Source organism: Sodalis sp. C49 (genome assembly GCF_046352915.1).
In the GTDB taxonomy this organism is placed as follows: domain Bacteria; phylum Pseudomonadota; class Gammaproteobacteria; order Enterobacterales; family Enterobacteriaceae; genus Acerihabitans.
The window spans coordinates 4,667,064-4,724,734 of the sequence record NZ_CP163303.1 but is presented as its reverse complement, the minus strand read 5'-3'; the positions used below and the strand labels follow the sequence as shown (position 1 = coordinate 4,724,734).

Here is a 57,671-nt window from a genome sequence, read left to right as displayed (position 1 = left end):
CGGCGCTGGGCGTATCCGGCACCCTGCGCGCCTCTTTTGCGCCCTATAATACCCGCCATGACGTCGACCGGCTGGTCGCGTCGGTGGAAAAAGCCGTCTCCCTGCTGAGGGATTGATTCTGATGGGGATAACGTCATGACAGAACATCAAGCGGGCAGCCATCCTTTCGGCGGCGAGATCGCTATGCGGGAATTGACGCAACGCTTTGCCGGCTGCCGGACCTGGGAAGATCGCCTGCGGCAGATTATCCTGCTGGCCAAGGCGCTGCCGCCGCTGCCGGATACGCTGAAAACGCCGGCAACGATACTGACGGGCTGCGAAAACCGCGTCTGGCTCGGCCATCAGCGGCTGCGCGACGGTACGCTGCATTTTTATGCCGACAGCGACGGGCGCATCGTCAAGGGTCTGCTGGCCGTGGTGCTGGCCGGCAGCGAAGGCCAAACGCCGGAACAACTGTCCCACCGGGATCCCCTGGCGCCGTTTGACGACCTGGGGCTGCGCGCCGAGCTGAGCGTCAGCCGCGCCGGCGGGCTGGCGGCTATCGCCGGGCGGATCAACGCCATTGCCGAGAGCTATATTAAACGCTGACGCCCCGCGCCGCCCGGGCCAGCATTTTTTTTAGCGCATGGGATACGGCGATAAACCCGAAGCTGGCGGTGACCATGGTCGCCGCGCCAAAGCCGGAGGCGCAATCCATGCGCTTGGGCCCAACGGCGGTGGCAGGCGACGCGCACACCGAGCCGTCCGGCTGCGGATAGACCAAATGCTCGGTGGAGTAGACACAGTCTATGCCCAATTTGCCTTTACTGTTTTTTACCACGTTGAAATCATGCTTGAGCCGCTCGCGCAGTTTTGCCGCCAGCGGATCCTGGATGGTTTTCGCCAGATCGGCCACCGCGATGCGGGTGGGATCGATTTGCCCGCCCGCCCCGCCCACGGTGACCACCGGAATTTTATAACGACGGCAGTATGAGAGCAGCGCCGCTTTCGGCCGCACGCTGTCAATAGCATCGATAACATAGTCGAAGCCGCGATCGAGCAGGGCCGCGACGTTGTCGGCGGTAATAAAATCATCCACGCAGGTCACCACGCATTCCGGATTGATCGAGGCGATGCGCGCGGCCATGACCTCGGTTTTCGGCTGTCCCACCTGCTCGCGCAGCGCATGGATCTGGCGGTTGGTATTGGTGACGCACACATCATCCATATCGATAAGCGTAATGGCGCCGACGCCGGTGCGCGCCAACGCCTCCGCCGCCCATGAGCCCACGCCGCCGATGCCTATCACGCAGACATGGGCGCGGAAAAACACGTCCAGCGCCTGCCGGCCATACAGGCGGGCGGTGCCGCCGAACCGCTGCAGATACGCGTCTGACTGGTACGCGTGTGAAGGGTGCCCGTTCATCTTGCTAACCTTATTGGCGGTGCCAATAGCATCTAATTATCGTAGGTAACCTGTACCTGGCCGGTGCTGGCCCGGGTTGTCAGGCCCTGGCTCTCGCCCGTGAATAACGGGGCGCTGTCCTGCGACCCTTTCAATACCCATACCCGGCCGTAGTGGTTGTAATAACCCGCCGCGTGGCCGGCCTCGGCGCCGATGCCCTGGTAGATATCAAAATGCTGTCCTTTTATGGCGCCGCCCACATCCAGGGCCACCATCAGGCGCATCTCATATTTACCGGTAAATTTGCCGGCGTTGTCCAGCAGGGGTACCTCCGCCAGCAGCGTGGTGCCGGCCGGGATCAGCGAGCGATCCGACGCCACCGAGGCCTTGGCCACCAGCGGCACGGCGCTGGCGCCTTTTACCGGCGCGAAGGGAACCGGCCTGAAGAACACATAGGACGGATTCTCTTCCAGCAGTTGCCGCACCTCGGTCTCGCTGTGGCGCGAGGCCCACTGGCGAATCGCCTGCATCGACATATCCTCGCGCGCCACTTCGCCGCGATCGATCAATATCTTACCGATGCTGCGGTAGGCGTGTCCGTTTTTACCGCCATAGCCAAAAAAGGTGAGCGGCCGGCCGTCGCCGTAATCCACATAGCCGCTGCCCTGCACTTCCATCATAAAATTATCCATCAGCGAATTACTGTAGGCGATGGCCAGATTACGGCCGTCAAGCGCGCCCGCGTAGATGGCGGCGCGGTCGGGCAGGCGGTTCCTGCCCTTGGGCGGCATGCGGTACAGCGGATACTGAAATTCGCCCTGGGGCGTATAGCGGGCCTGAATCACCGGCGTGTAATAGCCGGTGAACTGTACATTGCCGTAATTATCCACCCCTTCCATCTGGTAGGCCTTGACGCCGAACTGGCTGAGCTGGCGGGTATCCGCGCCCGCCATGGCCCAGCGCTTGACGGCGTCGAAATTGGCGCTGTTGCGGCTATACAGGCCCGCGGCGGCGTATTGCGTTTCAGCCACCTGATCGGCGTAGTCCTTGGCATTAACCGGTCTCCCCTTGGCATTGGGTTCATTGACCAGCCCGAACGGCTGGGTAAGAAGACCATCTTTATACTGTTGTCCACGATCGGTGGGGCGCGACGAACAGCCGGCCAGAATGGCGAAAATCAGGCCAATGAAAAGATAGTGTGCCCATTGTTTGTTCATAACGTTCTCATGCCGGTTCCATTTGCCTATGTATCAACGGCGAACGATAGCAAAGGCGGTTCAATAGATAAATGCATTATTGCAAAAACAACCGTCTGTTTTGCTTATAAAACAGGCAAAAAAGCGCCTCTTTAAACAAAAATCATTATAGCAGGCGATTAATCGCAAAAAGGGGTTGCATCAAAGGCTGTCCGGAGTATAGTGCGCTTCCACGGACGCGGGGTGGAGCAGCCTGGTAGCTCGTCGGGCTCATAACCCGAAGGTCGTCGGTTCAAATCCGGCCCCCGCAACCAATTAAGCAGTAAAAGTCATACGTTAAGAAAAGAATTAAAAAAAAGAGTAAAAGAAGCAAGCATCTGACTGCTCACAGATGTAGTATATCGGACGCGGGGTGGAGCAGCCTGGTAGCTCGTCGGGCTCATAACCCGAAGGTCGTCGGTTCAAATCCGGCCCCCGCAACCACTTCTTGAAAAATGACAGGCTAAAGCGCTTAACCCACTCTAAGGTGGGTTTTTTGTTGTCTGCATTACGCAAAACGCGCCGCCTCACCGGCCCGAGATCACCCCACCCGCCGCAAAATACGCCTTGATGCCCGCCAGGATGGCGTGCGCCACCTGCTGCTGGAAATGCGTGGTGCGCAGGCGCCGCTCCTCTTCCACATTGCTGATAAACGCGGTCTCCACCAGGATGGAGGGAATATCGGGCGCCTTGAGCACCGCAAAACCTGCCTGATCCACGCTGCGTTTATGCAGGTGCGCGATTTTCCCCAGATGATGCAACACCGCCTTGCCGAATTTCAGGCTGTCGTTGATGGTGGCGGTCTGCACCAAATCAAACAAGGTATGATCCAGATAGCGGTCGCCGCTTTTGCCTACCCCGCCGATATCGTCCGCGGCGTTCTGGGTTTGCGCCAGGAAACGCGCAGCGGCGCTGGTGGCCCCTTTGGTGGACAGCGCAAACACCGACGCGCCGCGTGCCGCGCGGTTGGTAAACGCGTCGGCATGAATGGAGACGAACAGATCCGCGCGCTGTTTGCGCGCTTTCGCCACCCTGACCTTCAGCGGAATAAAGACATCCTCATTGCGCGTCATATAGACTTTCATATTGGGCTCACGGTCAATCAAGGCGCGCAGGTGGCGGGCAATCTTGAGCACCACATCCTTTTCGCGGGTGCGGAACTTGCCGATGGCGCCAGGATCCTCACCGCCATGGCCGGGGTCGAGCATGATGACAACCGGCCGGTCGCGCCCGGCTTTGCCGGCGCGCGGCGCCTGGGATTCGGGCGGCAGGCTGCGCGCAAGATCGCCCTGATTGTAGTCCTCCAGCAGCGCCAGCAGCGGATCGTCCTGCAGCGCGGAACGGCTGCCGGCCCGGGGATAGAGATCCATGATGAGACGATGTTTGAACCCGGCCACCGGCGGCAGGGCCAGGAAGCGCGCCTGGACCGGCTGCTTCAGTTCGATCACCATCCTGGCGGTGCGATCGTCAAACTGGCCGGCCCGTATCCGGCTGATGTAGGGGTCCGCTTCCCTGACCAATTGACCGGCGCCCTTCAGCACCGAATTAAGCTGGGCATCCTGGATATCCACCACCAGCCGGTCGGGATTGCCAAGGACAAACTGGCGATAGCGCAAGGGGGACTGGGATTCAAGCGTAATGCGGGTATAACTGGCTGCGGGCCAGATGCGCACGGCCACTACCAGCGGCGCCGCCATTCCGATGCGACTGAGCGTTAACAGCCAGGTGGCGGCGGTTGCCTGCAGCAGTCGCCTGCGCCCCTTATTATGATGTGAATCCGGCATATCGCCCCAGGATAAAAGCTAATATAATGAAAAAGCAGTCATTTTTTCGAATGGCAAAAACTTTAGCGAATCCGCCGGTATCTGTCATCCTTAAAAGGCTCTATGCTTAGTGCTTCGGGGTTTATTTTCGATTCTTTACAAACAAGAATGGGGAAAAATGCTGCTTGCCAATACCCTATTTATAGAATAAAAATACACAAAATCAGAATAATCATTCACAGAGGATTTGCCGTGAAGGAACGTAGTACTGAACTGGTCCAAGGCTTTCGTCACTCAGTTCCCTATATCAATGCCCATCGGGGCAAGACGTTTGTCGTCATGTTAGGCGGCGAAGCCATCGAACATGAAAACTTCGCCAACATCGTTAATGATATCGGCCTCCTTCACAGCCTGGGCATCCGCCTGGTGCTGGTCTACGGCGCACGGCCGCAAATCGACGCCAATCTGTCGGTGCACCACCTGGAACCTATTTACCACAAGCACACCCGCGTCACCGACGCGCCGACCCTTGAACTGGTCAAGCAGGCGGCCGGCCTGCTGCAGCTGGATATTACCGCGCGGCTGTCCATGAGCCTGAACAATACGCCGCTGCAGGGGGCGCATATTAATGTGGTCAGCGGCAATTTTATCATTGCCCAGCCGCTCGGGGTGGACGACGGGGTGGACTACTGCCACAGCGGCCGCATCCGCCGTATCGACGACGAGGCGATACATCGCCAGTTGGACAGCGGCGCTATCGTGCTGCTCGGGCCGGTGGCGGTATCGGTAACCGGCGAGAGCTTTAACCTGACCTCGGAAGAAGTGGCCACCCAGCTGGCTATCAAACTGAAAGCGGAAAAGATTATCGGCTTTTGTTCTTCGCAAGGGGTGTGTGACGATAAGGGCGAGATAATATCCGAACTGTTTCCCAATGAGGCCCAGCTGCGTATCGACGCGCTGGAAAAAAAAGGCGATTACCATTCCGGCACGGTGCGCTTTTTGCGCGGCGCGGTGAAAGCCTGCCGCAGCGGCGTGCGCCGTTGCCATCTGATCAGCTATCAGGATGACGGCGCGCTGGTGCAGGAACTGTTCTCCCGCGAAGGCATCGGCACCCAGATCGTGATGGAAAGCGCGGAACAGGTGCGGCGCGCGACCATTAACGATATCGGCGGCATCCTGGAATTGATACGCCCGCTGGAGCAGCAGGGCATCCTGGTGCGCCGGTCCCGCGAACAGCTGGAAATGGAAATCGATAAATTCACCATTATCGAACGGGACAACCTGACCATTGCCTGCGCCGCCCTTTACCCCTTTCCGGAAGAACAGCTGGGGGAGATGGCCTGCGTGGCCGTGCATCCCGATTACCGCAGCTCGTCGCGCGGCGAAATGCTGTTGCAGCGTATTACGCAACAGGCGCGCCAGATGGGGCTGAAAAAGCTGTTTGTACTGACGACGCGCAGCATTCACTGGTTCCAGGAGCGCGGTTTTACCCCGGCGGAAGTGGAAGTGCTGCCGCAGCAGAAGCAGGCGCTGTATAACTACCATCGCCGTTCAAAAATCCTGGTGGCGGACCTCACCGGCCAGTAACCGGGCTGCGCCGGCGAGCATTCCCGGGACGCCCGCCGGCTACCGCGTGCGCCGGCAAGCCTGCCGGCGGCCTACCCCTTTAACAGCAATTCCCGCAGGCCGCTGCGCCGCTCGGTCGGCGTGGCGATGGCCTGGCTTATCACCTCGTCGTTGGCATAGACCGACAGCCGCTCGCGTGCGCGGGTAATGGCCGTATAGACCAGCTCGCGGGTTAGCACCGGCAGAAACTGGTTGGGCAGCACCAGCGCCGTATGGATAAACTCCGACCCCTGGGATTTATGCACCGTCATGGCAAAAGCGGTTTCATGATCGGGCAGACGGCTTAACGGCACCGCCTTGATGGTGCCGTCAGGCAGCGGGAAGCAGACCCGCAGCGCCGACTGCGCATCCGGCAGCATAATACCGATATCGCCGTTATACAGTCCAAGGGACGGCGCATTGCGGGTGATCATCAGCGGCCGTCCCGCATACCCCCTGCCGACGGCATCCGCCTGGCGCTTAATCAATCCCGCCTGGGCCAGCGCCTGTTCAATCCGCGCGTTAAGGCCGGCGACGCCGAAGGGCCCTTCGCGCAGCGCGCACAGCAGGCGATAGCGGTCAAATGCCGCTAACACCGCGCCCGCCCCGGCGCCGTCCCGCACCAGCCGCAGGTAATCACGATAGCCCGCCACGCACCCGTCGAGCAGGCGCAGATAGTCTTCGCCGTCGCGCACCGGCGCGTAGGCCACGTCCTCATCACGCCCGGATTTCAGCAACGCCAGCGCCCCCCGGCCATCGCCGCTGTTAACGGTATTGGCCAGACGGCCGATGCCGGATCCCGCGTCAAAGCGGTAGCTTTTACGCAGCAGGCACAGGCTGTCCCCCGTCTGGTGTCCCGCCACGGGCGTACCCGCCGGCACCTCGCAGCCGGTAAGCCGCCGCAGCTGCGCATTACGCCCGGGACTATAGCCGTTCTCCGCCAGAAAGCAGATATCGCCCAGCACCGCCCCCGCTTCCACCGACGCCAGTTGGCAACGATCGCCTAAAAAAACCACCCGCGCCCGCGGCGGCAGCGCCGCGATCAGGCTGGCCATCATCGGCAAATCGACCATCGAGGCTTCGTCGACAATCAGGATATCTACATGCAGCGGATTATCCTGATGGTAACGCATGCGCTGGCTGTTGGGCTGCGCGCCCAGCAGCCGGTGCAGCGTCACGGCTTCAGCGGGAAACAGCCGCCGCTGCCGTTCGTCAAGGCCGAGCGCCGCCAGCGCCGCGCCAAGGGACTCGCTCAGGCGCGCCGCCGCCTTGCCGGTGGGCGCCGCCAGCTGGATACGCAGACGGGCATCGCCGCCCAGCACCACCATGGCGGCCAGCATTTTCGCCACCGTCGAGGTTTTACCGGTGCCCGGGCCGCCGGAAATCAGCGCCACCGGATGGGTGATAGCCACCGCCGCCGCCACTTTCTGCCAGTCCACCTCGCCGGCGCCGGCCGGGAAAAACCGGTCCAGCACCCGCCTGATAAGCGCTTCATCCCCAGCGGGCATGGGCCGGATGGCGTTAAAAAAATGCGCGACCCGCCGTTCATTTTGCCACATGCGCTGCAAATACAACCGGCCCTGATCTAATACCAGGGGGGTGGGCCTGGAACCGTCGCTGACCGCCGGCGACGCGTTCAGCAAACGCGGCCACTCGTCCGGCGAGGGCTTGCCGGCAAGGCGCCAGGCATGCTCGGCCAGTTGCGGATGCCGGCCGTTGAACAGGCCGCCGGGCTGCAATAGCGTCAACGGCAGGCAAACATGTCCGGCGCCGGCGTCGGCGCTCAGGCAGGCGCAAGCCAGCAGCAGCGCCGGCTCATCCGCGCTCGCCAGCATGCGGGCAAACTGGATATCCAGCGGCCGCCAAAGCCGCAGTAATTGCGCCTGCTCGATCACAACGTCCATTAAATCGCCTTATACTCGCTGGTGACCGCCGCGCCCTGGCTGAATAATGTATCCAGGCCGTCAATCAGGGCCGGTTCAGGGCGGCAGTAAAATATGCCGTTGCCGGGATTATCGGCCGCGACGCCGCGCAGGAACAGATAAAAGACTCCGCCAAAATGGCGGCGATAATCATAATCCGCCAGGCGATGGCGCAGGTAACGGTGCAACGCCAGGGTATACAGCTGGTATTGCAGATCGTAGCGATGCTCCGCCATGGCCTGCGCCATCGCCTCGGGCGTATAGGCGGCATCGTCTTCGCCCAGCCAGTTGGATTTGTAGTCCAGCAGGTAATAACGGTCCTGCCAGCAGAACACCAGGTCGATAAACCCCTTCAGCATTCCCCGCACCTGGGGAAAATCCAGCGGCGGGCAGCGCGCGGACAACGGATCGTAGCGTTTGCACAGCGTATCCAGCGCGCCGGCGGTCACTGTGGCGTCGATCGGCAGATAGAACTGCAGCTCCGCCTGTTTCCGCCCCGGCGCCAGCCGGGAGAGCGTAATGCCGGAGGCGCCGAGCGGCGCGTTTAATACCCGGTCCATCCACTGCCCGATAACCGGTCGCCAGATGTCGCTGATGCCGTTTTGCGCCAGTTGCCCATTGAGCCAATCCTTATCAAGCGGCCGGGTAAAATCGAGCGATTCAAACAGGGCGTGCAGGAAGGTGCCGGGGGAGGCGCCGCGCGCAAAGGTATGGGGCGACAGCTCGGGTTCGGCATCCTGACGGCGTTCGCCCACCGCGTCGACGTCCAGCCGGGGCAGCAGTTCCATCAGCCCCGGTCCGCCGCCGTGCTGTTGCAGGCCGGAATAACTGGTGACGCGCCAATTGTCCTGCGCGCGCGGCTGAAAGCGCCGGGCGGCGAGGCTATGCCGCGCCGTCACGGCCGGTTGCCAGGGGCGCCCCTGCGGCTGGGTAATCACGTCCAGGACGATATCCGCTGCGCACAGCTGCTCAAGCCGCGCCCGCAGGACGGCGCCGCCGCCGGGCTCGCCCTGCTGTATCAGGTAGCCCAACGCGCTTTGATGCACATCGGTATCGCCGTTTTTGGCACGGGAGCCGCGAAACAGCGGCGCGATACCGATGCAACATTGATAAATGGAACGGGTCAGCGCCACGTACAGCAGGCGCAGGTCTTCCGCCAACCGCTCTTCCTCCGCGAGCGCGAGGCTCTCCTCGGAGGCCGCCAGATCCAGCCAGGCCTGGAAATCACTGCGGTCATGGAACAAGGGGCGCTTTTGCAGACGAAAATCGGCGACAAACGGCAGGAATACCAGGGGAAATTCCAATCCCTTGGACTTATGCACCGTGGTGATCCGCACCAGATGGCGGTCGCTTTCCAGCCTCAGCTGCTGGTTATCGGCCTGGGTGTTGGGCTGTTCAATCTGCAACGCCAGCCAGCGCACCAGCGCGTGTTCGTTATCCAGCTGCGCCGAGGCTTCCTGCAGCAGTTCGGCCAGATGCAGCAGATCGGTCAGCCTGCGTTCGCCATTGACGCTGGCCAGCAGGTTCTCCGCTATCTGATGGGCGATCATCACCTGGCGCAGCATCGGCAGCACGCCGCGTTGCCGCCACAGCTGGCGATACTCGGCGAACTCATCCACCAGCGCGTCCCAGGCCTGGCCGTTGTGGTTGACGGCATCGATATCCTGGGCGTCAAGCCCCATCAGGCTGGTGGCCAGGGCGCAGCGCAGGGCGTTATCCTGGCCCGGGATCAGGATTGCCTGCAACAACCACAGCAGCTCGCGCGCCTCCGGCGTTTCATAAACGCTGTCACGATTGGACAGGTAAACCGCGGGGATCGACAATGCGCTTAACGCGTCGCGCACCAGGGAGGCTTCATTACGGTTACGCACCAGCACCGTCATGTCCGAGGCCTGCAGCGCCTCGCGTCCCTTGCGGCCGTTAAGCCAGGCGCGCCCGTCCCGGCCGGCGGTCAGCAGGTCGCTGATGGCGGCGGCGCACTGGCGCGCCATTAAATGTTGGTACTCACTTACACCGGTTCCGTCCCCCGCCAGCAGCCAGACCCGCAGCGCCGGCTGCGGCGCCTGGTCGACCATCAGCGACAGCGCGTCGTTTTCCGGGGCGGCGGCGACCGGCAAAAAGGGAATTTGCGCAAAAATAAAGGGGTTTGCGAGCGATTGGAACAGGCGGTTCACCGCGCCGATCATGGGCGGCGAGGAGCGCCAGTTGGTGCCGAGAGTATAGTGGGCGCTAACTTCGCTGCGGGCGCGCATATAGGTAAAAATATCCGCGCCGCGAAAAGCATAAATCGCCTGTTTGGGATCGCCAATCAATACCAGCCCGCAGGTCGGCTGCCCGCCATAGAGGCGGCGGAAAATGCGGTATTGCTGGGGGTCGGTATCCTGGAATTCGTCAATCATCGCCACCGGATAGCGCGCGCGCACCGACTGCGCCAGGGCGTCACCGCCCTCGCCCCGCAGCGCCTCGTCAAAACGGCTAAGCAGATCGTCAAAGCCCAGTTCACCGCGCCGGCGCTTTTCGAGTTGCAGCGCGAGGCGCATTTCATCCAGCGCCAGCACAAAAATCAGCTCGCGCAGCGTCAACGCCTCCTGGAAAAACCGGTCGATTTCGTCGAACAGGGCATGTTCGGGCGGGCTGCCCTTGATGGTTTTGGCGCGCAGTACCGATTGGCGGAAGCGTTCAAGCTCTTTTGGCACCGCATAATCATCGGTTGGCGCGGCGGCCCAGGCTGACATTTTATCCAGCCACACAGGCAGGTTTTTGCTGCTGTATGAGCGCTTATCGACGCCTGAGTCGCCCACCAGGGCCGGCAACAAACCGGCGGATTGGCGCCATGACCGCTTAAGGGCGTCGATGCGGGCGATAATGCGCTCATGCCGCGCCAGGATGGACTCGGTTTTATCCGGCGGATTGCGCACCACCGGCGCCTCGCCCTGCATATAAGGCAGCAATTCAGCCAACAGTTTTTCCGGACCGTCCCATTCCTGGTGTATGGCCTGGGCGATGGCGTAAGGCAGCGGGTAGCAATGGCGGCGCCAAAAGTCGGCGCAGACCTGGCGTCTGAGCGCCGATTCGTCTTCCACCAGGGTTTGCTGGAACAACATACCCGACTCAACGGTATTCTGGCCGAGCATGCGCTGGCAAAAGCCATGAATGGTATAAATCGCCGCTTCATCCATCTGCCGTTCGGCCGCCAGCAGTAAACGGGCGGCATGCTCCGTATCGGCGACCTGGGCCAGCAGTTCTTGAAACAGGTCGTCCTTGCCGGGTTCACGCAGGGAAGGACCCCGCACGCAGGCCAGCCGCAGGCGGTGGATATTCTCCCGGATGCGTCCCCGCAGTTCCTCGGTGGCCGCCTCGGTAAAGGTCACCACCAGGATTTCTTCCACGCTGAGCGGGCGCTGATAAGCCGCCTGCTGGCCCAGCCCCAGCAGCAGGCGGAGATAAAGCGCCGCCAGCGTGTAGGTTTTCCCGGTACCCGCCGACGCCTCGATAAGGCTTGCGCCCTGCAACGGCAACGTCAGCGGATTAAGTATCTGCGCGGTCAAGGATGCTGTTTTCCTCTATTGATGAGCAAGCACGGGTAACGTCCTTTGCAGCGCCGAGGCGTTGGGATAAAGCTGCCAGCCCGCGGGCGCGGCATATTCCGCCGGAGCGTGGCCGTCGCCGCTGCCGCCAATCTGGGATAATAGCGCCAGCCCGGTCGGCGCAATCACCGCCTGATGGAAAAAATCAGCCAACTGCGCGAGCGTCAGCTGTCGCAGCGCCGCCACTACTTTAGCACGGGTATCGAAAGACAGGTTATCGCGCTCGATATCATCGGTATATTGTCCCACTTCTTCGGCCAGCGTCTGCGGCTGCTGTAGCAATTGGCTGATAATGCCTTGCTTATACTGCTCGAAATCCGCGGGCGCCATAGCGCGCAGCCGCCGTTCCGCCTCGGGGAAAAACGCCTGGTAACGCTGGTAAAGGTATGCGGGCTGGCGGGTGCCGCTTTGCAGCACAAAACCGATCCCGCCCTGGTCGCCGACAAATACTGGCACCATAAAAATCGCATATCCCAACTGTTCCTGGGTGCGCAGCTGCTGGTAGAACCAGGACTCCACGATTTGCGCCAGCATATAGCTATTAGCCATGCCCTGTATCCGGTCATAGCCGGCGGGGACATACGCCGCGGACAGCGCCGCATCAGAACTGCCGCCCTGTTTTTGCATCACGGCCAGCTGCGGCCGGGTAATCTGCACTTTGTCGGCGCGCCGCCACTGCGTGCCCGTCCAACCTATCTGTTTCTTCAGCTGTGCCGACAGCTCGGTGGCCTGCTGCGGCGTCATATTGCCCACCACCAGCATATCCAGCGCGGTGGGCTTGAACAGGGTTTCGCGGTAATCAATCACATCCTGTACCGTCATGCCGTCAATCAGGGCGCGCCGCTCATCCCGTTCCACATACGGCAGGGCCGACAACACTTTGACCGGGATCATCGCCTGCGCGTACGGCTTCTCTTTTTCCGTGCCGTCCAGCTGCTGGCGATACCAGCTTTTGGCCTGTAACAGCTGATCAACCGTCGGCGTAAAGGTGGCGTAACGCTCCACCAGGCTTAATACCAGTTGCGACAGGCGCTGGGTATACCCCGAGGCTTTAATGGTCAACCCGTCGTTTTCATAGGTGGAAAAGCTGATGCCGCCCACATAGGCCTGATTGCTGAGCTCGGCCAGATCCTGGCTGGCGATATAGTCGTTCAGGGAATAAAGCACCTGATTGCGGGCGGAAGCCATGACGGCGGGATTACGGAAATTGAGGGTGATATCCGCCCGCGGCACGTCGGCGAAATACCGGCTGGGCATATAACGCAGCCGCAGTCCCGGTTCGTCGATCAGCAGTTGCGGATAGGCCGGCGCCGCGGTGGCTTTGATTAATGAAAAATCGCTGGCGATATAGGGATTGAGCGCCGGCAGCGACAGCTGGATATGAGGCTGGGTCTGACGCCATAACGTCAGCCGTTGCGCCGGGATTTTATCCACCTGGTAAGGCGCGTTGACAAAATAAGCGCTTTTGTTATGCGGCTCGTCCGGACTGATAAACCAGATGCGGGCCTTGTCCGGCGTCATGCCGTCCAGGCGCGCGGCGATGGCCTTGGGATCGTAGCGGTCCGCCACATAGGCGGAATCGAGCACGTGCTGTACCGGCACCCGCAGCATGGAGTCCACCAGCCATTCGATATAATCCATATTGCGGGTAATCACCGGGTAGCGGAAATCCTGTTCCAGCACATGGGCAATCTCATCGAAATATTGCCTCTGTATCCCTTGTTCGCGCAGGGTCTTCAGGTAACTGAAGATTGCCGCCACCACTTCATCCCGTTGCCTGAGCCCTTTATCGCTCAGGGACGTGGCGATGGCGAACACCCCGCCGTTGCGATCGACCATGGGATCGGCGCCCGCGTCTATGGCATCCGCCAGTCCCTGTTTCTGCAACCAGTCAGCCAGGGTGTTCGGACTGCGGTTGCCAATCAGGTAACTGATATAAGTATCGGTTTTACTGCGAAAAGCCTGGCTGTTATTGGTGATGGGAAACTCGATGCGCAGCATTTTCTGCGGCTGCACCGGCTGGTAGTGGATCAGGACGCCGGTTTGCTTTTTTGTCACCGCCGGTGCGGTAATCTTGGGCACCGTAGCGTGGCGGTTGGCCACGCGTCCGTAGGTGGCGGCCGCGATCCGCGCCAATTCGGGCAACGGCTGATTGCCGTAGATCACCGCCACCATCAGGTTGGCGGAGTAATAACGATGATAAAACGCCTTCAGCGCCTGGTGCAGGTTGCTGCCCGGCTTATCGCGTAGGGTGTCGAGGTTGCCGCCGGAAAAACGCGAGCCGGGATGGGCGGGATTCATGGTTTCGGCGCGGATTTGCGCCATGCGTAAGCCGTCATTGGCGCGGGCCATGGTGAGTTCGGCATCGACCGCATGACGTTCTTTGTCGGCGTTGCCGGGATCGAGCAACGGCTCGGCGATGGCGTCCGCCAGGCGATCGATGGCTGGCTCCAGGGCGTTATTTTCCACCTCGAGGTAAAATGCGGTGCGGTAGGAGGCGGTGCTGGCGTTATGATCGCCGCCGTGCTTTTTCAGGAATTCCGCCAGGTTTTCCGGCTGTGGGTATTTTTTCGACCCCATCAGGATCATATGTTCAAGATAGTGGGCCAGGCCCAACTGGTCATCCGGGTTCTCAAGCGATCCCACCGGCACCGCGATGGCGGACAGCGACTTCACCGCCTGCTTATCGCTGACCAGCAATACCGTCATGCCGTTGGCCAGCCTGACGGCCTGGTACTGGCGTATGTCCTTGCTGCTCTTGCGGATGGTCTCCTTTATCGGCTGCCAGCCGGCGATATCCGCTACGGCAGGCGCAATGCCCAAACAACACAACACAGCACAACTGAACAATCCCACAACCAATCTACGCATTCCACTCTCCAACAACCCTGAAGGGCCGGCCATGGCCTCTTCGCTTATTTCGCGATGTATTTACCGACTATCGCCGGTGTTGTTAGCTTAACGTGCTTTTTTTCCCCCGTCGTGCCTTTTCGGCTTCCGCCAGATTGAGGCTGAACGGCGGCAGCAGGTAAGTTTGCGCCGCCTGGATAATCGCCTCGACATGCGGCGCGTTGAGTTGCCGCATCAGCCGCTGCAGGTAGGGGTCTTGTCCCTCGCCGGGCGTGTAGCCGTCCCCTTGCCAGGCCTGCATCAGCTTATCGCGCGCCTGGAGCTGGCAGGATTCCCCCCAATCAATGGCGCCCGTACCGTGGTCGTAGCTTTGTGCCAGCCATGCGCCGCCGGCGCGGTGTAATAATAGCAGCGGCGTGCTCATGCCCTGGCCATAACCCGTCACCAGCGTCAGTAAAAACGCTTTCGCCTGCTCCGGCGCCAACGCGGCAAAACGCCACTGGCCCTTGGTGCCGTACATGCGGCTCTCCCCGCCGCCGCCCATGGCGCACCATGCCAGATGCTCCAGCCACAGCGCCATGCCGTCTTTCATCGATAAAACGCCCGGACGCCAGCGCAGCAAGCCGTCGCTCTGCGTCTGGGGCAGCCAGCCGCTCAGTTCGGCGTCGCCCAGCATCAGGCTTATCTCGATGCTTTGCGCCCCATCACGGCGTTGTTCGCGCACCGTTTCAGCCAGCAGGGCCATTTCATCGCGCTGTTTGGCCCAATACAGTTCGCCGAATGCGCCGTAGGGCAGGTATCCGGCCGCCCTGAAGGTACGGTAAAGCCGGTCGGGATCTTCCCCGGCGATAAGCGTATTAAGCAGTTGGTCGTTAAGCTGGTAGCGGTCCAGGCCTTCGACGACAAACGGCTCGTCGGCGGACAGCTCGGTTTCTTCCAGGCGGAAATAGACGCCCAGACGCTGCTGGAAATAGGCGCGCACCGGGTGGCCGTAAAACCGTTTCAGCACATCAAACGCCAGCAGGGTAACCGGCTGCGGGTCCAGCGGACGGGTAAACTCGGGATGGGGCTTGCCGCCCGCGCTGGCGGCGGGCAGCCACTCCGCGGCAAAACTTTGCTGTTCGGTATCCTTGATAAAATTCTCGGCGGCAAACGGCATGCGGCTGTGCCACTGGCACAGATGCGCGCTGACCCGGGCGGCGCTGGTGTCCACATCCACCGCCTCATCCCCCGGCAGGTAAAAACTCTGCGCGACATACTCGATCAATTCGCTGACCAGCACCGACGGATAGCGTTGACTGTTATCCTGGATCGAACGGCCGATAAAACTGATGTAAAAACGCTGCTGGGCCGACAGCAATGCTTCCAGGAACAGGTAGCGGTCATCGTCGCGGCGGCTGCGATCGCCCCGTCTCGCCTGGCCGGCCATTAAATCGAACCCCAGCGGCGGCAGCGAACGCGGATAGACGCCGTCGTTCATGCCCAGCAGGCACACAACCTTGAAAGGGATGGATCGCATGGGCATCAGCGTGCAAAAATTAATCGTGCCCGCCAGGAAGCGCTGGCTGACGCGCTGCTGATCCAGCCGGGCGGATAATTCGTCGCGCAGCAGCGTGATCGACAAGGGTTCGTCATAGGCAGCCTGCAGGCCGAATTGCAGGATCTCCTGCCATTGGGTTTCCAGCAGGGCCAGCGCGGCTTCGGTCTCGCTGTCCGGCAGGAAAAAGTCCGCCGCCAGTTCCCGACAACAGGGCAGCCATCCGGCCAGGTCGCGCGGTTCCCGCAGGATGTCCCGCCAGCGCCTGAGCTGCGCCAGCAATTCCGCCAGATGGCCCACCAGTTCCGCAATCAGCCCGCTTGATTCGTCGTAAGGCAGAATACCTCGCCAGTCCCCGCTATGGCTGTCCATGGCGTACCCCAGCAGCATGCGCGTCAGCCCGAATTGCCAGGTATGCTGGCCGGTGGCGGGCAGCATCAGCTCGCGGATATTATCGTCGTCCAGGCCCCAGCGGATGCCCGACTCGGCGACCCATTGCCGCAGCAACTTCTGCCCGTCCTCGTTAATCGAAAAACGCGCCGCCACCGCCGGCACCTCAAGCAGCGCCAGCACCTGTTCGGCGGCGAAGCGGCTTTGCGGCAGCTCCAGCAAGGACAAAAACGCCGGCAGCGCCGGATGGATATGGCGCGCGCGCCGGTCGGAAATGGCAAACGGCAGATAGCGCCCGCTGCCGGCATGACCGAATACCGCCTGGATCGCGGGCGTATAACGATCGATATCCGCCACCATGACGATAATGTCGCGGGGCGACAGGCTGGGATCGTCGCCGATCATCGCCAGCAGCCGATCGTGCAGCACTTCCACCTCGCGCTGCGGACTGTGGCAGACATGCAGGCTGAGGGAACGATCGGAGGGCTGCAGCAGCCGTTTTGTCCGGCTGTTCTCCAGCGTCTCGCGGGTCATGCCGACCACGGCATGATCTTCCAGTTCCAGTATGTCGCGCTGCAGGGTGGATAGCAGGCCGTCGTCCGGCGGGTCGACAAAGGCGTCTACTTCCTGGACGCCCTCCAGTTGGGCCAGCAGATACAGGTTATCGCGGCCCAGTTTACCCCAGGAAGCCAGCAGAGGATTGCCGACCTGCTGTTCTCCCGCGTCGTTGAACAGCGCCCCGGCCTCCGCCGGCCGGCGGAAAAGGCCCTGTTCCCGTGGCTCCCGGTAATGGGTGCGTTTGCGGTTTTGCAACTTGGCCAGGAAGGCGTAATCGCGGATATCGCCCCAATAATAGCGGCAAGGGTTGGTGAAAAGCAGATGAATGTCGATATGGCGCCCCAGCGCCTGCAACGCCTGTAGATAGGTGGGGGGCAAGGCGGAAATGCCGCAGATAAATACGCGTTCGGGCAGGCCCGGCGGACATTCGGCCGCCTCTTCCAGCGTCTGGATAAATCGGGCGTAGAGGTTGGCGCGATGCCAGGGAGATTGCCCGGCCCGGTCGGTGAACGCCACCAGTTCCCGCCACAGCGGGGCTTGCCAGGACTGGGCGTCGCCCAGGTCCGGCACCGGCTCTGCGCGCTGCCAGCGCTCCAGCCAGTCCGGCCTGAAGACCAGGTATTGATCGAAAAGATCCGCGATACGGGCGGCAAACTGGAAACATTTGCGCCGGTCGCCGTCATCCTTAAGGTACTGGCAGATCACCTCGAACCCGGGCTGCTGGCACAGCTTTGGCAGCAATGCCATCAGTTTCCAGGTCATGGCATCCTTGGAGAACGCGCTCTCCTGCGGGATATCCGGCAATACGCGGGTGAACATTTGCCAGATAAAGCTTGCCGGCAAGGGAAATTCGATATTGGCGGAAATGCCGAACCGCGCCGCCAGCGCCATCTGCATCCATTGGGCCATGCCGGAGCTTTGCACCAGGATCACCTCCGGCTGGAACGGATCGCGCAGCGGACGCCCCTCGATCAGCGCGGCGGCCAGCGCTTTAAGCAAATCCAGCTGGTTTGAATGGTACACCGTAAACATGCCGCCCCCTTTCGCCTGACCCAACGGGTGTTACTCATGCCGACACTCTAGCGGTATTCGCGCTGAAAACAAGCGTTGATCATCCGCCATCGACGGTATCACCCCCACGTCGCTTCGCATCCACGGGCAAACAAAACCATTCGCACAGCGTTGCCCGTTGCCCGCGCGCGGTTGCGACCCCGGCACTGACCCGCGTACAGCCGCCGGCCAGCGGCTGTACGACGATATCGAGCCGCCAACCGGCGGGCAGGTCCATGCTGTCAGCCAGCCTGTCCCGCAGGCTTGGCAGGCGATATCCTTCCAACGCCTGGTGGCTGAGCGTCAACGCCTGGCGGTACTGGCGCACATCCTCCTGCCGGTTCGCCAGCCGCTGCAGATAGTGCAGCATAAACAGCGCCACCAGCGAAAACAACAGTACCGCCATTAATGCTTCCGGCATGCCGTGCCCCCGCTGATGATAGCTTTTCATTACACCTCGCAAAGGATTCAGCCCGGGTGGTAGTCCAGCCAGCCCGCGGGCAGCGGCGTCAGACGCCATGATGTTGCGCCGTCCCCCAACTGCCCCACAGGGCGCATCGCCACCACGCGGTACAGATACACCGGTTCGGCTACACCATCGCCGTGGCCGCGCAGTATCCATCTGCCGCCCGCCCCCGCCAGCAGGCAGGCCTGGAAATTTCCGCCCGGCGGCCGCAGGCATTGCCCGTCCTCCCCCCGCCAGCACTGGCCGGTTCCCCACGACAGCGCGGATTCGGCCTGATGAAAAGCGCTCAGGTAATGCTGTTCATCGGCAATCAACGCCAGGGAAGCATCCATAAAACGCTGCCACGCCGCCAGGGCCGCCATGCCGGTAAACAATACGGCCAGCAGCGCCGCCAGGGAGCCGCCGCCCCGCTGCGATTGAGTATTCATCCATTACGCCCGACAACGATCCGGCTGGTCCGATACCCGCCGCCGGGACGATCGCTTTGCACGCCATGCAGCGTGATCCGCCATGCATGGGCCGCCACCGGTTCAAACCTGAGCCGTGTTATCCGCAACTGCCGGGGATCGTGCATATTGGCCCAGCCCGCCTCGTCGCAATGCCTGACGCCGCGCTGGGTTTCCAAGGCGCCGCGATGCAAACGGTAGCCGAAGGTATCGTTGACGACGCGGCCTCCCGGCGTTCTGGCCCCGGTCGGATAAAAGGCGTAACTGACGATCAGGCAGGAATTTTCACGCTCGCCGCGTCGCTGCCCCAGCACGACGCCGGACCGTGCGCAGGGCGGCCGGCAATGACCGGCGCGGCGCAAATCTTTTTCCATGGCCAGCAGGCTGTAATCAATCTGCCGAACCAGCCTGGCCTGTTGCATGCCGCCGTGGCTGAGGCGATGCAATAGCGGCAACAGCCGCAGGCCGGCCAGCAGCAGCAGGGACACCACCGCCAGGGCGCCCAGGGTTTCCGCCAGGCCCGCCCCCCGCTGCGCCCGGTTTAGCACGGCCCGATCCCCGCCCAGCGGCCGTGCTCGCTGCACACCCTGACCCGCCCCTTGCCAGACAGGATAACCCTGATCCTGCCCGCCGGGTTGCTGAGCGTCAGGTGGGCCGGCGTGGCGGTATTGCGCAGTCCCGCCAGGGTAAGGTAGCCGGGCGTGGAAATTTCCAGCCGGATACTCCCGGCGGACGCCTGCCGCCGCAAGGTCATTGCCGGCGCCGGCATAGGGCGCGCCTGCGCGTCCCCACGCGCCTCCAGCGACCAGTCCAGGCCGGTTCGCACCCTGATGCGATAATGATGATTGCCCCAGGCGGCCCGGCACTGTAAACGCTGCATGAAATCCGCTATCTGGCGCGCCGCGTGTTCGAGCTGGGATTTATGCTGGTAATGCCGCCAGACAAACGTGCCCGACAGCGCCAGCATCGCCGTCAAGGCCAGCACCAGCATCATTTCAATCAGGGTATAGCCCCGCTGTGACAGGTTGGGAATTTTCATGCACCGCAGGATAGCGGCTATCCATCCCGCCGCGCTACCGGGTAAGACGCAAAGTGCGACGGGCTGTCGCATGGATTTAGGGGAGAGGTGCAAACAGACAAAATATTGCGGGGAGCATAACAAAACTATGGCGCCCCACGGCGCGGCAGGCCCGTTAACCTCCCGTGCAAAGCAGACGTGTTAACGGGCGCGCAATATCAGATTGCCACGGGCGCCTTGATTGGCGGATACGGGTCGTAACCCTGGATATCAAAATCCTCAAAACGGTAGTCGAACAGCGACGCGGGCTTACGCTTGATCACCAGGCGCGGCAGTTCACGCGGCGCGCGCGTCAGCTGCAGGTCGGCCTGCTCCAGATGATTGCTGTAAAGATGGGTATCGCCGCCGGTCCAGACAAAATCCCCCACCCGCAGGTCGCACTGCTGCGCCACCATATGCACCAGCAGCGCGTAGCTGGCGATATTAAACGGCAGGCCGAGGAAAATATCGCATGAGCGCTGGTAAAGCTGGCAGGACAGCGTACCGTCCGCGACATAAAACTGGAACAAGGCATGGCAAGGCGCCAGCGCCATCTGATCCAGCTCGCCCACATTCCAGGCGGAAACGATAATGCGCCGTGAGTCGGGGTCCTGGCGCAACTGCTCGATCACCCGGCTCAGCTGATCGATCCGGCGGCCATCCGCCGCGCCCCAGGCGCGCCATTGCTTACCGTACACCGGGCCGAGATTGCCGTCCTTATCCGCCCACTCGTCCCAAATGGACACATTGTGCTCATGCAGATAATCCACCTGGGTATCGCCGTTGAGAAACCACAGCAGCTCATAAATGATCGAGCGCAGATGGCAGCGTTTGGTGGTGACCAGCGGAAAACCCTGCTGCAGGTTAAAGCGCATCTGATGGCCGAAAATCGATAAGGTGCCGGTGCCGGTGCGATCGGCTTTCGGCGTGCCTTGATGCCGAACCAGGCGCATCAGTTCCAAATACTGTTTCATGTGACCTCAGGACAGTTGTTGCTGGGGGCGGCGGCGGTAGGCCCAGATAAACATAATCAGACCGGCGATAATCATCGGCAACGACAGGATTTGCCCCATGCTGATGGCATCGTCGAATAATCCGAGCTGCGCGTCGGGCTGGCGGAAAAACTCCACGATAATGCGAAACGCGCCGTACCCCATCAGAAACAGGCCGGAGACGCTGCCCAGCGGGCGCGGCTTGCGGATAAACACATTCAGGATGATAAACAGCACCACGCCTTCAAGCAGCAGCTCATAAATTTGCGAGGGATGGCGGGGCAATACGCCATACTGGTTAAACAGCGCCTGCCATTGCGGATGCGAAGGCAGCAGGGCCAGATCCTCGGCGCGCGAGCTGGGAAACAGCATCGCCCACGGGGTATCCGTCGTTACGCGCCCCCAAAGTTCGCCGTTGATAAAATTGCCCAGCCGGCCGGCGCCCAGGCCGAAGGGGATCATCGGGGCGATAAAATCCGCCACCTGGAAGAAATGGCGTTTGGTGCGGTGGGCAAACCACAGCATCACGATAATAACGCCCATCAGGCCGCCATGGAACGACATGCCGCCGTCCCATACCTTAAACAGATAAAGCGGATTCTCGAGGAACTGCGGCAGGTTATAGAACAGCACATAGCCGATGCGTCCGCCCAGGAACACGCCCAGGAACCCGGCATACAGCAGATTCTCCACTTCATCCTTGGTCCAGCCGCTGCCGGGCCGGTTGGCGCGGCGCACCGCCAGCCACATGGCAAAGACGAAACCGACCAGGTACATCAGGCCGTACCAATGGAGCGACACCGGTCCCACGGAAAAAATCACCGGGTCAAACTGCGGGAAGGCCAGATAATTCATTGTCATTCATCACCACGATTTAAGTCATTTTCACCGCGTCGATGCGACGGGGCGGCAGGCCGTTCGGTCACGAAAAAGCGTTGCGTCGCCGTGCGCCTGGTTCGTCCGATGGCGGCATATCATAGCATAGCGGCCTAATGTTCGCGGCGGGGCGACGGAAAATTTACGCGTTTTTAATATCGGGTTGCGCCGCCGGCCGTCCTACCTGCCGCCGCGGATAAGACCGCCCAGCCCGCGGCGCTCCAGAAACGCCGCCACCTGATGACGCACATCGATGGCATTTTGCGCGGTGAGCACCCGTTCCACCAGGGTAACGGCGTCGCCGAGCTCCACATTACGCAGCAGGTATTTGATGCGGGCGACGCTGCGTCCATTCATGCTGAGGGTGCGATAACCCATGCCGGCCAGCAGCAGCGCGCCCATGGGGTCGCCGGCCATTTCGCCGCACAGGCTGCAATCGAGCCCCAGCAGGCGGCACTCGGCGACGATTTTCACCAATACCTGCAGCATGGCCGGATGCAGGCTGTCGTACATGGCCGCCACCCGGGTATTGTTGCGATCCACCGCCAGCAGGTACTGGGTCAGGTCATTACTGCCCACCGAGACAAAATCCACCCGGTTGATCAACAGCGGCAACATAAACACCATGGCGGGCACTTCAATCATCACCCCGATGCGCAGCGGCGGCAGCGCGTACCCCAGCATGTCCTCCACCTCGCGCCCGGCCCGGTCGATAAGGCGCCGGGCCTCGTCGATTTCGTCGACGCTTGTGATCATCGGCAGCAGGATACTGAGATTACCGGTAGCCGCGTTGGCCCGCAGCATGGCGCGCACCTGGATGAGGAAAATTTCCGGTTGATCGAGCGTGATGCGGATACCGCGCCAGCCCAGGCAGGGATTTTCCTCATTAAGCGGCGCCATATAGGGCAGTTGCTTATCCGAGCCGACATCCAGCGTGCGCAGCGTCACCGGCTTGGCCGGGAACAGCTGCAACATGCCCTGGTATTGCGCGACCTGTTCATCCTCGGACGGAAATCCGCTTTGCAGCATAAACGGAATTTCGGTGCGGTAGAGGCCGACGCCGTCCACGCGATTGCCCAGACGCTGTTCATGTCCAGCGCTCAGGCCGGCGTTAAGCATCACCTGGATGCGCTCGCCGCTTTTCATGGTCGCCGGCTGTTCCACATCGTCTTCCGCCAGGCGGCTGAGCTGTTTTTCCTCGCTGATTAAACGCTGGTACTCTTGCACCAGCACCGGTTCGGGATCCACCAGCAGCTCGCCGCGATAACCGTCCACCACCAACAGCCGCTGGTTTAGCAGCGCCGGCTGGATATCGGCGCCCATAACGGTTGGGATGCCCATGGCCCGCACCAGGATGGCGGCATGGGAATTGGCGGCGCCGTCCCTGACCACCACGCCCACCATTTTGTCCTGCGGCATCTCGGCCAGCAGTGTGGCGCTCAGCTCATCGGCCACCAGGATAAAACGCGACGGCCAGGGCGTCTCGCCCTGGATGTTATCGCCCAGATGAAACAGCAGGCGTTGCCCGAGGGCGCGTAAATCGCCGGCGCGCTCGCGCATATAGCTGTCATTCAACTGCGCGAACTGCTCGGCGAACAGCTCGATAACTTGTTTTACCGCCCATTCGGCCATGGCGCCGGCATCGATTCGCGCAAACAGCTCACGCTTTAAGCGCGCGTCGTTAAGCAAATGGGAGTAAAGATCGAAAATCGCCGCGCTGTCTTTTTGCGCATTGGCGGTGAAACGCTTGCTAAAACGGCGGAACTCCGCCGCCGCTTCGCCGAGGGCGAGCGTCAGGCGCTCGCGCTCGCGCGCGCTGTCCAGCGACGAAGCTTGAAAAACCTGATCGAGCGAAGGCTGGCTGTTGTCCACCCACCCCTGGGCTATCGCCACGCCGGGGGCGGCGGCCAGCGCGCGGATGCGCGTCTGGCGGTATTGGCCGAACAGCGCGTTGAGCTGGGATTGCGACAAAATACCGGCCATTTGCGTGGCCAGCGTCACCATAAAGGATTCTTCGCTTTCGTCGAACTGCCGATGTTCGCGCTGCTGCACCACCAATACGCCCAGCAGTTGGCGGCGGTGGATAATCGGCACGCCGAGGAAGGAGCGGAAACGCTCTTCTTTTACCGCCGGAATGTACTGGAAGCTGGGATGGTTATGGGCATCGGCCAGGTTGATGGGCTCCGCCAGGCGGCCCACCAGCCCGACGATCCCCTGGTCGAAAGCCAGCGTGATGGTGCGCCCGCGCGGTTTTTGCAAACCACGCGTGGCCATCAGGTAGTAGCAGCGGCGATCGTTATCGGCCAGATAAACCGAACAGACTTCGGTATCCATCGCCAGACAGGTCTCATTGACCAGAATTTCCAGCGTATCCGACAGGCGCGGCGCGGCGGCGACCTTTTCAACGATTTCCCGCAAGCGCGTGAGCATATTCTGCGTGGCTTAACCCCTCTTCCGTCTGTAGCCTGGGAGAGTCCGTTGCACAGCGCTTTCCTGCAACGGCATGACAATAGTAGAAAACTCTTTCATTACCCGGCGGTAAACGTCCCGCTTAAAAGAAACCACCTGGCGCACCGGGTACCAGAAACTGACCCAGCGCCAGCCGTCGAACTCAGGGGTGCCCCCGCGCTGCATATTGATATCGGCGTCCGGGCACATGAGCTGCAGCAGGAACCATTTTTGCTTCTGGCCGATACAAACCGGCTTGGTGTCCCAGCGTACCAGACGCTTCGGCAGCTTGTAACGCAACCAGTTACGGGTGGAGGCCAGTATGCGCACATCCTTACGGCTCAGCCCGACCTCTTCGTACAGTTCACGGTACATGGCCTGTTCCGCGGTTTCGCCGGGATTAATGCCGCCCTGGGGAAACTGCCATGAGTGCTGCCCATATCTCCTGGCCCATACCACCTGCCCATCACGATTACAGATCACAATACCAACATTCGGGCGGTAGCCATCATCATCGATCACCGGACTACCTCGATTACATAAAATGCAAGATAGCCTGATTGTTTCACACTCGCTCAATACGGTAAACCACTGCTTTTAAGGAATGTCCGACTTCCTGGACGTCGAATGGCGTCCGGATGCGGCATGGTTATCAACAGCCGGGGATAACTGCCGGTGCTTTTATTCACTTTTTCTGTGGATAGGTATGTGCAGAACACTGGGTTAAAGAGGGAAAACTTTTCGCCGCGCGCCGGCTTTGCAAAACGCGCCGCGGGAAAACACAATGATTTTCAATCGCCTGTTGCCGGATCCCGCCGTGGGAACGATCGTGCGGGATCCGCCTGTCCACCGGTTGCGCGCGATGAGGTTAAAAAACAGACGATGATGATTTTATCCACAAATTATGCTGTAAAGCGCGGCGATATATGTACAAACCTGTAAAAAACAGGGGCGTCAAGGCTGTAAATAGTGACAGTAGTGCCAGTTTATTAGGTTTATCCCATACTTCTGTGGATAACATGGTGTAAGATCCTGTTCATTGTCGCCCGCTTCAGGTGTACAACCTCGGGCGCGCCGGCGGAAAAACGCGATCGACGCTTAAAAAAGAGTGTGAAATCATGCTATTATTTATGGTTGATGATTAAATGCCGATCCTGGGTCGGACGGCCCCGGCGGCCGATTAGTTTTTATACAGCACGCGGATAACTGTTTATGACCCTTCCCCTCATCGCCACACCGATCCTCCCGCCGGGGGACGAAATAGAGCTATTGGCGCGCGCCAGCGCCCTGGCGGGCTATAATCTGGGTGAACTGGCGGCGCACGCGGGCCTGGTAATGCCGGCCAACCTGAAACGTGATAAAGGCTGGATCGGCGTCTTGCTGGAACGTTACCTGGGCGCCAGCGCGGGCAGTAAACCCGAGCAGGATTTTGCCGCCATCGGGGTGGAACTGAAAACCATACCGGTCGACAGCCGCGGCCGCCCCCTGGAAACCACCTTTGTCTGTGTCGCGCCGCTGACCGGCAACAGCGGCGTCACCTGGGCGTCCAGCCATGTCAGGTATAAGCTGGCCAGGGTACTGTGGATACCGGTGGAAGGCGAACGCGCGATCCCGCTCACCCGGCGCCGTATCGGCACGCCGCTGCTGTGGAGTCCCAGCGCCGAGGAAGAATCGCTGTTGCAAAATGACTGGGAGGAATTAATGGATTTAATCGTACTCGGGCGCGTGGAACATATCACCGCGCGCCACGGCGAGGTGCTGCAGTTGAGGCCCAAGGCCGCCAATAGCCGGGCGCTGACCAGGGCAATCGGCGAATTCGGCCAGCCGATCATGACGTTACCGCGCGGGTTTTACCTGAAAAAGACCTTCACCGGGCCAATGCTGGCACGGCATTTCCTGATGTAAATGCATTTTACCTTGCCTGCTGCCCTTTGGACCTGTTTATAATATTCGTTTAAGCTTCGTTTACATTTAGGTAATGGATCACAATGTTTGATTGGATCGTGGATCCCGATGCGTGGCTGGCGCTGGGAACACTGACTGTTCTGGAAATCGTCCTTGGTATTGATAATATCATTTTTCTCTCCCTGGTCGTCGCCAAGCTGCCCGCGAGACAGCAAGCCAAAGCCCGCCGTCTGGGCCTGTTCGGCGCCATGGTCATGCGGCTTTGCCTGCTGGCGTCCATTTCGTGGGTGATTCGCCTTACCTACCCGTTGTTTACCGTTTTCGCGACCGAGGTATCGATCCGCGACCTGATATTACTGCTGGGAGGATTGTTCCTTATCTGGAAATCCTGCCGGGAGATCCACCAGGCGCTGGAAGGGGGCGAAGCCGATCAAAGCACCAATGTCAGTTCGTTTCTCGGCGCCATCACGCAAATCATGCTGCTGGATATTATCTTCAGCCTGGATTCGGTGATCACCGCCGTCGGCCTGTCCAATCACCTGTTTATCATGATGGCGGCGGTGGTGATCGCGGTGGGCGTGATGATGTTCGCCGCGCGGCCGATAGGAGAGTTCGTCGCCCGCCATCCCTCGGTCAAGATGCTGGCGCTGGCGTTCCTGATTTTAATCGGCTTTACCCTGATCCTCGAAAGCGTTGATATTCATGTACCTAAAGGCTACATTTATTTTGCGATGTTTTTCTCTATGGGCGTCGAGGCGCTGAACCTTCTCAGGAATAAGAAAGTCAGCCACGCCCGTCGTAATTGATCCAATGCTTAACATGGACATAACATGAATAAAAAAGTGGCAATCGTATCGGCGGTGTTATTCACCGTCATGCTATCGGGCTGCGCCAGTGATTATGTGATGGCGACCAAGGACGGCCGGATGATTTTGACCCAGGGCAAACCTAAACTGGATAAGTCCACCGGCCTGATTCGCTATACCGACGAGCAGGGCAATGATATGCAGATTAACGGTAATGAGGTATCGCAGATGATCGCGCGCTGAGCGTTCGGCGCCCTTGTCGGTTAAACATCCCCGCCCGCCCATTTTGCGCTTTTCCCCGCGCCCTGGCTTGGTTATAGTCTGATCGGGCGGCGCCTGTTGACGCCTGATCTTTTCAGACATTAAGGAACAAGCCTCAATGCATTATCACCGTATTCCCCATAGTTCACTAGAAGTCAGCGTTCTGGGATTGGGCACCATGACCTTTGGCGAGCAAAATACGCAGGCCGATGCCCATGCGCAGCTGGATCATGCCGTTGCCGCCGGGGTGAATCTGATCGACACGGCTGAAATGTATCCGGTGCCGCCGCGCCCCGAAACCCAGGGACTGACCGAAACCTATATCGGCAATTGGCTTAAGCAACGGGGCGGACGGGAAAAGGTGATCCTGGCCAGCAAAGTCGCCGGCCCCACGCGCGGCAATGACGCCGGCATCCGGCCCCAGCAGATACTGGATCGCAAGAATATCCGCATGGCGCTGGACGCCAGCCTGCAGCGGCTGGGCACCGATTATCTCGATCTCTACCAGGTGCACTGGCCGCAGCGCGCCACTAACTGCTTCGGCAAACTGAATTACCAGTACACCGACGAAAAACTGGCGGTAACCATACTCGAAACGCTGGAAGCGCTGGCCGAGCAGGTACGGGCGGGGAAAATCCGCTATCTCGGCATCTCCAACGAGACGCCCTGGGGCGCCATGCGTTATCTGCAGTTGGCGGAAAAGCACGATCTGCCGCGCATCGTCACGGTGCAGAATCCCTACAGCCTGTTGAACCGCAGTTTTGAAGTGGGCATGGCGGAAATCAGCCAGTTTGAAGGGCTGGAGCTGCTGGCCTATTCCAGCCTGGCCTTCGGCACGCTGACCGGTAAATACCTCAATGGCGCCAAACCGGCGGGCGCGCGCAATACGCTGTTCAGCCGCTTTACCCGCTACAGCGCGCCCCATACCCAGCAGGCGATTGCCGAATATGTGGCGCTGGCGCAGCGCTACGGCATTGACCCCGCGCAGATGGCGCTGGCGTTTGTGCGCCGGCAACCATTTGTGGCGTCTACCCTGCTGGGCGCCACTTCCCTGGAACAGTTACAGACCAATCTCGATAGCCTGGAACTGACGTTAAACGACGAGATTATCGCCGAACTGGAAAACATCCATCAGCGCTTTACCATCCCGGCGCCTTAACCCGCACGGAGCGGCGCTATCGGTCGCTCCGCGTGTCGTCACGGCTTCAGCCGGCGGTTTTGCCGGCGCGAGTGGTCAGCCACAGCAAGGCAATCGCCAGCGCGAATACGACGCCGAAGCCCACCCCGATAATCACGGCCGGCACGCCAAGCCTGACCACCAGCGAATACAGCCCCAGCATCAGCAGCATGGCGATATTCTCGCCGAAATTCTGCACCGCGATGGCATTGCCCGCGCCTACGCTCTCCTTGCCGCGCTGTTGCAGCAGCGCATTTAACGGCACGATAAAAAAGCCGCCCAGGATACCGATCAGCGCCAGCAGCAGATACGACGGCAACAAATGATGTTGCAGGCAAAGCGCCACCACCACCACGCCCATCAGGATGCCCGCCGGCATGCAGCGCCGTACCGTCTCAAGCGTGACCAGCCTGGCCGCGGCGCCGGCGCCGAACACGATGCCCACCGCCACCATGGCGTTGAGGGTGGTCGGCGTGGCGTTATCGTTAATGCCCAGCGCCACCGGCACCCAGAGCACCAGCAGGAAACGCAGGGTCACCCCGGCGCCCCAGAACAGGCTGGTGCCGATCAGGGAAAAGCGGGTGTAGCCGTCGCGCCAGAGCAGGCGGCAGGCGGTGCCGAAATGGCCCGCCATGCGCGCCGGATGCCAGGAGCTGTCCTTGCGCGCCGCGGGCAGGCGCGGGATAAACAGATTGGCCGCCACCGCCACGCCATAGGTCAGGGCGCAGACCGCCAGCGCCGTGATCAGATGCCAGTCGGCCAGTACCCCGCCGGCCACGGAACCGGTCAGGATGGCGGCAATGGTCGAGGCTTCGATCAGGCCGTTGGCCTTGACCAATTGCCCGCCCTGGGTCAATTCGCCCAGAATGCCGTATTTGGCCGGCGAGTAAGCCGCCGCGCCAATCCCCACCAGGCAATAACCGATAAACGGATTAAAACCGAAACAGATAAGCAGCGCGCCGGCAAGCTTCAGGGAATTAGCCGCCATCATCACCCGGCCCTTGGCGAAATTGTCGGCGAATTGGCCGACAAAGGGCGCCAGCACGATATAGGCGGCGACAAACAACATTTGCAGCACCGGCTGGCTCCACGCCGGATATTGCTGTTCCTTGATCAATGCAATGGTGGCGAACAGCAGCGCATTATCGCCAAACGCAGAAAAAAACTGCGCGGACATGACCGCCAGCATCGGTCGGGATAATACGCCCGCCGGAGTGGTTACAGATGGGTTCATCCCTGTGGCTCCGTGGCTTCCGCCATTTTTTTCAAGGCTACATAATCGGGCTTGCCGCTGCCGAGCAACGGCAGCGCGTCGAGGTGGCGGATATCCCGCGGCACGTAGATTTCGGCAATACCGTCCTGTCGGGCCTGCTGGAACAGCTTCTCCCGCGTCAGCGCGGCATCGGTGGTAAACAGCACCAGGCCCTCGCCCTTGGCTTTATCGTTTTTGGCGGATGCGCCGTGCCGTGCGTCCGGCGATACCTTCAGGGCCAGTTGCTCGACGCTTTCCAGGGACACCATTTCGCCGGCCAGCTTGGCAAAGCGTTTTACCCGGCCCTGGATGGCGCAAAATCCCTGGGCGTCCAGGGTGACGATATCGCCGGTGTCGTACCAGCCCTCTTCGCGCACCCCCTGTTCGTTGTCGGCCGCCGGCGTTTCCAGGATGCCGAGATGTTCCACCCGCAGGTAGCCGCGCATGATATTGGGCCCGCGCAGCTGCAGCCGCCCGCCTTGTTCAATGCCCGGCACCGCGATGATCCGCGCCTGCATGCCCGGCAGGATCTGGCCGACGGTATGAGGCTTCGCCGCCAGCGGAACATTGATCGCCACCACCGGCGCGCATTCCGTGACGCCATACCCCTCCAGAATGCGGATGCCGAACTTTTCCTGCCACAGCAAGCGGGTGTTTTCGGACAATTTTTCCGCCCCGGCGACCACATAACGCACCCGGGCGAAATCATACTGGTGGGCCAGACGGCCGTACTGCGCCAGGAAGGTGGAGGTGCCGAACAGCACGGTACAGTTCTGGTCGTAAACCAGCTCGGGAATAATGCGATAATGCAGCGGGCTCGGATAAAGCAGCACCCGCGCCCCGGTGAGCAGCGGGGTCAGCAAACCGACGGTGAGGCCGAACGCATGGAACAGCGGCAGCGCCGACATAAATTTGTCACGCGGGGTGAAATCGGCCACCGTGCGGATTTGCTCGATATTGGCCAGGATGCCGTCATGGGAATGGACCACGCCTTTCGGCGTGCCTTCCGAGCCGGAGGTAAACAGCACCAGCGCGCTGTCGCCGGGCTGTTGCGCCACCTCGGCCCGGTCCGGGAACAGTAAATGCCCAAGGATCCACAGCTTATCCCGCAGCGTCACCTGATCTTTCAGATCCTCCAGATAGACCCAGCGCGCCCCGGTGACCTGTTCCGGCAGGCCGGCCAGCTTGGCTTTGTCCAGGAACTGGCGGGAAGTGACGATAGTATTGATGGTGGCGGCTTTAAGCGCGTTGTTGATGCCGCTGGCGCCGGAGGTATAGTTCAGCAACGCGGGAATGCGTCCGCGCAGACCGGCGCCGAGGATAACGGCGGCGGTAATGGTGGCGTTGGGCAGCAGCAGGCCGACATGCTCGCCGCGGGCGGTAAAACGTTCGAGAATCCGGCTGACGCCGAAGATTTTTTTCAATAATCCGCGATAACTGTCCGGACTGAAGGCGATATCCTCGATGCAGGGCTTGCCGACGCCATAGCGCCGGGCCGCCGCCAGCAGCGCCTGATACAACGTCTGCCGGGGCCGGGAGGCCATGCGCGCCTCCATCATGATGCGATGCAGGTTCTCGCCGGCCAGCCGGCGGCGATCGCGCGCCCTGGGCGCCGCGGGCATCGGCAGGGACACCGGGGCCTGCAGATGAAGGGTGATTTTGGGAAACCAGTGGCGCTTGATGATGCCGCCCATGCGGCTGAACGGCGTCAGTTCCGGCCCATCCAGCCAGACCGGCACCACCGTTGCGCCCGAACGGGACGCAACGAACGCCGCCCCATCGTAGATTTTCATCAGCGACCCGGTGACCGAAATGCGCCCCTCGGGGAAGACCACAATCGGCCGGCCGCTGCCGACATACTTGATAAGCTGTTTAATACTGAGCGGCTTGGTGGGGTCGAGCGGCAGGATATCCACATAACGTTTTACCACGCGCATATACCATACGTCGGTAATCGTGGAATAAATGGCGAATACCGGTTTTACCGGCAAAAACAGCGCCAGCAGAATACCGTCCATAAACGAGACATGATTCGGGGTAATCATGATCTTCGGCTGCTGCAATACCCGCGTATCGCCAACCAGTTCCACCCGATAAAGCAGCCGGAACAGCCGGCGCAACACAGAAAAAAGCATACCATCTCCTTATTGGTTTGCGGACCTGAAATCCGCCAGCGGCCGCTTTTGCCTGCCTTCGGCGCTAAAATTATCGCTATCCAGCCAGGCCCGCAACGCCCGGCCGACGGCCGGCCATTCGCTGTCGATAATGGAATACCAACAGGTATCGCGATTGTGTCCTTTGGCCACCACCGCCTGGCGGAAGGTGCCCTCGTATTGAAACCCCAGCCTGCGGGCCGCCTGGTTGGAAGGCTGGTTCAGGCTATGGCATTTCCATTCGCAGCGCCGGTAACCCAGGGTGTCAAAGCTATAGCTTAGCAGCAGGCTGATGGCTTCGGTGCCGCAGGGCGATCGTTTCATCAGCGGCGACCAGTTAACCCAGCCGATTTCCAGCACGCCGTTGGCCGGGTCGATGCGCATCAGCGCCACCGAGCCCGCCGCCAGCCCGGTGGCCTGGTCGATGACCGCGTAAAACAGCGGATCGCCGCTGGCCGCATTGGCGGCGATCAGGGCATCGCACGCGGCGGGGGTCGCCGGCCGGCGGCGGGAAAAGTAGGTCCAGTCGCGTTCGTCGGCGATACTGTGCCAGGCGCTGAACAGCGCCGGGCTATGGGTTAACGCCAGCGGCTCCAGGCGGCAAAAACGCCCGGCCAGGGTAATTTTTTGCGGCAGCGGACGGGACTGCCAGTCCGCAAGCCGGGCGCCGATAGGCTGGCCGTATTCATTTACCAACGTTGCCTGTTGCATAATGTGGTCCTTTTGCCTGGTAACCGGTGAAGAGAAAAAAAAGCGGCGCACAAAAGGTATTACAACCTAAAAGCGGTCATACATAAAGTCCGGGATAACAATAGCGTGCGGCGGGAACTGAAAAGCGCGGGCAAAAAAAAACCTACGCATCCGCGTAGGTTGGTGCAACTGAAATGGTTTCAACATACAGAGTATGCTGATTTCTCACCAATCAATACCTCTGGGAGTACCTACTCTATAGTCCGTCACCCGATTACACTACCGCATAATCGCAAGATTACCGCTCGAAATGAAACCAACTGTAAAATTTACCCCATCATTGATTCCATTCGGCCAGGTTATCGCCCGGACCGTCTAAAACAATGCGGTCACGGCCGGCGGCGGCGACGGCGTTCAGCCTTACCGCCTGCGCACCTCCACCAGGCAACCCATGGCGTTGGGGCCCTGGGTCAGCGGCGAGGTGCCGATATCCAGCGTCAGCGCATTGGGATTGCCGGACTGTTCAATACCGGCCTCATCGCCCTGCCGCCCCGGCGAAAACCAGGAGCCGGTGGCCATGAGGATAACGCCGGGCGCCACCCCGTCATTATGCCTGGCGCCCGCCAGGATCCGGCCGCGCTGGTTATACACCTCCACTATTTCGCCGTCCTGGATGCCGCGGCGGCGGGCATCGTCGGGATGAATATGGAGCGTCTCCTTGCCGGCGGTTTTATTTCCCTGGGCCAGGGGCGCGGGATCAAGCTGGCTATGCAGCCGATCTTTAGGCTGCAGGCTAATCAAATGCAGCGGATAGGTTGCGGCCAGCGCGCTGCCCAGCCATTCCGCCGGCGGCTGCCATTGCGGATGCGGGGCGAAATCGGCATAACCAAAACCGGCGATGGCGGCGCTGAACAGCTCGATGCGCCCGCTCGGCGTTTTCAGCGGATGCGCGAGCGGGTCGCGGCGAAAATCCCCCAGCAGGATAAAATCCTGCGCGGGCGCGGGCACCTTGATATGGCCTTCCCGCCAGAATTGCGCGAACGCCGGCCACGCATGGCCGGCGCGGGCGTGGGATTCGGCGCTTTGGCGGTAGAGATGCTCTATCCAGTCCTGTTCGTCCCGTCCGCCGGTAAATGCCGCGCGATAGCCCAGGCGATCGGCCAGATCGGCGAAGATATCCATATCGTTACGCGCCTGATGCCGCGGCTCCACGGCCTTATGCATCGCCAGCACGTAACTGTCGCGCGAAGACCCGCCGATATCGTTGCGCTCAAGGGTGGTGGTCGCCGGCAGGACGATATCGGCAAGCTTCGCCGCCGGCGTCCACCAGATATCCTGCACCACCACGGTATCGGGTTTGCTCCAGCCCGCCAGCAGGCGGTTAAGCTGCTGATGGTGATGGAAGGGATTGCCGCCCGCCCAGTGGATCATATGGATATCCGGATAGCGCCGGTCCTCGCCCTGAAAGGTGTAATGTCCGCCGGGATTGAGCAGCATATCGGCGATGCGCGCCACGGGAATGGTCAGGCCGGCGGCGGCGTTCGGCCCCAGCGGCAGGGTCGGCGCCTGGGCGTCCAGGCGCGGATTGCCCACGCCGTTCATCGAACCGTGGCCGAAGGCAAAACCGCCCCCCGGCAGGCCAACCTGGCCCAGCATGGCGGACAGGGCAATCACCATCCAATAGGGTTGTTCGCCCCGGTGCGCTCGCTGGACGGCATAAGAACAGGTCATAAAACTGCGCACGCCGATAAGCTGGCGCGCCAGGCGTGCAATGCGCGCCTCGGGTATGCCGGTAATGGCGCTGGCCCAGGCCGGCGTTTTGCCGATGCCGTCATCCTGCCCGCGCAGATAGCCGGCCAGCTGTTGATATCCGACGCAATAGCGGGCCAGAAAGGCGTCATCCTGCGCGCCGAGGCGCTGGATTTCATAGGCCAGCGCCAGCATCAGCGCCACGTCGGTATTCGGCCGGATGGGGATCCACTCCGCCTGGAGGAACGCCGGGCAATCATCACGGGTCGGACTGATATTGATAACCGGCGTGCCTTTAGCCGCCAGTTGCTTAAGCCAGGGTTTCAGCGTGTGCTCGGCCGCGCCTCCCGACGAAACCTGGGCATTCTTCAGCGCCAGGCCGCCAAAGGCGATAAACAGCTGGCAGTGCGCAATCACGCTGGGCCAGGCGGTGACGCGCCCGGTTAACGGACTGAAGGTGCCGATGACATGCGGCAGGAAAAACTGCGCGGCGCCCCAGCTGTAGTTGCCCGCCTGGTCTACCGCCCCGCCGCCGGCAAAATAAAAGCGCCTGACCAGCGAGCGGGCATGATGGACCCGGCCGGCGGAAGACCAGCCGTAGGAGCCGGTAAAAATGCCGGACGCGCCGTAGCGATCGCGCACCCGCCGGTTCTCATCTGCAATCAGGTCCAGCGCCACATCCCAGCTGACATTGACAAAGGCTTCCCGGCCGCGCAGCGCGCCGTCGCTGCGCTCCCTTTTTTGCAGCCAGGAGCGGCGCACCGCCGGCTGGCGGATCCGCTGGTCCGAGTACAGCATCGGCGCGATGGAGTCCAGCAGCGGCGACGGGTCCGGATCGCCGGCGAAGGGCTCGCAGCCGATTAACCTGCCGTCCTCAACCACTGCGGTAAACGCCCCCCAATGGGCCAGATGGGGGAAACGTGAAATAGCCATGCTATTGGTGTCTTGTTCAGGAATTGAAACATAAAACTAACATTAATCGCCCCCCCGCCACAAAGCAGAAAATCAGTCGCGGCGATAATTTTCATTTATCCCGCAGCGATCACCAAAGCTGTGCGCCAACGCCTTGCATCGGCGGGCTTTTTCCGTAAAACTTAATAATGTAAACGATTACCCTATTGAGAGCTTGTAAGCGATATGGCCACCATAAAGGATGTAGCTAAACTGGCGGGTGTATCAGTCGCCACAGTCTCGCGCGTTATCAATAATTCACCGAAGGCCAGCGACAATTCCCGCCAGGCGGTGCTTGGCGCCATGGAAGAGCTGCAATATCATCCCAACGCCAATGCCCGGGCGCTGGCGCAGCAATCCACCGAAACGGTGGGGCTTATCGTCTCGGACGTATCCGATCCTTTTTTCGGCGCCATGGTCAAGGCGGTGGAGCAGGTAGCCTATCGCACCGGTAACTTTCTGCTGATTGGCAACGGCTACCATATCCTGGAGCAGGAACGGCAGGCCATCGAGCAGTTGATCCGCCACCGCTGCGCCGCGCTGGTGGTTCATGCGCAGATGATCCCCGAAGAGGAGCTTAACGCCCTGATGGCGCATATTCCGGGCATGGTGCTGATTAACCGTATTCTGCCGGCCTATGCCAGCCGCTGCGTGGCCCTCGACGACCGTTATGGCGCCTGGCTGGCCACCCGCCACCTGATTCAGCAGGGCCACCGGCGCATTGCGTTTATCTGTTCAAGCCATCCCATTTCCGACAGCACCGATCGATTGCAGGGCTATCTGGATGCGCTGAAGGATCATGATATCGAGGTGGATGAGAAGCTTATCGCCTACGGCGAACCCGACGAGGTGGGCGGCGAGCAGGCCATTACCAGCCTGCTGGGGCGCGGGCGTAATTTTACCGCCATCGCCTGTTACAACGATTCCATGGCCGCCGGCGCGCTGGCGGTCCTCAGCGATAACGGTATCGACGTGCCGGAGCAAATCTCGCTGGTCGGCTTTGACGATGTGCTGATTTCACGTTACCTGCGACCGCGCCTGACCACTATCCGCTATCCGGTGGTGGCGATGGCCACCCAGGCGGCGCAGCTGGCGCTGGCGCTGGCGAACGGGGACCCGCTGCCGGAGGTGACCAATACCTTCAGCCCGACCCTGGTAAGGCGTCACTCGGTCGCGCCGCCGCCTTAAGCGGCGACCGCGGATTTACCGCGCGTCCGCGCGCAGCTGATAGAGATGCACCGGCATATCGGGATATTCGATCCCGTCGCCGATATAGTCCCAGCCGTGGCGTTCATAATAGCCGGTAAAAGTGGCATACAAATACAGGGAACCGAAACCGGCCCGGCGGCTGAAATCCTGCACAAACGCCTGCAGCTGCCGTCCCAGGCCCCGCTCCCGGTATGCTTCATCGACATACAGCGCCGCCAGCCAGGGGGTGAGGTCCTGGCGGCTCAACAGATCGCTGCGCCACAGGCCCACGGTGCCCACCGGGCGGCCGTCGTCAAGGGCGATAAAGGTGATCGGCAGGCCGTCCCGGCGCATGCCATTGTCGACGATGGCGGCATAGAACCCCCGGCCGGCGCCGTGGCCGAAAGCGCGCCATAGCCAGTCGGTCACCTGTTCTTTATGCCGGGCATGGTCCGCCAGCGGGGCAATCACCACCGGCATCAGACCAGTTTTCCCTGGAAAATAGGCACCGATTCAAACAAAAAGCCGTCGAATTCCGGCGCATCGGCATCGGAAATTTCCATCAGGGTGTTTTTGACGCTTTCCATATGCTGCCACATGCACTGGTAGGAGGCCATCACGTCGCGCCGGCGCAGGGCCACCAGAATATTCTGATGATCCGCCAGCCAGCGCAGCCGCAGGGACCGTGTATCAATATGGCTGTAGAGCTGCTGCCACAACGCGCTGGATTCCTGCCGCAGCCAGATGGATTTTACCGTTTCCAGCAGCATCTGGTTTTGCGTGGCGCCGGCAATCAGCTCGTGAAACAGCTTATCGTTGTTCTCGCTGCGCTCGTTGGTAATGATATCGCGCTGCTCCTGCTCCAGCGTCCGGCGCAGGTTTTCAATGTCCATTTTGGTGGCCATTTTGGCGGCGAACGCGGCGATATTGCTCTCCAGAAGCTGGCGGGCCTGCAGCAGTTCAAACGGCCCCACCTCGCTTTCAAGGTAATGGGTTCCCTCGGTGTCCCCGCCCGGAATGCGTATCACATATACGCCGGAACCCTGGCGGATATCCACCACCCCCTCCAGCTCCAGCATCAGGAGGGCCTCGCGGATAATGGTGCGGCTGACGCCGTAGGTTTCCGCAATATTACGCTCCGGGGGCAAACGCGTACCGATCGGGTAATGACCTGACTGGATCTTCTGCCGCAGATCCCGGCCAATTTCCTGATACTGTTTTTTTTCCTGCAACATCACACCTTCTTCCCCTCGCCCGTTAACGCGTAGCCTGAAACACGATATGCCCGCGACAGGACGGCAGGCTTGCTTCCTGCCGTTTGCCGGCGCGCGGGCTAGTGTAACAAACCCAGGGCCTGATCGAGTACTTTCGCGCCGTTTAAAGTGCCATAGGCCACCGAATCGATTACCGCGATGGGGATCTGGTATTCATCGGTCAGCTTTTTGTTTTCCACAAGCTTAAAGCGCACCTGCGGCCCCAGCAACACGACCAGGATATCGTTGCCGAACGTTTGCAGCTCATCGCGCAGATTTTGTTCGGGGATGGCGTAAATCTTGTATTCCAGGGAGCGGCTGGCCGCTTCCTTTTCCATTTTGGTCACCACCAGCGAAGTGGACATGCCCGCGGAACAGGCCAGGACGATACGTTTCATAGGTATTCCTCTTATTTATCTTCGTCATCGAGCGTTAACGCCAGGGTGCGGGTAGCGCTTAAGCGGGCGAACCAGGCGGCGGATTTTTTCGGCTGCCGGCGCAACTGTTGCTGCAGGTCGATTTCAATCAGACCATAGCGGTTTTTAAACGCGTTCATCGGCGAAACATTATCGGTAAACGCCCAGAGCATATAACCCAGGCAGCGCGCGCCCTCCTCCCGGGCTTTTAACGCCCAGTACAGATGTTCGGCGATAAAGTCGATGCGGTAATCATCCTGGATCACGCCGGCGGGGTCTTTAAAGCGTTCCTCATGTTCAACGCCCATGCCGTTTTCGGCGATAAACCAGGGCATATCCGGATAATCGCGGTTCATCCGCTGCGCCATGTCATAGACAATCCGGGGATGGATTTCCCAGCCGCGCGAGGGATTCATCCGCCGTCCCGGCAGCTCGAACGGCTCATAATAATATGCCGGATGGAACGGGGTATTGTCATTCCACTGGCGGCTGGGGGCCTTGACCCGATGGGGATAATAAAGATTAATCCCCACCTCATGCACCGGATAACGGCGGATAATCTCCAGTTCCTGCGCGTCGTACCGCCAGTCGACCCCATGGTGGCGCAGCAGTTCCATTAACTCCGGTGGATAGACGCCCAGCAGCAGCGGATCGAGGAATACCCGGTTATAAAACAGATCGTAGAGATGCGCCGCCCGCTGGTCATGGGGAGCGCTGGAACGGGCATAGGTCACCTCCGGATTAAGGATAACCCCGAGCGATCCGCCGCCGCGCCGGTAGCCTTGTTCTTCAAACAACTGTACCAGCCGGGCGGTGGCGAGGATTTTATGATGGTTCCACTGCATCCATTTATGGGTATTCTGTTCATAGGGATAACGCAGGGCATCCAGGTAAACCCGGGTCTGCACCACGATCGGCTCGTTAAAGGAAAACCAGCGCTTCACCTTGCCGGCATAACGCGCGAACACTTTTTCCGCGTAACGGACAAACAGTTCCACCACCCGCTTCGACTGCCAGCCGCCATAGTGTTCCAACAGGCAGGCCGGCAGTTCGTAATGCTCCAGGCAGATCATCGGCTCAATACCCTGCCTGATCATCTCATCAAGAAAATTATCGATATAGGCCGCATAGTCTTCATCGACAATCACCTGCTCGTGATCCACCAGGAAACGCGACCAGTTGATCGAGGTGCGGTAATGCGTCAGCCCGGCCTGCTTCATCAGCGCCACGTCTTCGGCGTAGCGATGGATAAAATCGGTGGCCACCGCCGGACCATAGCCGTTATGCCAGACGTGGCGGTCCTGCTGGTACCACAGGTCGAGATAAGAATCCTGGCCCGGCTTCTTGCCGCTCCAGCCCTCGGTTTGCCAGGCGGACGCCGCGGCGCCCAGGATAAAATCCGCCGGGATGGCGATGCTAACCTTGCTCATGTCCGTCCTCACGATGACTTAAGGGTTTGCGCGCGGGATGCTTCGCTCATTTCCGCCGCCAGCTGCGCCTGGTCCGCGCGGCGCGACGCCACCTGGACAAAAGGCAGATAGATCAGGAACGACACCACGATGCAGCACAACTGCGTAATCACCGCGCCCATCGATCCGGCGGTGGACAGCCAGGCGTTAATCAGCGGCGGCGTGGTCCAGGGCACCATCACCACCGCCTTGTCGGCAAAACCCAGGCTGGTGGCGAAATAGCCGATGGTGCCGGTGACCAGCGGCGTAATAATAAAAGGAATGGCCAGGATCGGATTAAGCATGATCGGCATGCCGAAGATCACCGGTTCATTAATATTAAACACCGAGGGACCAAGGGATAATTTAGCGATTTCTTTCATCTCCTTGCGCTTGGATGTAAACAATACCGCCATTAATAATCCGATGGTCAGGCCGGAACCGCCGATGCTCATATACACATCCCAAAACGGCATGGTAATGATATTGGGAATATCCTTGCCCTGTTCAAACGCGGTCATATTGACGGTAATGGCGCCGAGCAATAAAGGTTCGCGAATCGGCTTAATCATTTGGTTGCCGTGAATGCCGATGACCCAGAACATCTGGGCGACGAACATCAGCACCAGGATGCCCGGCAGGCTTTGCACCACCGATTCCAGCGGCTGCTGTACCACCTTATATACCGCATCGTACAGATACATGCCGGTCACGCGCTGGAAGACGAACCCAAAGGTCGCCAGCAGCAGCACGGTAATAATGGCCGGGATCAGGGCGGTAAAAGACGCGGACACATTGGGCGGCACGGTATCCGGCATCTTGATGCGGAATTTATCCACCTTTTCCAGGCGCGAATAAACCTCCACCGATAAAATCGCCATAAACATGCCGAGGAACAGGCTCTTGGTATCCGAAAACTGCCGCGCCAGCACGTCCTTGACCACCATCATCTGGTCGCCGACCATTAACTGCAGCGTGGTCGGCGTGACGGCGATAAAACAAATTACCGCCAGCAGCCCGGGAAATAAGGTGCGTGACCCATTAAGCCGGCCTAGCTCAATACCGATTAGGAATACCGCGCCGATGGTTAAAAAATTCAGGGTGGCGTAGTTAATACTGCTCATAATAGGCTTGAGCGTCGCCAGCGGCGCGAAGAAACTAAAACTGGCGAGGCCGTTAACCGGATCGAGCACCATATTGGAGATCAACACCGAAAACGCGCCGACAATGATGACCGGCATTAAGGTAATAAATGCCGCCTTGATCGCCATAATATAGCGAAAGCTATTAAATTTAGTGGCAAACGATCCCAGAGAATCGATCATACGATCCTTAAATGACATGACACCACCTCATCATCAGTGAGTTAAGCCTATTGATATGCACGTTTGCCGGTAGCCGGCAGGTTTTATTGTGGGTTTGGCATACCAAAAACTAGCGTAACTGAATTTATTTTCTGTGATCATGCTCTCACAAGCCAACATTGGAATTCCAATATGATGAAATTACCAAATTTGGTATACCAATAGAGGTGGCGAATGGAAGATTTTGAACAAACCGTGATGGAATTGCTGATTAACGCCGGCGAAGCCCGTTCCGAGAGCATGAGCGCCATCCAGTCGGCGCGGGAACGCAACTGGGACGAGGCGCGGGAGAGGATGGACGCGGCGCGCCAGGCCTCGCGCCGCGCCCACGCCATCCAGACGCGGCTTATCGGGCTGGATGAGGGGACGGGCAAGGTGCCGGTCAATTTAATCATGGTCCACGCGCAGGATCATTTGATGACCGCCATGCTGTGCCAGGATCTGGCGCAGGAATTTATCCTGCTGCGCCGCGAGCTGGCGGACCTGGCCGCGCGCTGATCCGCACGGGCCTTAAGCCGCGCCGGCGGCGAATGGCCGGCGCGGCCTGAAGCCCGCGGCCATGTCGGTGCAGAACGGTGTTTTAATTTTTAACACTCTTTTAGCGGCCAACCGTTGGCTTCGCCGCGGGGGGAGGATATGATGCGAATCACCACTTTCTTTTAACATATAAACTACCATGTCGTTTCATTCTCCTAAAGAAGTCGCAGCAATCGCTGTGCAAACGGGCGCCACCAAAAGCCGCGCGCCGCTCCCCTATTTACTGGTGCTCGGCTGTCTGGCCGGTGCGTATATCGCGATAGGTTTTATGCTGGATATCCATGTGACCGCCAGCCTGCCCGCCGACTGGGGGTCGTTCGGCGTCTTTTTAGGGGCGGCGGTGTTCCCGGTGGGGCTGGTGCTGACGCTTATCGCCGGAGGAGAACTCCTGACCGGCAATATGATGACGCTGCCTATTGCCTGGCTGGCGCGGCAAATCTCTTTTATGTCGCTGATACGCAACTGGTTCTGGATTACCGTCGCCAACTTCGCCGGCAGCATTTTGATTGCGTGGTTTTTCGGCCACGTGCTCGGCCTGACCGAAGGCGCGTTCCTGGCCAAAACCGCGGCCACCGCCCAGGCAAAGATTTCCGCCGATTTCCTGCACGCCTTTATTTCCGGCATCGGCTGCAACTGGCTGGTGAGCCTGGCGGTATGGCTGGCATACAGCGGCAAGGATGTGGCCAGTAAGATCCTGGGTATCTGGTTTCCGATCATGGCGTTTGTCGATCTCGGCTTCCAGCACGTGGTGGCCAATATGTTCGTGATTCCGGCGGCGATTTTTGCCGGGCAGGCGACCTGGGCGCAGTACTGGGGCAACTTCCCCGGCGTGTTCCTGGGCAACGCCGCCGGCGGCGCCATCTTTGTCGCGCTGGTCTATTATATTGCCTATCGCCCCATGGCGTCCGACACCGCGGCCGCGGCGCCGTTGCCGGCGGCCGGGCGCAGCAAAGCCTGAGTTCCCGGGTACCGCCGCGCCGCCGGCGAAGACCCCGCCGTTTTGGGTTACAAGCGTTCCAGCGCCAGCAGCTCATCCAGCGTCTGGCGGCGGCGGATCAGGCGCGGGCGGCCCTGCGTGAACAAGACTTCGGGCAGCAGCGGGCGGGTATTGTAATTGGATGACATTGAGGCGCCGTAGGCGCCGGTATCATGGAACACCAGGTAATCGCCCACCCGGGCGGCGGGCAATGGCCGCGGCTCGATGCCGCCGCCGGCCAACTGGGTAAACACATCCCCCGATTCGCACAACGGGCCGCCCACCACCGTCGCTATTTCCGCCCGGCCGTCCGGCTCGCCGCCGTCGGCCGGGATCAGCGAAATATGGTGATAGCTGCCGTACATCGCCGGGCGCATCAGGTCGTTAAAACCGGCGTCCACCAGCACGAAATGGCGACTGCCCATCTCCTTGACCGCCTGCACCTGCGCCACCAGCGCGCCGGATTCCGCCACCAGGAAACGCCCCGGCTCGATTTCCAGCGTCACCGGATGGCCCAGATGGTCGCTGATTTCACGGCGCGCGGCATCCCACAGGCCAAAGTAATGCCCGGTGTTGATCGCCTCCTCGCCAAACCGGTACGGCACCGACAGCCCGCCGCCGGCGGAAATGGCGTGGACATCCTGGCCGGAGGCGATAACTTCCCGCACCATCGCCGCGCAGACCTGGCGCAAATGGTCATAATCCACGCCGGATCCGATATGCATATGCAGGCCGACGAGCTTTAAGCCGTAGCGCCGGATTTGCGCGATGGCCAGCGGCAGGTCGGCATACCAGATCCCGTGCTTGCTGTTTTCGCCGCCGGTATTGGTTTTCTGGCTATGGCCGTGGCCGAAGCCGGGGTTAATGCGCAGCCATACCGCATGCCCGGGCGAATGCCGCCCCAGTTGTTCCAGCATATCCACCGAACCGGCGTTGACCGGGATGGCGAGCTCCACCACCCGTTGCAGGGTCGGGCGGTCAAAGACATCGGCGGTGAACACCATATCAGCCGGCTGTTGTCCCGGGCGGTAGCCCGCCGCCAGCGCCCGCTCGATTTCACCCAGGGACACGGCATCGACCTTTACCCCCTGCTCGCGCATCAGGCTCAGGATATGGATGTTGGAGCAGGCCTTCTGGGCAAAACGAATCACGTCGAACTGCCGCAGCTGGCGGATGCGCTCGCTAATCACTTCGGCTTCATAGGCCCACACCGGGCCGCCGTATTGCCGGGCCAGTTGCCGCAAATTGACCGCGTTAAGCGCGCTTTGGGTGTGAAAAAGGTTATGTGGCATGGGGTTCCCGTCGGTGTTACCGCTTTGAGCCTATTTTTATCTATTACTGGCTATCGATAAAATATCTATTTTAGCGTCAGCTATTCACCTATGATATGGGTTTAGGGGCCGGGAGCGGTATTATGGCGGCAATTTCATTGCGACATATCGATATCTTTCACGCGGTGATGACCACCGGCAATCTTACCGAGGCGGCGGCGCTGCTCCATACCTCGCAGCCCACGGTCAGCCGGGAGCTGGCGCGCTTCGAGCATTTGCTGCGCATGACGCTGTTCGAGCGGATTAAAGGCCGGCTGAAACCCACCGGCGAAGGGTTGCGCCTATTTGAAGAGGTGCAGCGCTCCTATTACGGGCTGGATCGTATTGTCAGCGCCGCGCAGGCCATTCGCGAGTTCCGCCAGGCGCAGCTGTCGGTGGCCTGCCTGCCGGTGTTTTCCCAATCGCTGCTGCCGCTGGTATGCCGGGATTTTTTCGACCGTCATCCGGCGGTCAGCCTGAGCGTGGTGCCGCAGGAGTCGCCGCTGCTGGAGGAATGGCTCTCCGCCCAGCGCCACGATATCGGCCTGACGGAAAATACCTTTACCCCCGCGGGCACCGGGCGCGAGACCCTGATGACCCTTAACGAGGTGTGCGTGCTGCCCGCCGGACACCCGTTGACCCGGCGGGAGCGCCTGACCCCGCAGGATTTTCACCGTCTGCCGTATATCAGCCTGTCGGCCACCGACAGCTACCGCCAGCTGCTGGATCGGCTGTTCAGCCAGGAAGGCGTGGAGCGCGGCATGGTGGTGGAGACCCATAGCGCCGCGTCGGTGTGCGCGATGGTACGCGCCGGGGTCGGCATTTCCATTGTCAATCCGCTGACCGCGCTGGATTACGCCGCCGGCGGCGTGGTATTACGCCCCTTCAGTCATCAGGTGCCGTTCACGGTCAGCCTGATCCGGCCGCTGCACCGTCCGGCATCGGCCCTGGTCAGCCATTTTATCAATTACCTGCATACGTTTGCCGCCGCCGTTCCCGCCCGGCTGGACGCCGCGCTGGCACAGTCGTAACCCGGTCCCCGTTCATTCGCCGGGGGGGCCGCCGCCGGCCACGTTATGCGGCCACCGGCCGGCCGGGAGAACGAGCGAAGGTCAGCAGGCACACAAGCAGCCCGCACAGCGCCATCGCCGCCGCGGCCAGCGGCACCGCGGTCAGTCCCAGCCCGGTGGCGATCACCTTGCCGCCGGCCCAGGCGCCAAACGCATTGCCGATATTGAACGCGGAGATATTCAGCGTCGATACCAGGTTGGGCGCGTCGTCGCCGTGCGCCACCACGTTAATCTGCAGCGCCGGGATGGTGCTGAAGGTGGCCAGCGCCCAAAAGAACAGGGTGATTTCCGCCGGCAGCAGCGCGCGGCTGGTCCAGTAAAACATCACCGAGAACACCGCGATCAGGGCAAAACTCAGTATCAGGCTGAAGGAGACCCGCCAGTCGGCCAGACGGCCGCCAATCAGGTTGCCCAGCGTTAAACCCGCGCCGATTAAAAACAGCGTCCAGCTGACCCCCCGATCGCTGACCCCGGTCACCTGCAACAACAGCGGCGCAATATAGCTGAACAGCGTAAACATGGCGGCGGCGAAACACACCGTCATCAGCAGCGACAGTAGCAGGCGGCCATTGCGCAGCGCGGCGAATTCCCGGGCCAGGTCGGCGGGCGCCGCATCGCGCTGCGGCGGCAGACTGGCCAGCAGGGCGACAAATCCCACGATGCCCAGGAGCGAGACGCCCCAGAACGTCGCGCGCCAGCCGTACAGCTGCCCAAGCCAGGTGCCGGCGGGCACCCCCAGCACATTGGCAAGGGTCAAACCAGTAAACATCAGCGCCACCGCCGACGCCCGCCGGTGCGGCGGCACCAGCCCGGCGGCCACCACCGCGCCGATGCCAAAAAAGGCGCCGTGGCTTAGCGCCGTGATCACCCTGGCCAGCATCAGCAGACCGTAATCGTAGGACCAGGCGCACAGGGCATTGCCGATAATAAATATCACCATCAGCAGCGCCAGGCAGGTTTTGCGCGGCAGCCGGGCGGTCAGCATCGCCATGATGGGCGCACCCGCCGCCACGCCGATGGCGTAACCGCTGATAAGCCAGCCGGCGTCCGGCAGCGATACCGCCAGGCTTTCCGCCACTTGCGGCAACAGGCCCATAATGACGAATTCAGTCGTCCCGATGGCGAACGCGCTCAGCGCCAGGGCCAGAAGAGCAACAGGCATAACAGACTCCTATACATCATCCCGCCCGCGGGCCGGAAAGGTTATGTAGCGATAATGAGGACGGTACGGTAGGGAAAAGAGGGGCGCGGCCAAAGGGCCGTAATGTTATTGCCGGGCTAATCGTTATAATATTGTTAAAATAACACGCGCCGCGGCCGGCGCCAATACCGCTGCGTGCTCAGTAGAGCGAGACCCGCTGAAAATCGCCGTCCGCCCGCACGTTCATGCCGAACCCGCAGTCGCCCGAGACGGTTTCCAGGTGCGCCGCATTAGCCGTAAAGGTCATGTTGACCTGACAGGACGACCCGTCCGCCTGCGCGTCCTGGCGATAAACGCCATGGCCGCCGTCAAGTGATTGCACCACCGAAAACTCGCCCATATTCGGGCCGTAGTACATCCCCATCACCGGCATATAAAAGCCGTTAAAGCTGATTTTCCACGCCTCGCCCTCGGGCTGTACCGAAACGGTGCTCCATACCCCTTTACCGGCGTAGCGCCAGTAGGTGCCCATCGGGGTGGCGGCCAGTGCCGGGCGCAGGCGGTCAAGCACCGGCTGGATCAGCGCCAGGTTGGTGCGGGTTTTGTCGTCATCCGGCGCCAGGGAAAGCCAGGCCGCGGCCTTTAACGGCTCGCCGGCGTGGATCAGCGCCAGCGCCACGTTATTATAGGCGGTCGCGATGGCCGCGGAGGGCAAACGGCAAAATTCACTCCAGGCGGCCTGGGCGGTAAACTCATCCACCGCGCGCGCCATATGGCCCTGCTGATAAGCCGTATTGCCCGCCTGGGCATAGTCGTCAAGGCGCGCGCAATCGGTTTTGATCTGTTCGTCTTTTGGCGTCGCATAGCTCAACGCGCTATACAATCCCAAGGCGAACGCCCCGGTTTTCAGTATCCTGTCCATCCCCTGCCCATATCGCTGCCGCCCCGTATCTCCCGCGATAATGAAGCGCCGGCGGCGATAAGTAAAGATGAAGCCGGCAAGGTGAATCCCGCCGGGCGAAAAAAACGGCCGCCGGTCAGCCGTTGCCGTCCAGTAAATCCGCATAGGCGTCGGTTACCAGCATGATTTTACCGATATGGGTGCTCCCTTCCATCAGCGCATGGGCCTCGGCGGCCTGGCGCAACGGAAAAGCCCGTTCGATCAGCGGCCGGATCTTACCCGCCGCCAGCAGCGGCCAAACCTGCTGCTGCAAGTCGGCGGCAATGGCGGCCTTGTCCGCCACCGGACGCGGCCGCAGCGTCGAGCCGGTATGGATCAGGCGCTTGGCCAGCATCTTCATCAGATTGAGCTCTTTTGCCGGGCCATCCTGTACGCCGATTTGCACGATGCGCCCGTCCATCGCCGCCGCCGCATAGTTACGCGCCACATAGTCGCCGGCAATCAGATCGACAATCACATCCGCGCCATGCCCGCCGGTCAGTCGTTCCGTCTGTGCGACAAAATCCTCGGTACGGTAGTTAATGGCATGATCGGCGCCCAGCTTGCGCGCCGCCGCGCATTTCTCTTCGGAGCCGACGGTGGTCAGCACCGTGGCGCCAAAGGCCTTCGCCAGCATAATGGTGACGGTGCCAATACCGGAGGTGCCGCCGTGCACCAGCAGGATCTCCCCTGCTTTGAGTTTACCGCGCTGGAAAACGTTAACCCAGACGGTGAAAAAGGTCTCCGGCAGCGCCGCGGCCTCCAGCAGCGACAGGCCCTGCGGCACCGGCAGCGCGTTGCTTTCATGCACCACGCAATATTCGGCGTAACCGCCGCCGGCCACCAGGCCGCACACCTCGTCGCCAACGGCAAAACGCCCGGCGCCGTCGCCCAGCGCCGCCACGACCCCCGCGAACTCAAGCCCCGGCAGCTCGGAGGCGCCCGCGGGCGGCGGATAACTGCCTTTACGCTGCAACACGTCGGGACGGTTAACGCCCGCCGCGGCAACCTTGACCAGCAGGTAGCCGGGACCGGGACGGGGTACCGGCAGCTCGGCCGCAATCAGTTGTTCGGGGCCGCCGGGCTGTTTAATCCTGACGGCTTGCATGGTGGCGGGAACGGTGGATAAAGTCATAGCTAGCGTCCTGTAACAAAGTCTTCAATCCCGGGTCGGGATAAAGAATTAACGATCCGATGCAAGATAGCCTAGCCTATTTTGCGCCGCGGCTCAGCTATCCGCCGTGCTATGTTCGCGTAATCGCGTTTCAAGTCGTGCGATTAACTGTCCCAGTTCGCGCATATCGTCACCGTCCAGCACCGGGCCGGGTTGCCGCACCGCCGCGCTGCGGATCACCCCCCGGCGGCGCAGTGTTTCCTTGCGCAGCGCCAGGCCGATGCCGTACTGGAATTCGTGGCGCAGCAGCGGCAGATAGACATCAAATACATCCTCGGCCTGCTCGGCCCTGCCTGCCTGGAACAGCGCGCAGACCCGCACCAGCATTTCCGGATAGGCAAATCCGGTCATCGCCCCGTCCGCGCCGCGCCGCATTTCCTGCGGTAAAAACAGACCGCCGTTGCCGGCCAGGATACTGATGCGTCGCAGGCCGCGCGCCGCGCTTTGCCCCCGTACCTGGCTCAGCTTGCGCAATCCCGGCAAATCTTCATGCTTCAGCATCACCAACTGCGGCAGCGCCTCAATCAAGCGAAGGATCACCGCCACCGACGTATGCACGCCGGTGGACTGGGGAAAATCCTGCAGGCAGATGGGCACATCGCCCCCCAGCAATCCCGCCACCGTCAAATAATATTGGCTTATTTGATCGTCGGTTTTAAGATTGGCCACCGGCGCCAGCATCACGCCGGCGGCGCCCAGCTCCATGGCGGTATGGCTTAGCCGCTGTACGTGACGGTGGGACGCGTGGCTGACGCCGACCACCACCGGCACCCGCCCATTGACACGCGTCAGCACCCGGCGCATAAACAGCAGCGATTCGTCGTCCGTCAGCTTGGGCGCCTCCCCCATCATGCCGAGAATGGTGATACCGCTGACGCCCTGCTGCAAATAAAAATCGGTCAGGCGATCGGCGCTGTCCAAATCCAGCCCGCCGTCATCGGTAAAGGGGGTGGCTGAAATGATATAGACGCCACGCGCCTGTTCATCGAGTTTATCGGTCATATCTACCCTACCTTGCTGCATAAAATGTGTCTCGTCCGCCAGGACGCGGCGGCGGAGGGCGGTCCCTCAGGCACGCGGGTCCTGGTGAAATACCATGGCGTCCCCCGGCTGGAATCCCCAGTCGACGATGTGACCGGGCGTACGCTCAAGGGTTGGGATATCCGGCGGCGCATAGGCGATAATGGTTTGTCCCAGCGAGGCGATAAACAGCTTCCAGTGCATGCCGCAAAAGGTCGCCGCCTGAATTTCGCCCCGGTGGCGCCGTGCCGCCTGGCGGCCCGGGTCGCCCACCAGCAGATGTTCCGGGCGGATGCCAAGTCGGGCGCCGCCGTCCTGTTGGATAAAATTACATTCGCCAAGAAATCCGGCGACAAAAGGACTGCCCGGCCGGCGGTAGAGGGTTTCCGGCGCGCCGGATTCCACAATGCCGCCGTTTTCCATGATCACGATGGTATCGGAGAGATTCATCGCCTCCTCCTGATCGTGGGTGACAAACACCACGGTCAGGCCCAGTTCCCGGTGCAATTGTTTAATCTGCAGCTGTATGGTCTGGCGCAGGTTTTTATCCAACGCCCCCAGCGGCTCATCCATCAGCAGGATGTCCGGATTAAATACCAGCGCCCGCGCCAGCGCGGTGCGCTGCTGCTGGCCGCCGGACAGTTCCCCCGGCATACGCGCGCGGTAGTCGTCCAGGCTGACCAGCGCCAGGGCCTCCGCCACTTTGCGTTCTATATCCGCTTTGGCCATGCGCCGCATGCGCAGCGGAAAGGCGATATTTTCAAATACCGACATGTGCGGAAACAGCGCGTAGTTCTGGAATACCATGCCGATATTGCGATCGGCAATCGGCGTGCTGCTGACATTTTTTCCGGCGATGTGCACGCTGCCGCGATCCGGCATTTCAAACCCGGCGATAATTTTCAGTAAGGTGGTCTTGCCGGAGCCTGAGGCGCCCAGTAAGGTGCAAAATTCGCCGCGCCGCACCGCAAGGTCCACGTTCGGCAAGGCGATGACGCCACCGTAGGTTTTGCGGATCCCCTTGAGTGCGACGTCTTTACCTTGTAGCTGTTGCATGCTTTTCTCCATGGCGACCGAACAGGCTGTGGGCGATTAAAATCAGCGCGGTGGCGGCGATCAGCACGCAGGACGCGGAAATGACCGTCGGGTCGAAGTCAAATGACAAGCCCTCATACATGAGTTTTGGCAGCGTGCGGTTGCGCAGGGTTGTCAGGAACAACGCCATCACCACATCGTCGAACGAGGTAATAAACGCAAACACCGCTCCGCCGATGATGCCCGGCAGCAGGGCCGGCAGCATCACCCGCCTGAACATCCGCGGCCAACTCGCGCCCAGGCTGAGCGCCGCCAGCTCCAGGTTGGGATCAAAGCTTTGCAGCGCCGCGCGCAGGGTAATATAGACATAGGGGGTTGCCAGCACCGTATGGCCGATAACCAGCGCCACCGAGTTACTGATCAAGCCGCGCGGACCACACAGATAATACAGCGCCACGGCGGTGATAATCGCCGGCACCGACATCGGGATGATAAACAACGTTTCCAGCAAGCCTTTACGGCCCGGCCGCATCTTATAGACGCCCAGCGCGGCGGCGGCCCCCAGCGCCATCGAGGCGGCGGTGACCATCGCGCCGACCTTGACGCTTTGCCATAGCGCGGCCATCCATTTGGGATCCTGGAAGAAATTGCGATACCAGCGGACGCCGTATTCCGGCGGCGGAAAGGTCGGAAAGCTGCCGGTGCCGAAGCTCATCGGGATCACCACCAGGATCGGCAACAGCAGGAACGCCGCGCATAATACGCCCGCCAGCGCGCCGATACGTCCGCCGCCCGTCCGCCGGGCGCTGATCATCTGGCCGCCCTTGCCCGCCTGGCCGCTCATTAGCTTATCCAGCCCGAACAGGCGATTGAACAACCACAGCGCGAACAGCGTGGTCACCAGCAATACTCCCGCCAGCGCGGCGGCGACGCCCCAGTTCAGCTCATCGCTGATATTGTGCGAGATAAGCTCGGCAATCATGCGCTGCGCCGGGCCGCCCATCAGCGAAGGCGTGATGTAGTACCCCACCGCGTTCATAAACACGATAATGGCCCCCGCCACCATGCCGGGACGCGTCAGCGGTAAAACCACCCGGGTGAATATGCCGATCGAATCGGCGCCCATGCCTTGGGCCGCCAGGATAAGCGAGTTATCCAGCGCGCGGAACGAAGCGTACAGTGGCAATACCACGAACGGCATCAGTACATGGGTCATGCCGATCAGCACACCGGTAAAGTTGTAGAGAAAGGCGATCGGATGATCGATAAGGCTGGTGGTGATAAGCAGCGTATTCAGCGGCCCGTTTTGCTGCAACAGCGCGATCCAGGCCGATGTGCGCACCAGCGCGCTGGACCAGAACGGCAACAGCACGGCAAAAAACAGCAGTTTCGACAGCGCCGGCCTGACCGATGCCATCAGGTAAGCCAGCGGATAACTCATGATCACGCAACTGCCGGTCACCACGGTGGCGATGACAAAGGTATTCTGCAGCACGATGCGGTAGATCGGCACCTCCAGCAGGCGCAGATAATTGTCCGCCGACAGCGCGCCCTGGCTGTACAAGCCCTGTTTAAGCAGGCCAAGGATCGGCCAAATAAAGAACAGGGCCAGGAAAACCAGCAGCGGCAGCGCCAGCAGGGCCAGGCGGGAAAAACGCCGCATCTCCTTGTCCCGGCCCGCCGCGCGCAGTGTTATGGTCGACATAGATTCTCCATGGGGCCGATTTTGCGCAGACCGCCGCCAGCCTGGGGTCGACTGCGGTTTTGCCGATAAGTGTCGGCCGCATTGATCCATGATAGGAATGATTTTTTCACTGTGTCTCTCCGGCTTGCATGCAATGTTAACCGCGCCGGCAGATGCGTGCCGAGGAAGGCTACGTCCGGCATTCTTTTTGCATACTTCTGGTATACCAAGAATAACGCTGATATTTAATGCAAGAAGCAGACCCAAAATGCAGCGCCGGAAAAATTTAATTCTTCCCCGGCCCCGCCGGCGCGCGGATAGCGAACATCGCCCCGCGCGTCAGGGCGGTACGGGTATTTTTAACCCGCAAAGATGCCGGTACAGCGGGGGCCAGCGCCAGCGGGCGGCGTCCGTTTATGGGGCATCAGGCCCCACACGGGTGCAACGGGGCAGAGGATAAGGCCTTCATCGCCGCCAACAAACCGTTATGGCATCACATTATTAAAGGGGATGACATGTCAGAAAAATTTATTGCCCGGCGTATGAAACGCGTGCGCCCCTCGCCAACCGGGGCCATAGCCGATACCGTGCGCGCCATGGAGGCGGCGGGCCTCGATGTGATAAACCTGGGCTTGGGTGAACTGGATTTCGCCACGCCGCCGGCCATCGGCCAAGCCGGGATCGACGCCATAGCGCGCGGCGACACCAAATATACCGCCGTGGCCGGCACACTGGCACTCAGGCAGGCGATCGCCGATAAGTTCCAACGAGATAACGGGCTATCCTACCAGCCGGCTGAGATCATCGCCGGCACCGGCGCCAAGCAGCTTATTTTCAACGCCTTTATGGCCACCCTGTCGCCGGGAGATGAAGTGATTATCCCGGCGCCCTATTGGGTCTCCTATCCGGATATGGTGGCGCTGGCCGAGGGCGAGACGCGAATAGTGGCCTGTAGCGAAGCGTCGGGCTGGAAGCTACGGCCCGAGGAACTGAGGGCGGCCATTACCCCGCGTACCCGCTGGCTGGTGCTCAACTCCCCCAACAATCCCACCGGGGCGGTCTATTGCCATCGGGAGTTGGCGGCGCTGGCCGCCGTGCTGGTCGAAGCGCCGCAGGTACTGGTGCTATCTGATGACATCTACGAACGCCTGCGCCACCAGGACGAGCCGTTTGCCACGCTGGCGGCGGTTGAGCCGCGCCTGCGGGATCGGACGCTGACGGTTAACGGGTTATCAAAAGGGTTCTCCATGACCGGCTGGCGGCTGGGCTATGCCGGCGGGCCGGGCTGGCTGATTGCCGCCATGCAGGTGTTGCAATCGCAGAGCACCTCCAATCCCAGTTCTGTCTCCCAGGCTGCGGCGCTGACCGCGCTGACCGCGCCCGACGATTTTACCGCCGGCTGGCTGGCCCGGCTTGCGGCGCGGCGGGCGATAGTCATGGCGATGATTGACCAGGTGGAGGGACTCAGCGCCCAAACTCCCCCCGGCGCCTTCTATGTCTTTGCCTGCTGCGGCGGACTGCTGGGTAAACGCGCGCCCGACGGCGCTTTGCTGGCAACCGATGGCGACGTGGCCGACTATCTGGCGCGCAGCGCCCGGGTGGCGACGCTGCAAGGCGCCGCGTTCGGCATGTCGCCCTATATCCGCATTGCCTATGCCCTCGACGACCAACGCCTGTCTGAAGCCTGCGAACGCATTAAGCAGGCCTGCGCCCGGCTGCGCTAACTGATAAACAACTGGCGCGGGAACTGGGTTAACCGCTCATAGCCGTTGTCGGTAATCGCGATGGTTTCGGACATGCCGAAACCTCGCGCCAGTACATAGGTATGAAACGTCATGCCCGGGACAAAACGCCAGGCGCAGCCCGGCGCCGCTTCCAGCGGCTCGCCGCCGCTCGGTGCCAGCAGCAGGCCGACCGAATAGAAGGTTTTATTGGTGTAGGTCTCGCGCAGTCCCGCCGCCAGCACGCCCTCGCGATAGACCGCGTCCGGCACGGTGGCCGCCACGCCGGGCCGCACTTCCGCCAGCGCCGCATCCTGTATGGCAATCAACTGTTCCACCGTGCGGCGGTCCTCATCGCTGGCCTGGCCGACGCGGATTGGGCGCATAAAGCGCGCATGGTAATGCCGCACGTTGGGCGTGGTTTCAATCTGCACGATATCGCCGTGCGCCAGCACCCGATCGCTGTAACCGCCGTGCAAATGGTAAGCACGCTCCCCCGACGACATGACCCCCGGCCCCGGCAAATCACTGCCGGCGCGGATCATGGCGCTACAGATTTCCGCCGCCATGTCCCGTTCACTGACGCCGGGCCTGGCCGCCCCGATCGCCGCCGCCATGCCAGCCTCGGCCGCCCGCGCCGCCCTGCGTTGATAGCTGATTTCCGCCGGGGACTTAATAAAGCGCATCTCCGTAACCAATTGGCTTTCATCGAGCATCAGCGCATCCGGCAGACCGGCCCGAAGGCCGTTAAACCGCGCCACCGACAGCGGCCATGCCCCCATTTCCACCGCCAGCCGGGGCGAACCGCCGAGCCGCGAGCGGATCGCCCGCACCGCGACGGCGGTTTTATCGTCGCTGTCGCTCCACATCTCCCGATCGGGGAACAGGCAGGTGCTGTCGAGATAATATGCTTCCACGTCACGGCAAATCACCGTCGGATCGCCGTTCGCCGGAATAATGGCAAACTGAAACGACGAGTAGGCGCGGGTAAAGAATCCCGTCAGCCAGGTTACGCTTTCCGGCATAAACGCCAGCAGGGCATCATAGCCTTTTGCCACCAGTTGTTGCCGCACCCGCGCCAGGCGTTGGTCATATTCCGCTTTTTCAAACCAGTAATTGGTTTCCACCATCATTGATACCCTATTTGTGAATTACTGTTGCATGGCGGTGTTGTAGGCTTCACCCGCCGCCAGGGAATGGGCCGCCCACCAGTCGATATTCATAAACAACGCGTTGGCCAGGCGTTCAGGCGTCGAGGGCAGCCGCCCCAGGCGCGATTTATCAATCAGCGGGATTGACTTAGGCGTTACCGGACCGTAGGCCACATATTGACTGAAACGCGCCTGCACCTCCGGGCGAATGATGTAGTTGAGGAATTTAACCGCCTGCGCCTTGTTGGGGGCGTCTTTGACAATCATAAAATAGCCTACCTGGGCCACCGATTGATCCCAGGCCATGGCAATCGGCAGACCGTCGTCAATGCCGGCCTGGAAACGGCCGTTCCAGCCCAGCGCCATGACCACTTCGCCGCTACCCAGCGCCTGTACCGGCTGCGCGCCAGATGACCACCACATGGCGACATAGGGCTTGATCTGGCGGATCTTATTCAACGCGCGCTCCATGCCGGCGGGAGTATCAAGGGTTTTATACACATCGGCGGGCGCGACGCCGTCGGCCAGCAGCGCCGCTTCCAGCACGGTGTCCGGCTTATCCGGCAGCGTGCGCTTACCGGGGAATTTCTTCACGTCCCAGAAGTCGGAGAACGTTTTCGGTCCGCCGTTGGGGAAAGCCTTGGTCGAATAGCCGATTACCGTGGAAAAGATTTCCGACGGTACGCCGTAGTCGTTGCGGGCCTGGGGCAGCACATTGCTTTCATCGACCATATCCGGCGTGATTTTTTCAAACAGGCCGCTTTTCGCCCCCTGCATCAGGCTGGCGCCGCCGGCGGTCACCACGTCCCACTCGACTTTATGGGTATCCACCATCGCCTTGATACGCGCGATAACCGGATTGGTATCCTCGATAACCTCAATGCCGGTTTCCTGGGTAAAAGGTTTCATCCAGGCCGCGCGAATGCCATCCTGGTATGCGCCGCCCCAACTGGCAAACGTCATTTCATCGGCTGCGGCGGCGTTTAACGGCAGCGCCGACGCGGCAACGACCGTGGCGGCGGCAAACGCGCCGAGCAGTTTTATGCGCAATCTTGTCATCACATCTCTCCCTTCATCACTGGAAACATCGTTCCCGGCACGAAACCCTGCCCCGCGCCGGGCGATAAGCCGTTAACGTGCGATAAACGCCGCAAAGCGGGTCAGCATGGTTTTGGCCGCCGCGGCTTCGTCGGCGGTAGCGATAAGATGCCCGATATCCGCCCCGTCGCGCTCCATGGTGGCGCGGTTTTGCTCAAACCACAGCGGCGCCTGCCGCAGCGTAATTTCCGGATGGCCCTGGATACCCCAGATCGGCTGATCTTTATAACGCCAGATTTGGTTGGGGCATTGATCGCTGGCCGCGAGGATGGTCATGTCGGGATGGGTGGCGCGCACTTCATCGTTGTGCCAGACAAACATATACACCTGCGGCACGATGCCGGAGGCGATGGCATCGCCGGCGGCCGCGGGTGTCGCCTGCAGCCATTTATTGCCGATTTCGCACGTGGGGCGCCGGAAGACCTGATCCCGCCCGCACAACGCCGAGGCGAGGATCTGGCTACCGAAACAGATCCCCAGCATGGGGATGCCCAGGCCGGCGGCTTGCATGATCAGCTGGTGTTCACGGTGGATAAAGGGAATATCTTCATAAGCGCCGTGCGGGCTGCCTGAAAGAAAAATGCCGTCATAACCGGCCAGGTCGGCGGGAAATTGGTTCTGGTAGGCCCAGTGGCGATCGACCTCAAGCCCCCATGATTCAAAACGATCGTCCAGGCGGGCGATCGTCTGTTGCGATTGGCCGTTGTGAAGATACAGCAGACGCTTGCGACCCATCGGGCCCTCCTGATACTCGTTAACGAACCGCTGTCGGCGGCCGGTAGTTAGCGCGAACCGCCGCCGGTGACCGACTGGAATATGGCGTTGCGCGCCCCTTCGATATGCCGCACCATCGCCTGCGCCGCACGCTCGCCGTCGCCCGCCTCAATGGCGTCGACGATCGCCAGGTGTTCATTGCGCCCCGGTTCAAAACGCGAGGGCACGGTCTCTTTGCCAAACATCCGGGTGCGGGTGCGCAGCTCGCCTATCAGGCGCAGCAAGAGCTTATTGCCGCTGGTCTCGGCGATACTGAGATGCAGGAAATCGTCGACTTCCCAATGATGGCCGGCCGTAACCTGATCGGGACCGGCCATTTCCATCAGTCGCTGGCGGATGGCGTCCAGTTTCGCGGCCGACATCTTGCCGGCGGCGCTGCGGGCGGCGTCGGCTTCCAGCAGCATGCGCACCGACATGATTTCTAAAATTTCGCTTAATTCCACCCCGTTAACCAGCAGCGTCCGCCCCGATCGGCGCAGATAATGGCTGCCTTCCAACCGGCCGAGCGCCTCGCGCACGGGCGTACGCGACAGGCCCAGCTGTTCCGCCAGCCGGCGTTCGTTTACCACGTCGCCATTGGCCAGGGCGCCGGCCTGGATCATGCGCAGCACGGCATCAAAGGCATTTTGCGTTAACGATTGATCGTGCGGTGGGGGTAATTCCGTTGCTTCCATTATTGCCTCCGTACTGCATGATTTTTACCCTGCCCTCTTTTTGTATTCTATTTGTATACCATTTGTCTACCGCAACATCCGCCGCTTAAATGCCCTGAACGTCTGATAACAGGCGGCGAATTGCAGTAAAATAAGCAAATCTTATTTCTTGACCGGCTGCGGACGCGTCCGGCGCCGGGCGAACGTATACCGCCAAGGCCCGTAGCAGGCATTGCGCGGGCTGAGCAGGGGCAGAATAAAGAGCGGCGGGGCGGCAAGCGAAATAGTAATGCAGTCATTTTTGATCTGGCTGGCGCGCAGAGATAGGTTATCCGTATGGCGGTGTTTTTCCCGCGCCCGCGCCCTGGGGCAACATAAGGTTGCCGCATGAAACCAATAACATATCCTAACTAATAATTAGCTATATAAATTATATACATGAGCGAGATAACGCCGACGCATGGCCGGTCAAATTTTTTGATCCTTATTTATCAGCCAGCTAATCGCTTTTTAGGCCGCTATCCCGCTTTGGTGTCTTTTCAAACCGCCTGATTTATTTATACTGGACACATAAACAGTATTAATGGATTTATCAGCATGAAGATCAT

Annotated in this window: 48 protein-coding genes and 2 tRNA genes (2 of these 50 cut by a window edge); 15 read left to right on the top strand and 35 right to left on the bottom strand. The window is 60.8% G+C overall.

From position 1 onward, the window contains the following. A protein-coding gene (gene csdA, locus ABUK12_RS21350; RefSeq protein WP_410013695.1) for a cysteine desulfurase CsdA crosses the window boundary here: on the top strand, positions 1 to 116 show its final stretch. 1,090 nt of this gene lie to the left of the window's left edge; 116 of the gene's 1,206 nt are visible here — the last part of the coding sequence; the start codon falls outside the window, past its left edge; its stop codon occupies positions 114 to 116. Between the two features lie 19 nt (positions 117 to 135). After that, positions 136 to 588 (top strand): cysteine desulfurase sulfur acceptor subunit CsdE, encoded by a 453-nt coding sequence (csdE, locus tag ABUK12_RS21345; protein ID WP_410013694.1) that lies wholly within the window; start codon positions 136 to 138, stop codon positions 586 to 588. Here the strand turns inward: csdE and tcdA are convergent. Together tcdA and mltA are read right to left on the bottom strand one after the other, a co-directional pair. Continuing rightward, positions 578 to 1,405: a tRNA cyclic N6-threonylcarbamoyladenosine(37) synthase TcdA gene (tcdA, locus tag ABUK12_RS21340; RefSeq protein ID WP_410013693.1), complete on the bottom strand. Its 828-nt coding sequence runs from the start codon at positions 1,403 to 1,405 to the stop codon at positions 578 to 580. The two genes, csdE and tcdA, sit on opposite strands and share 11 nt — an antisense overlap. Before the next feature lie 32 nt (positions 1,406 to 1,437). Beyond that, positions 1,438 to 2,601, bottom strand: a complete 1,164-nt coding sequence (mltA, locus tag ABUK12_RS21335) for a murein transglycosylase A (RefSeq protein ID WP_410013692.1) — start codon at positions 2,599 to 2,601, stop codon at positions 1,438 to 1,440. A 216-nt stretch (positions 2,602 to 2,817) separates the two neighbouring features. Here mltA and ABUK12_RS21330 point away from each other — a divergent pair. Next, positions 2,818 to 2,894, top strand: a tRNA-Met gene (locus tag ABUK12_RS21330). A 92-nt stretch (positions 2,895 to 2,986) separates the two neighbouring features. Continuing rightward, positions 2,987 to 3,063, top strand: a tRNA-Met gene (locus ABUK12_RS21325). An 83-nt stretch (positions 3,064 to 3,146) separates the two neighbouring features. On the opposite strand, the gene amiC is transcribed toward ABUK12_RS21325, so the two are convergent. After that, positions 3,147 to 4,403, bottom strand: coding sequence for an N-acetylmuramoyl-L-alanine amidase AmiC (gene amiC, locus ABUK12_RS21320; RefSeq protein WP_410013691.1), 1,257 nt, complete (start codon positions 4,401 to 4,403; stop codon positions 3,147 to 3,149). A 231-nt stretch (positions 4,404 to 4,634) separates the two neighbouring features. Here amiC and argA point away from each other — a divergent pair, with 231 nt between their 5' ends. Further along, a complete protein-coding gene (gene argA, locus ABUK12_RS21315) occupies positions 4,635 to 5,969 on the top strand; it encodes an amino-acid N-acetyltransferase (RefSeq protein WP_410013690.1) in 1,335 nt (444 codons plus the stop codon). 71 nt (positions 5,970 to 6,040) lie between these two features. Here the strand turns inward: argA and recD are convergent, their stop codons facing one another. The 12 genes from recD to rppH form a co-directional block, all read right to left on the bottom strand. After that, complete coding sequence (gene recD / locus ABUK12_RS21310; RefSeq protein WP_410013689.1) at positions 6,041 to 7,891, bottom strand: exodeoxyribonuclease V subunit alpha; 1,851 nt, start codon at positions 7,889 to 7,891, stop codon at positions 6,041 to 6,043. Beyond that, positions 7,891 to 11,457 carry an exodeoxyribonuclease V subunit beta gene (recB, locus tag ABUK12_RS21305; RefSeq protein ID WP_410013688.1) on the bottom strand — a complete coding sequence of 1,189 codons (3,567 nt, stop codon included), beginning with the start codon at positions 11,455 to 11,457 and terminating at the stop codon, positions 7,891 to 7,893. The genes recD and recB overlap by 1 nt, the downstream gene beginning before the upstream one ends. A gap of 15 nt (positions 11,458 to 11,472) precedes the next feature. Further along, entirely contained in the window at positions 11,473 to 14,367 is a 2,895-nt protein-coding gene (ptrA, locus tag ABUK12_RS21300) for a pitrilysin (protein WP_410013687.1), read from the bottom strand. 82 nt (positions 14,368 to 14,449) lie between these two features. Then, positions 14,450 to 17,863 (bottom strand): exodeoxyribonuclease V subunit gamma, encoded by a 3,414-nt coding sequence (gene recC / locus ABUK12_RS21295; RefSeq protein WP_410013686.1) that lies wholly within the window; start codon positions 17,861 to 17,863, stop codon positions 14,450 to 14,452. A gap of 79 nt (positions 17,864 to 17,942) precedes the next feature. Next, positions 17,943 to 18,302 (bottom strand): prepilin-type N-terminal cleavage/methylation domain-containing protein, encoded by a 360-nt coding sequence (locus ABUK12_RS21290; protein ID WP_410013685.1) that lies wholly within the window; start codon positions 18,300 to 18,302, stop codon positions 17,943 to 17,945. 47 nt (positions 18,303 to 18,349) lie between these two features. Beyond that, positions 18,350 to 18,775, bottom strand: a complete 426-nt coding sequence (locus ABUK12_RS21285; RefSeq protein ID WP_410013684.1) for a DUF2509 family protein — start codon at positions 18,773 to 18,775, stop codon at positions 18,350 to 18,352. After that, on the bottom strand, positions 18,772 to 19,377 hold the full coding sequence (locus tag ABUK12_RS21280) for a hypothetical protein (RefSeq protein ID WP_410013683.1): 606 nt from the start codon (positions 19,375 to 19,377) through the stop codon (positions 18,772 to 18,774). The genes ABUK12_RS21285 and ABUK12_RS21280 overlap by 4 nt, the downstream gene beginning before the upstream one ends. After that, positions 19,335 to 19,832 (bottom strand): prepilin-type N-terminal cleavage/methylation domain-containing protein, encoded by a 498-nt coding sequence (locus ABUK12_RS21275; protein WP_410013682.1) that lies wholly within the window; start codon positions 19,830 to 19,832, stop codon positions 19,335 to 19,337. Before ABUK12_RS21275 ends, ABUK12_RS21280 begins: the two co-directional genes overlap by 43 nt. A 197-nt stretch (positions 19,833 to 20,029) precedes the next feature. After that, positions 20,030 to 20,824 carry a thymidylate synthase gene (gene thyA / locus ABUK12_RS21270; RefSeq protein ID WP_410013681.1) on the bottom strand — a complete coding sequence of 265 codons (795 nt, stop codon included), beginning with the start codon at positions 20,822 to 20,824 and terminating at the stop codon, positions 20,030 to 20,032. A 6-nt stretch (positions 20,825 to 20,830) separates the two neighbouring features. Beyond that, positions 20,831 to 21,703, bottom strand: coding sequence for a prolipoprotein diacylglyceryl transferase (gene lgt / locus ABUK12_RS21265; protein WP_410013680.1), 873 nt, complete (start codon positions 21,701 to 21,703; stop codon positions 20,831 to 20,833). Positions 21,704 to 21,898: 195 nt separating this feature from the next. Beyond that, positions 21,899 to 24,148 (bottom strand): phosphoenolpyruvate--protein phosphotransferase, encoded by a 2,250-nt coding sequence (gene ptsP / locus ABUK12_RS21260; RefSeq protein WP_410013679.1) that lies wholly within the window; start codon positions 24,146 to 24,148, stop codon positions 21,899 to 21,901. A gap of 12 nt (positions 24,149 to 24,160) precedes the next feature. Beyond that, positions 24,161 to 24,688 carry an RNA pyrophosphohydrolase gene (gene rppH, locus ABUK12_RS21255; protein WP_410013678.1) on the bottom strand — a complete coding sequence of 176 codons (528 nt, stop codon included), beginning with the start codon at positions 24,686 to 24,688 and terminating at the stop codon, positions 24,161 to 24,163. Between the two features lie 690 nt (positions 24,689 to 25,378). Between rppH and mutH the strand changes: the two genes are divergently transcribed. The 4 genes from mutH (at position 25,379) to ABUK12_RS21235 (ending at position 28,297) form a co-directional block, all read left to right on the top strand. Next, positions 25,379 to 26,071 carry a DNA mismatch repair endonuclease MutH gene (mutH, locus tag ABUK12_RS21250; protein WP_410013677.1) on the top strand — a complete coding sequence of 231 codons (693 nt, stop codon included), beginning with the start codon at positions 25,379 to 25,381 and terminating at the stop codon, positions 26,069 to 26,071. 83 nt (positions 26,072 to 26,154) lie between these two features. Beyond that, positions 26,155 to 26,877, top strand: coding sequence for a TerC family protein (locus tag ABUK12_RS21245; protein ID WP_410013676.1), 723 nt, complete (start codon positions 26,155 to 26,157; stop codon positions 26,875 to 26,877). Positions 26,878 to 26,901: 24 nt separating this feature from the next. Further along, positions 26,902 to 27,120: a YgdI/YgdR family lipoprotein gene (locus tag ABUK12_RS21240; protein WP_410013675.1), complete on the top strand. Its 219-nt coding sequence runs from the start codon at positions 26,902 to 26,904 to the stop codon at positions 27,118 to 27,120. Positions 27,121 to 27,256: 136 nt separating this feature from the next. Beyond that, on the top strand, positions 27,257 to 28,297 hold the full coding sequence (locus tag ABUK12_RS21235; RefSeq protein WP_410013674.1) for an NADP(H)-dependent aldo-keto reductase: 1,041 nt from the start codon (positions 27,257 to 27,259) through the stop codon (positions 28,295 to 28,297). A 46-nt stretch (positions 28,298 to 28,343) separates the two neighbouring features. On the opposite strand, the gene lplT is transcribed toward ABUK12_RS21235, so the two are convergent. The 4 genes from lplT to ABUK12_RS21215 all read right to left on the bottom strand — a co-directional run bounded on the left by lplT (position 28,344) and on the right by ABUK12_RS21215 (position 35,092). After that, the gene (lplT, locus tag ABUK12_RS21230) at positions 28,344 to 29,549 is read right to left on the bottom strand and encodes a lysophospholipid transporter LplT (RefSeq protein WP_410013673.1); all 1,206 of its coding nucleotides are present in this window, start codon (positions 29,547 to 29,549) and stop codon (positions 28,344 to 28,346) included. Next, entirely contained in the window at positions 29,546 to 31,702 is a 2,157-nt protein-coding gene (aas, locus tag ABUK12_RS21225) for a bifunctional acyl-ACP--phospholipid O-acyltransferase/long-chain-fatty-acid--ACP ligase (RefSeq protein WP_410013672.1), read from the bottom strand. The genes lplT and aas overlap by 4 nt, the downstream gene beginning before the upstream one ends. A 9-nt stretch (positions 31,703 to 31,711) precedes the next feature. Continuing rightward, positions 31,712 to 32,431: a GNAT family N-acetyltransferase gene (locus ABUK12_RS21220; RefSeq protein ID WP_410013671.1), complete on the bottom strand. Its 720-nt coding sequence runs from the start codon at positions 32,429 to 32,431 to the stop codon at positions 31,712 to 31,714. Between the two features lie 399 nt (positions 32,432 to 32,830). Then, the gene (locus tag ABUK12_RS21215) at positions 32,831 to 35,092 is read right to left on the bottom strand and encodes a molybdopterin-dependent oxidoreductase (protein WP_410013670.1); all 2,262 of its coding nucleotides are present in this window, start codon (positions 35,090 to 35,092) and stop codon (positions 32,831 to 32,833) included. 204 nt (positions 35,093 to 35,296) lie between these two features. Here ABUK12_RS21215 and galR point away from each other — a divergent pair, with 204 nt between their 5' ends. After that, positions 35,297 to 36,298, top strand: coding sequence for an HTH-type transcriptional regulator GalR (gene galR, locus ABUK12_RS21210; protein ID WP_410013669.1), 1,002 nt, complete (start codon positions 35,297 to 35,299; stop codon positions 36,296 to 36,298). Between the two features lie 15 nt (positions 36,299 to 36,313). Here the strand turns inward: galR and ABUK12_RS21205 are convergent, their stop codons facing one another. From ABUK12_RS21205 to ABUK12_RS21185, 5 genes are all read right to left on the bottom strand, one after another. Beyond that, a complete protein-coding gene (locus ABUK12_RS21205) occupies positions 36,314 to 36,778 on the bottom strand; it encodes a GNAT family N-acetyltransferase (protein WP_410013668.1) in 465 nt (154 codons plus the stop codon). Next, positions 36,778 to 37,533 (bottom strand): GntR family transcriptional regulator, encoded by a 756-nt coding sequence (locus tag ABUK12_RS21200; RefSeq protein WP_410013667.1) that lies wholly within the window; start codon positions 37,531 to 37,533, stop codon positions 36,778 to 36,780. The genes ABUK12_RS21205 and ABUK12_RS21200 overlap by 1 nt, the downstream gene beginning before the upstream one ends. Before the next feature lie 98 nt (positions 37,534 to 37,631). Then, positions 37,632 to 37,949, bottom strand: a complete 318-nt coding sequence (locus ABUK12_RS21195; protein WP_410013666.1) for a PTS sugar transporter subunit IIB — start codon at positions 37,947 to 37,949, stop codon at positions 37,632 to 37,634. A gap of 11 nt (positions 37,950 to 37,960) precedes the next feature. Further along, positions 37,961 to 39,397 carry a glycoside hydrolase family 1 protein gene (locus ABUK12_RS21190; protein WP_410013665.1) on the bottom strand — a complete coding sequence of 479 codons (1,437 nt, stop codon included), beginning with the start codon at positions 39,395 to 39,397 and terminating at the stop codon, positions 37,961 to 37,963. Between the two features lie 8 nt (positions 39,398 to 39,405). After that, complete coding sequence (locus ABUK12_RS21185; RefSeq protein WP_410013664.1) at positions 39,406 to 40,758, bottom strand: PTS sugar transporter subunit IIC; 1,353 nt, start codon at positions 40,756 to 40,758, stop codon at positions 39,406 to 39,408. 195 nt (positions 40,759 to 40,953) lie between these two features. Here ABUK12_RS21185 and ABUK12_RS21180 point away from each other — a divergent pair, with 195 nt between their 5' ends. Both ABUK12_RS21180 and ABUK12_RS21175 read left to right on the top strand, forming a co-directional pair. Next, complete coding sequence (locus ABUK12_RS21180; RefSeq protein ID WP_410013663.1) at positions 40,954 to 41,277, top strand: PTS lactose/cellobiose transporter subunit IIA; 324 nt, start codon at positions 40,954 to 40,956, stop codon at positions 41,275 to 41,277. Positions 41,278 to 41,455: 178 nt separating this feature from the next. Continuing rightward, a complete protein-coding gene (locus ABUK12_RS21175; protein WP_410013662.1) occupies positions 41,456 to 42,274 on the top strand; it encodes a formate/nitrite transporter family protein in 819 nt (272 codons plus the stop codon). 47 nt (positions 42,275 to 42,321) lie between these two features. On the opposite strand, the gene lysA is transcribed toward ABUK12_RS21175, so the two are convergent. Further along, entirely contained in the window at positions 42,322 to 43,584 is a 1,263-nt protein-coding gene (gene lysA, locus ABUK12_RS21170; RefSeq protein WP_410013661.1) for a diaminopimelate decarboxylase, read from the bottom strand. A gap of 122 nt (positions 43,585 to 43,706) precedes the next feature. On the opposite strand from lysA, the gene ABUK12_RS21165 reads away from it, so the two are divergent. After that, on the top strand, positions 43,707 to 44,633 hold the full coding sequence (locus ABUK12_RS21165) for a LysR family transcriptional regulator (RefSeq protein ID WP_410013660.1): 927 nt from the start codon (positions 43,707 to 43,709) through the stop codon (positions 44,631 to 44,633). 43 nt (positions 44,634 to 44,676) lie between these two features. Here the strand turns inward: ABUK12_RS21165 and ABUK12_RS21160 are convergent, their stop codons facing one another. From ABUK12_RS21160 to ABUK12_RS21135, 6 genes are all read right to left on the bottom strand, one after another. Further along, positions 44,677 to 45,834: an MFS transporter gene (locus ABUK12_RS21160; RefSeq protein WP_410013659.1), complete on the bottom strand. Its 1,158-nt coding sequence runs from the start codon at positions 45,832 to 45,834 to the stop codon at positions 44,677 to 44,679. A 178-nt stretch (positions 45,835 to 46,012) separates the two neighbouring features. Beyond that, a complete protein-coding gene (locus ABUK12_RS21155) occupies positions 46,013 to 46,735 on the bottom strand; it encodes a tetratricopeptide repeat protein (protein ID WP_410013658.1) in 723 nt (240 codons plus the stop codon). A 115-nt stretch (positions 46,736 to 46,850) separates the two neighbouring features. Next, positions 46,851 to 47,888, bottom strand: coding sequence for an NAD(P)H-quinone oxidoreductase (locus tag ABUK12_RS21150; protein WP_410013657.1), 1,038 nt, complete (start codon positions 47,886 to 47,888; stop codon positions 46,851 to 46,853). Positions 47,889 to 47,981: 93 nt separating this feature from the next. After that, complete coding sequence (locus tag ABUK12_RS21145) at positions 47,982 to 48,929, bottom strand: dihydrodipicolinate synthase family protein (RefSeq protein WP_410013656.1); 948 nt, start codon at positions 48,927 to 48,929, stop codon at positions 47,982 to 47,984. 66 nt (positions 48,930 to 48,995) lie between these two features. Then, entirely contained in the window at positions 48,996 to 50,003 is a 1,008-nt protein-coding gene (locus tag ABUK12_RS21140) for an ABC transporter ATP-binding protein (protein ID WP_410013655.1), read from the bottom strand. Next, the gene (locus ABUK12_RS21135) at positions 49,984 to 51,687 is read right to left on the bottom strand and encodes an ABC transporter permease subunit (protein ID WP_410013654.1); all 1,704 of its coding nucleotides are present in this window, start codon (positions 51,685 to 51,687) and stop codon (positions 49,984 to 49,986) included. Before ABUK12_RS21135 ends, ABUK12_RS21140 begins: the two co-directional genes overlap by 20 nt. A 494-nt stretch (positions 51,688 to 52,181) precedes the next feature. Here ABUK12_RS21135 and ABUK12_RS21130 point away from each other — a divergent pair, with 494 nt between their 5' ends. Beyond that, a complete protein-coding gene (locus ABUK12_RS21130) occupies positions 52,182 to 53,390 on the top strand; it encodes a pyridoxal phosphate-dependent aminotransferase (RefSeq protein ID WP_410013653.1) in 1,209 nt (402 codons plus the stop codon). On the opposite strand, the gene ABUK12_RS21125 is transcribed toward ABUK12_RS21130, so the two are convergent. From ABUK12_RS21125 to ABUK12_RS21110, 4 genes are all read right to left on the bottom strand, one after another. Beyond that, entirely contained in the window at positions 53,387 to 54,520 is a 1,134-nt protein-coding gene (locus tag ABUK12_RS21125) for a M24 family metallopeptidase (RefSeq protein ID WP_410013652.1), read from the bottom strand. The two genes, ABUK12_RS21130 and ABUK12_RS21125, sit on opposite strands and share 4 nt — an antisense overlap. 18 nt (positions 54,521 to 54,538) lie before the next feature. Beyond that, positions 54,539 to 55,597 (bottom strand): ABC transporter substrate-binding protein, encoded by a 1,059-nt coding sequence (locus ABUK12_RS21120; RefSeq protein ID WP_410013651.1) that lies wholly within the window; start codon positions 55,595 to 55,597, stop codon positions 54,539 to 54,541. A gap of 72 nt (positions 55,598 to 55,669) precedes the next feature. Further along, complete coding sequence (locus tag ABUK12_RS21115) at positions 55,670 to 56,371, bottom strand: type 1 glutamine amidotransferase (RefSeq protein ID WP_410013650.1); 702 nt, start codon at positions 56,369 to 56,371, stop codon at positions 55,670 to 55,672. A gap of 47 nt (positions 56,372 to 56,418) precedes the next feature. After that, positions 56,419 to 57,084 carry a GntR family transcriptional regulator gene (locus tag ABUK12_RS21110; RefSeq protein ID WP_410013649.1) on the bottom strand — a complete coding sequence of 222 codons (666 nt, stop codon included), beginning with the start codon at positions 57,082 to 57,084 and terminating at the stop codon, positions 56,419 to 56,421. A gap of 576 nt (positions 57,085 to 57,660) precedes the next feature. Between ABUK12_RS21110 and umuD the strand changes: the two genes are divergently transcribed. Then, positions 57,661 to 57,671 carry the 5' portion of a translesion error-prone DNA polymerase V autoproteolytic subunit gene (umuD, locus tag ABUK12_RS21105; RefSeq protein ID WP_410013648.1) on the top strand. It continues 421 nt past the right edge of the window, so only the first 11 of its 432 coding nucleotides appear in the window; it begins with the start codon at positions 57,661 to 57,663; its stop codon lies beyond the right edge, outside the window.

Coding starts and splice junctions, on each gene's coding strand:
- ABUK12_RS21215 (WP_410013670.1), bottom strand. CDS start 35,092: ATGGCTATTTCACGTTTCCCCCATCTGGCCCATTGGGGGGCGTTTACC.
- ptrA (WP_410013687.1), bottom strand. CDS start 14,367: ATGCGTAGATTGGTTGTGGGATTGTTCAGTTGTGCTGTGTTGTGTTGT.
- ABUK12_RS21235 (WP_410013674.1), top strand. CDS start 27,257: ATGCATTATCACCGTATTCCCCATAGTTCACTAGAAGTCAGCGTTCTG.
- ABUK12_RS21120 (WP_410013651.1), bottom strand. CDS start 55,597: ATGACAAGATTGCGCATAAAACTGCTCGGCGCGTTTGCCGCCGCCACG.
- mltA (WP_410013692.1), bottom strand. CDS start 2,601: ATGAACAAACAATGGGCACACTATCTTTTCATTGGCCTGATTTTCGCC.
- ABUK12_RS21285 (WP_410013684.1), bottom strand. CDS start 18,775: ATGAATACTCAATCGCAGCGGGGCGGCGGCTCCCTGGCGGCGCTGCTG.
- ABUK12_RS21200 (WP_410013667.1), bottom strand. CDS start 37,533: ATGTTGCAGGAAAAAAAACAGTATCAGGAAATTGGCCGGGATCTGCGG.
- galR (WP_410013669.1), top strand. CDS start 35,297: ATGGCCACCATAAAGGATGTAGCTAAACTGGCGGGTGTATCAGTCGCC.
- ABUK12_RS21185 (WP_410013664.1), bottom strand. CDS start 40,758: ATGTCATTTAAGGATCGTATGATCGATTCTCTGGGATCGTTTGCCACT.
- ABUK12_RS21195 (WP_410013666.1), bottom strand. CDS start 37,949: ATGAAACGTATCGTCCTGGCCTGTTCCGCGGGCATGTCCACTTCGCTG.
- ABUK12_RS21190 (WP_410013665.1), bottom strand. CDS start 39,397: ATGAGCAAGGTTAGCATCGCCATCCCGGCGGATTTTATCCTGGGCGCC.
- recC (WP_410013686.1), bottom strand. CDS start 17,863: ATGTTTACGGTGTACCATTCAAACCAGCTGGATTTGCTTAAAGCGCTG.
- ptsP (WP_410013679.1), bottom strand. CDS start 24,148: ATGCTCACGCGCTTGCGGGAAATCGTTGAAAAGGTCGCCGCCGCGCCG.
- thyA (WP_410013681.1), bottom strand. CDS start 20,824: ATGAAACAGTATTTGGAACTGATGCGCCTGGTTCGGCATCAAGGCACG.
- ABUK12_RS21125 (WP_410013652.1), bottom strand. CDS start 54,520: ATGATGGTGGAAACCAATTACTGGTTTGAAAAAGCGGAATATGACCAA.
- ABUK12_RS21275 (WP_410013682.1), bottom strand. CDS start 19,832: ATGAAAATTCCCAACCTGTCACAGCGGGGCTATACCCTGATTGAAATG.
- csdE (WP_410013694.1), top strand. CDS start 136: ATGACAGAACATCAAGCGGGCAGCCATCCTTTCGGCGGCGAGATCGCT.
- ABUK12_RS21245 (WP_410013676.1), top strand. CDS start 26,155: ATGTTTGATTGGATCGTGGATCCCGATGCGTGGCTGGCGCTGGGAACA.
- ABUK12_RS21150 (WP_410013657.1), bottom strand. CDS start 47,888: ATGACTTTATCCACCGTTCCCGCCACCATGCAAGCCGTCAGGATTAAA.
- lplT (WP_410013673.1), bottom strand. CDS start 29,549: ATGAACCCATCTGTAACCACTCCGGCGGGCGTATTATCCCGACCGATG.
- ABUK12_RS21130 (WP_410013653.1), top strand. CDS start 52,182: ATGTCAGAAAAATTTATTGCCCGGCGTATGAAACGCGTGCGCCCCTCG.
- recD (WP_410013689.1), bottom strand. CDS start 7,891: ATGGACGTTGTGATCGAGCAGGCGCAATTACTGCGGCTTTGGCGGCCG.
- ABUK12_RS21240 (WP_410013675.1), top strand. CDS start 26,902: ATGAATAAAAAAGTGGCAATCGTATCGGCGGTGTTATTCACCGTCATG.
- ABUK12_RS21145 (WP_410013656.1), bottom strand. CDS start 48,929: ATGACCGATAAACTCGATGAACAGGCGCGTGGCGTCTATATCATTTCA.
- ABUK12_RS21205 (WP_410013668.1), bottom strand. CDS start 36,778: ATGCCGGTGGTGATTGCCCCGCTGGCGGACCATGCCCGGCATAAAGAA.
- lysA (WP_410013661.1), bottom strand. CDS start 43,584: ATGCCACATAACCTTTTTCACACCCAAAGCGCGCTTAACGCGGTCAAT.
- lgt (WP_410013680.1), bottom strand. CDS start 21,703: ATGACAATGAATTATCTGGCCTTCCCGCAGTTTGACCCGGTGATTTTT.
- ABUK12_RS21155 (WP_410013658.1), bottom strand. CDS start 46,735: ATGGACAGGATACTGAAAACCGGGGCGTTCGCCTTGGGATTGTATAGC.
- ABUK12_RS21140 (WP_410013655.1), bottom strand. CDS start 50,003: ATGCAACAGCTACAAGGTAAAGACGTCGCACTCAAGGGGATCCGCAAA.
- ABUK12_RS21135 (WP_410013654.1), bottom strand. CDS start 51,687: ATGTCGACCATAACACTGCGCGCGGCGGGCCGGGACAAGGAGATGCGG.
- ABUK12_RS21175 (WP_410013662.1), top strand. CDS start 41,456: ATGTCGTTTCATTCTCCTAAAGAAGTCGCAGCAATCGCTGTGCAAACG.
- ABUK12_RS21220 (WP_410013671.1), bottom strand. CDS start 32,431: ATGCAACAGGCAACGTTGGTAAATGAATACGGCCAGCCTATCGGCGCC.
- ABUK12_RS21290 (WP_410013685.1), bottom strand. CDS start 18,302: ATGCCGGAAGCATTAATGGCGGTACTGTTGTTTTCGCTGGTGGCGCTG.
- mutH (WP_410013677.1), top strand. CDS start 25,379: ATGACCCTTCCCCTCATCGCCACACCGATCCTCCCGCCGGGGGACGAA.
- amiC (WP_410013691.1), bottom strand. CDS start 4,403: ATGCCGGATTCACATCATAATAAGGGGCGCAGGCGACTGCTGCAGGCA.
- ABUK12_RS21165 (WP_410013660.1), top strand. CDS start 43,707: ATGGCGGCAATTTCATTGCGACATATCGATATCTTTCACGCGGTGATG.
- ABUK12_RS21115 (WP_410013650.1), bottom strand. CDS start 56,371: ATGGGTCGCAAGCGTCTGCTGTATCTTCACAACGGCCAATCGCAACAG.
- tcdA (WP_410013693.1), bottom strand. CDS start 1,405: ATGAACGGGCACCCTTCACACGCGTACCAGTCAGACGCGTATCTGCAG.
- aas (WP_410013672.1), bottom strand. CDS start 31,702: ATGCTTTTTTCTGTGTTGCGCCGGCTGTTCCGGCTGCTTTATCGGGTG.
- ABUK12_RS21110 (WP_410013649.1), bottom strand. CDS start 57,084: ATGGAAGCAACGGAATTACCCCCACCGCACGATCAATCGTTAACGCAA.
- ABUK12_RS21160 (WP_410013659.1), bottom strand. CDS start 45,834: ATGCCTGTTGCTCTTCTGGCCCTGGCGCTGAGCGCGTTCGCCATCGGG.
- ABUK12_RS21180 (WP_410013663.1), top strand. CDS start 40,954: ATGGAAGATTTTGAACAAACCGTGATGGAATTGCTGATTAACGCCGGC.